The organism is Acinetobacter sp. YH12064, from assembly GCF_013419735.1.
Classification (GTDB): domain Bacteria; phylum Pseudomonadota; class Gammaproteobacteria; order Pseudomonadales; family Moraxellaceae; genus Acinetobacter; species Acinetobacter amyesii.
The window spans coordinates 1-57,671 of sequence record NZ_VOZP01000001.1; the positions used below are offsets into that span (position 1 = coordinate 1).

At 40.0% G+C, this 57,671-nt stretch carries 52 protein-coding genes and 1 tRNA gene (1 of these 53 running past the window's edge); 23 read left to right on the plus strand and 30 right to left on the minus strand.

Annotated elements, in window-relative coordinates; all coding sequences use genetic code 11:
* Nucleotides 1-195: 195 nt before the first annotated feature.
* A complete protein-coding gene (locus tag FTU13_RS00005; RefSeq protein ID WP_180161047.1) occupies nucleotides 196-735 on the plus strand; it encodes a hypothetical protein in 540 nt (179 codons plus the stop codon).
* 29 nt (nucleotides 736-764) lie between these two features.
* Here the strand turns inward: FTU13_RS00005 and FTU13_RS17370 are convergent, their stop codons facing one another.
* The 9 genes from FTU13_RS17370 to efp all read right to left on the minus strand — a co-directional run bounded on the left by FTU13_RS17370 (nucleotide 765) and on the right by efp (nucleotide 9,626).
* On the minus strand, nucleotides 765-1,109 hold the full coding sequence (locus FTU13_RS17370; protein WP_257226724.1) for a hypothetical protein: 345 nt from the start codon (nucleotides 1,107-1,109) through the stop codon (nucleotides 765-767).
* Nucleotides 1,106-1,996 (minus strand): site-specific integrase, encoded by an 891-nt coding sequence (locus FTU13_RS00010; RefSeq protein WP_257226723.1) that lies wholly within the window; start codon nucleotides 1,994-1,996, stop codon nucleotides 1,106-1,108. The genes FTU13_RS17370 and FTU13_RS00010 overlap by 4 nt, the downstream gene beginning before the upstream one ends.
* Nucleotides 1,997-2,216: 220 nt before the next feature.
* Nucleotides 2,217-2,293: transfer RNA gene (locus FTU13_RS00015), tRNA-Val, on the minus strand.
* Between the two features lie 31 nt (nucleotides 2,294-2,324).
* Entirely contained in the window at nucleotides 2,325-4,337 is a 2,013-nt protein-coding gene (locus FTU13_RS00020; protein ID WP_180127190.1) for a DUF3488 and transglutaminase-like domain-containing protein, read from the minus strand.
* A 3-nt stretch (nucleotides 4,338-4,340) separates the two neighbouring features.
* Nucleotides 4,341-5,246 (minus strand): DUF58 domain-containing protein, encoded by a 906-nt coding sequence (locus FTU13_RS00025; RefSeq protein WP_180127192.1) that lies wholly within the window; start codon nucleotides 5,244-5,246, stop codon nucleotides 4,341-4,343.
* Between the two features lie 12 nt (nucleotides 5,247-5,258).
* Entirely contained in the window at nucleotides 5,259-6,215 is a 957-nt protein-coding gene (locus FTU13_RS00030) for a MoxR family ATPase (RefSeq protein WP_180127194.1), read from the minus strand.
* A 228-nt stretch (nucleotides 6,216-6,443) separates the two neighbouring features.
* Nucleotides 6,444-6,746 (minus strand): YbdD/YjiX family protein, encoded by a 303-nt coding sequence (locus tag FTU13_RS00035; protein WP_078190160.1) that lies wholly within the window; start codon nucleotides 6,744-6,746, stop codon nucleotides 6,444-6,446.
* A gap of 13 nt (nucleotides 6,747-6,759) precedes the next feature.
* Complete coding sequence (locus FTU13_RS00040) at nucleotides 6,760-8,862, minus strand: carbon starvation CstA family protein (protein WP_180127195.1); 2,103 nt, start codon at nucleotides 8,860-8,862, stop codon at nucleotides 6,760-6,762.
* A gap of 194 nt (nucleotides 8,863-9,056) precedes the next feature.
* On the minus strand, nucleotides 9,057-9,626 hold the full coding sequence (gene efp / locus FTU13_RS00045) for an elongation factor P (protein WP_067762759.1): 570 nt from the start codon (nucleotides 9,624-9,626) through the stop codon (nucleotides 9,057-9,059).
* Nucleotides 9,627-10,016: 390 nt separating this feature from the next.
* Between efp and epmB the strand changes: the two genes are divergently transcribed.
* The 3 genes from epmB to FTU13_RS00060 are packed head-to-tail and all read left to right on the plus strand — an operon-like array spanning nucleotide 10,017 to nucleotide 14,904.
* Nucleotides 10,017-11,033, plus strand: coding sequence for an EF-P beta-lysylation protein EpmB (gene epmB / locus FTU13_RS00050; RefSeq protein ID WP_180127197.1), 1,017 nt, complete (start codon nucleotides 10,017-10,019; stop codon nucleotides 11,031-11,033).
* A 14-nt stretch (nucleotides 11,034-11,047) separates the two neighbouring features.
* Nucleotides 11,048-12,793: a GTPase gene (locus FTU13_RS00055; protein ID WP_180127199.1), complete on the plus strand. Its 1,746-nt coding sequence runs from the start codon at nucleotides 11,048-11,050 to the stop codon at nucleotides 12,791-12,793.
* Nucleotides 12,775-14,904, plus strand: coding sequence for an EAL domain-containing protein (locus FTU13_RS00060; protein ID WP_180127201.1), 2,130 nt, complete (start codon nucleotides 12,775-12,777; stop codon nucleotides 14,902-14,904). The genes FTU13_RS00055 and FTU13_RS00060 overlap by 19 nt, the downstream gene beginning before the upstream one ends.
* 84 nt (nucleotides 14,905-14,988) lie before the next feature.
* Here the strand turns inward: FTU13_RS00060 and rpmE are convergent, their stop codons facing one another.
* The 5 genes from rpmE to FTU13_RS00085 all read right to left on the minus strand — a co-directional run bounded on the left by rpmE (nucleotide 14,989) and on the right by FTU13_RS00085 (nucleotide 19,893).
* Entirely contained in the window at nucleotides 14,989-15,213 is a 225-nt protein-coding gene (gene rpmE / locus FTU13_RS00065) for a 50S ribosomal protein L31 (RefSeq protein ID WP_078190165.1), read from the minus strand.
* Nucleotides 15,214-15,430: 217 nt separating this feature from the next.
* Entirely contained in the window at nucleotides 15,431-15,901 is a 471-nt protein-coding gene (locus FTU13_RS00070; protein WP_180127203.1) for a hypothetical protein, read from the minus strand.
* Between the two features lie 52 nt (nucleotides 15,902-15,953).
* The gene (locus tag FTU13_RS00075) at nucleotides 15,954-16,928 is read right to left on the minus strand and encodes a bile acid:sodium symporter family protein (RefSeq protein ID WP_180127205.1); all 975 of its coding nucleotides are present in this window, start codon (nucleotides 16,926-16,928) and stop codon (nucleotides 15,954-15,956) included.
* A 221-nt stretch (nucleotides 16,929-17,149) separates the two neighbouring features.
* Nucleotides 17,150-17,551 carry a lactoylglutathione lyase gene (gene gloA / locus FTU13_RS00080; protein ID WP_180127207.1) on the minus strand — a complete coding sequence of 134 codons (402 nt, stop codon included), beginning with the start codon at nucleotides 17,549-17,551 and terminating at the stop codon, nucleotides 17,150-17,152.
* 197 nt (nucleotides 17,552-17,748) lie between these two features.
* Nucleotides 17,749-19,893, minus strand: a complete 2,145-nt coding sequence (locus tag FTU13_RS00085; RefSeq protein ID WP_180127209.1) for an MFS transporter — start codon at nucleotides 19,891-19,893, stop codon at nucleotides 17,749-17,751.
* A gap of 205 nt (nucleotides 19,894-20,098) precedes the next feature.
* Between FTU13_RS00085 and FTU13_RS00090 the strand changes: the two genes are divergently transcribed.
* On the plus strand, nucleotides 20,099-22,732 hold the full coding sequence (locus FTU13_RS00090; protein WP_373423869.1) for a Lon protease family protein: 2,634 nt from the start codon (nucleotides 20,099-20,101) through the stop codon (nucleotides 22,730-22,732).
* Between the two features lie 183 nt (nucleotides 22,733-22,915).
* Here the strand turns inward: FTU13_RS00090 and grxD are convergent, their stop codons facing one another.
* Nucleotides 22,916-23,257: a Grx4 family monothiol glutaredoxin gene (gene grxD, locus FTU13_RS00095; RefSeq protein WP_067762767.1), complete on the minus strand. Its 342-nt coding sequence runs from the start codon at nucleotides 23,255-23,257 to the stop codon at nucleotides 22,916-22,918.
* Nucleotides 23,258-23,455: 198 nt separating this feature from the next.
* On the opposite strand from grxD, the gene FTU13_RS00100 reads away from it, so the two are divergent.
* Nucleotides 23,456-24,667, plus strand: a complete 1,212-nt coding sequence (locus tag FTU13_RS00100; protein ID WP_180127214.1) for an aspartate aminotransferase family protein — start codon at nucleotides 23,456-23,458, stop codon at nucleotides 24,665-24,667.
* A gap of 68 nt (nucleotides 24,668-24,735) precedes the next feature.
* Here FTU13_RS00100 and FTU13_RS00105 read toward each other — a convergent pair whose 3' ends face one another.
* The 3 genes from FTU13_RS00105 to surE form a co-directional block, all read right to left on the minus strand.
* Nucleotides 24,736-25,665: a LysR family transcriptional regulator gene (locus tag FTU13_RS00105; protein ID WP_111884224.1), complete on the minus strand. Its 930-nt coding sequence runs from the start codon at nucleotides 25,663-25,665 to the stop codon at nucleotides 24,736-24,738.
* Between the two features lie 92 nt (nucleotides 25,666-25,757).
* Nucleotides 25,758-26,588 (minus strand): peptidoglycan DD-metalloendopeptidase family protein, encoded by an 831-nt coding sequence (locus FTU13_RS00110; RefSeq protein WP_180127297.1) that lies wholly within the window; start codon nucleotides 26,586-26,588, stop codon nucleotides 25,758-25,760.
* 114 nt (nucleotides 26,589-26,702) lie between these two features.
* The gene (gene surE / locus FTU13_RS00115; RefSeq protein WP_111884223.1) at nucleotides 26,703-27,476 is read right to left on the minus strand and encodes a 5'/3'-nucleotidase SurE; all 774 of its coding nucleotides are present in this window, start codon (nucleotides 27,474-27,476) and stop codon (nucleotides 26,703-26,705) included.
* 116 nt (nucleotides 27,477-27,592) lie between these two features.
* Here surE and FTU13_RS00120 point away from each other — a divergent pair, with 116 nt between their 5' ends.
* From FTU13_RS00120 to FTU13_RS00140, 5 genes are all read left to right on the plus strand, one after another.
* Nucleotides 27,593-27,967: an MCR_0457 family protein gene (locus FTU13_RS00120; RefSeq protein WP_180127216.1), complete on the plus strand. Its 375-nt coding sequence runs from the start codon at nucleotides 27,593-27,595 to the stop codon at nucleotides 27,965-27,967.
* Nucleotides 27,968-28,194: 227 nt separating this feature from the next.
* Nucleotides 28,195-28,581: an MCR_0457 family protein gene (locus tag FTU13_RS00125; RefSeq protein ID WP_111884221.1), complete on the plus strand. Its 387-nt coding sequence runs from the start codon at nucleotides 28,195-28,197 to the stop codon at nucleotides 28,579-28,581.
* A gap of 118 nt (nucleotides 28,582-28,699) precedes the next feature.
* Nucleotides 28,700-29,848 carry a D-alanyl-D-alanine carboxypeptidase PBP5/6 gene (gene dacC, locus FTU13_RS00130; RefSeq protein ID WP_078191838.1) on the plus strand — a complete coding sequence of 383 codons (1,149 nt, stop codon included), beginning with the start codon at nucleotides 28,700-28,702 and terminating at the stop codon, nucleotides 29,846-29,848.
* A gap of 103 nt (nucleotides 29,849-29,951) precedes the next feature.
* On the plus strand, nucleotides 29,952-30,494 hold the full coding sequence (locus tag FTU13_RS00135; RefSeq protein WP_180035324.1) for a gamma carbonic anhydrase family protein: 543 nt from the start codon (nucleotides 29,952-29,954) through the stop codon (nucleotides 30,492-30,494).
* An 88-nt stretch (nucleotides 30,495-30,582) separates the two neighbouring features.
* Nucleotides 30,583-31,125 (plus strand): hypothetical protein, encoded by a 543-nt coding sequence (locus FTU13_RS00140; protein WP_078191840.1) that lies wholly within the window; start codon nucleotides 30,583-30,585, stop codon nucleotides 31,123-31,125.
* A gap of 132 nt (nucleotides 31,126-31,257) precedes the next feature.
* Here FTU13_RS00140 and FTU13_RS00145 read toward each other — a convergent pair whose 3' ends face one another.
* A complete protein-coding gene (locus FTU13_RS00145) occupies nucleotides 31,258-31,644 on the minus strand; it encodes a hypothetical protein (protein ID WP_078191841.1) in 387 nt (128 codons plus the stop codon).
* Between the two features lie 181 nt (nucleotides 31,645-31,825).
* Between FTU13_RS00145 and FTU13_RS00150 the strand changes: the two genes are divergently transcribed.
* Genes FTU13_RS00150 through purB form a run of 4 tightly spaced genes read left to right on the plus strand, consistent with a single transcriptional unit; the run spans nucleotide 31,826 to nucleotide 35,641 of the window.
* Nucleotides 31,826-32,311, plus strand: a complete 486-nt coding sequence (locus FTU13_RS00150) for an NUDIX hydrolase (RefSeq protein WP_180127218.1) — start codon at nucleotides 31,826-31,828, stop codon at nucleotides 32,309-32,311.
* 4 nt (nucleotides 32,312-32,315) lie between these two features.
* The gene (mnmA, locus tag FTU13_RS00155) at nucleotides 32,316-33,452 is read left to right on the plus strand and encodes a tRNA 2-thiouridine(34) synthase MnmA (protein WP_180127220.1); all 1,137 of its coding nucleotides are present in this window, start codon (nucleotides 32,316-32,318) and stop codon (nucleotides 33,450-33,452) included.
* Between the two features lie 12 nt (nucleotides 33,453-33,464).
* Entirely contained in the window at nucleotides 33,465-34,196 is a 732-nt protein-coding gene (hflD, locus tag FTU13_RS00160; protein WP_218950703.1) for a high frequency lysogenization protein HflD, read from the plus strand.
* Between the two features lie 56 nt (nucleotides 34,197-34,252).
* Nucleotides 34,253-35,641 (plus strand): adenylosuccinate lyase, encoded by a 1,389-nt coding sequence (gene purB, locus FTU13_RS00165; RefSeq protein WP_180127222.1) that lies wholly within the window; start codon nucleotides 34,253-34,255, stop codon nucleotides 35,639-35,641.
* Nucleotides 35,642-35,756: 115 nt separating this feature from the next.
* Here purB and FTU13_RS00170 read toward each other — a convergent pair whose 3' ends face one another.
* Nucleotides 35,757-35,996 carry a hypothetical protein gene (locus FTU13_RS00170; RefSeq protein WP_180127223.1) on the minus strand — a complete coding sequence of 80 codons (240 nt, stop codon included), beginning with the start codon at nucleotides 35,994-35,996 and terminating at the stop codon, nucleotides 35,757-35,759.
* Between the two features lie 212 nt (nucleotides 35,997-36,208).
* Between FTU13_RS00170 and FTU13_RS00175 the strand changes: the two genes are divergently transcribed.
* Entirely contained in the window at nucleotides 36,209-36,838 is a 630-nt protein-coding gene (locus tag FTU13_RS00175) for a DUF2238 domain-containing protein (RefSeq protein ID WP_180076942.1), read from the plus strand.
* A 62-nt stretch (nucleotides 36,839-36,900) separates the two neighbouring features.
* Here the strand turns inward: FTU13_RS00175 and FTU13_RS00180 are convergent, their stop codons facing one another.
* The 6 genes from FTU13_RS00180 to FTU13_RS00205 form a co-directional block, all read right to left on the minus strand.
* Nucleotides 36,901-39,108: an Ig-like domain-containing protein gene (locus FTU13_RS00180; RefSeq protein ID WP_180127224.1), complete on the minus strand. Its 2,208-nt coding sequence runs from the start codon at nucleotides 39,106-39,108 to the stop codon at nucleotides 36,901-36,903.
* 340 nt (nucleotides 39,109-39,448) lie between these two features.
* The gene (gene sohB, locus FTU13_RS00185; RefSeq protein WP_078190186.1) at nucleotides 39,449-40,411 is read right to left on the minus strand and encodes a protease SohB; all 963 of its coding nucleotides are present in this window, start codon (nucleotides 40,409-40,411) and stop codon (nucleotides 39,449-39,451) included.
* A 190-nt stretch (nucleotides 40,412-40,601) separates the two neighbouring features.
* Nucleotides 40,602-41,525 (minus strand): phosphate ABC transporter ATP-binding protein PstB, encoded by a 924-nt coding sequence (pstB, locus tag FTU13_RS00190; protein ID WP_218950056.1) that lies wholly within the window; start codon nucleotides 41,523-41,525, stop codon nucleotides 40,602-40,604.
* A gap of 13 nt (nucleotides 41,526-41,538) precedes the next feature.
* Complete coding sequence (gene pstA / locus FTU13_RS00195; protein WP_078191850.1) at nucleotides 41,539-42,930, minus strand: phosphate ABC transporter permease PstA; 1,392 nt, start codon at nucleotides 42,928-42,930, stop codon at nucleotides 41,539-41,541.
* Nucleotides 42,927-44,306: a phosphate ABC transporter permease subunit PstC gene (gene pstC, locus FTU13_RS00200; protein WP_180127225.1), complete on the minus strand. Its 1,380-nt coding sequence runs from the start codon at nucleotides 44,304-44,306 to the stop codon at nucleotides 42,927-42,929. The genes pstA and pstC overlap by 4 nt, the downstream gene beginning before the upstream one ends.
* Nucleotides 44,307-44,405: 99 nt before the next feature.
* Entirely contained in the window at nucleotides 44,406-45,434 is a 1,029-nt protein-coding gene (locus FTU13_RS00205) for a substrate-binding domain-containing protein (RefSeq protein WP_180127227.1), read from the minus strand.
* Between the two features lie 411 nt (nucleotides 45,435-45,845).
* Here FTU13_RS00205 and FTU13_RS00210 point away from each other — a divergent pair, with 411 nt between their 5' ends.
* Complete coding sequence (locus FTU13_RS00210) at nucleotides 45,846-46,898, plus strand: Rieske 2Fe-2S domain-containing protein (RefSeq protein ID WP_180127229.1); 1,053 nt, start codon at nucleotides 45,846-45,848, stop codon at nucleotides 46,896-46,898.
* Between the two features lie 359 nt (nucleotides 46,899-47,257).
* Here the strand turns inward: FTU13_RS00210 and FTU13_RS00215 are convergent, their stop codons facing one another.
* Both FTU13_RS00215 and FTU13_RS00220 read right to left on the minus strand, forming a co-directional pair.
* Nucleotides 47,258-48,790 (minus strand): aspartate aminotransferase family protein, encoded by a 1,533-nt coding sequence (locus FTU13_RS00215; protein ID WP_180127231.1) that lies wholly within the window; start codon nucleotides 48,788-48,790, stop codon nucleotides 47,258-47,260.
* A gap of 3 nt (nucleotides 48,791-48,793) precedes the next feature.
* Nucleotides 48,794-50,167, minus strand: a complete 1,374-nt coding sequence (locus tag FTU13_RS00220; RefSeq protein WP_180127233.1) for a diaminobutyrate--2-oxoglutarate transaminase — start codon at nucleotides 50,165-50,167, stop codon at nucleotides 48,794-48,796.
* 484 nt (nucleotides 50,168-50,651) lie between these two features.
* On the opposite strand from FTU13_RS00220, the gene FTU13_RS00225 reads away from it, so the two are divergent.
* The 6 genes from FTU13_RS00225 to arsH all read left to right on the plus strand — a co-directional run bounded on the left by FTU13_RS00225 (nucleotide 50,652) and on the right by arsH (nucleotide 56,395).
* A complete protein-coding gene (locus tag FTU13_RS00225) occupies nucleotides 50,652-51,353 on the plus strand; it encodes an SIMPL domain-containing protein (protein ID WP_180127235.1) in 702 nt (233 codons plus the stop codon).
* A gap of 187 nt (nucleotides 51,354-51,540) precedes the next feature.
* Complete coding sequence (locus FTU13_RS00230) at nucleotides 51,541-53,736, plus strand: TonB-dependent siderophore receptor (protein ID WP_180127238.1); 2,196 nt, start codon at nucleotides 51,541-51,543, stop codon at nucleotides 53,734-53,736.
* A 113-nt stretch (nucleotides 53,737-53,849) separates the two neighbouring features.
* Nucleotides 53,850-54,179 (plus strand): metalloregulator ArsR/SmtB family transcription factor, encoded by a 330-nt coding sequence (locus FTU13_RS00235; RefSeq protein ID WP_180127240.1) that lies wholly within the window; start codon nucleotides 53,850-53,852, stop codon nucleotides 54,177-54,179.
* Entirely contained in the window at nucleotides 54,176-54,649 is a 474-nt protein-coding gene (locus tag FTU13_RS00240; RefSeq protein ID WP_180127243.1) for an arsenate reductase ArsC, read from the plus strand. The genes FTU13_RS00235 and FTU13_RS00240 overlap by 4 nt, the downstream gene beginning before the upstream one ends.
* On the plus strand, nucleotides 54,649-55,689 hold the full coding sequence (arsB, locus tag FTU13_RS00245; RefSeq protein ID WP_180127245.1) for an ACR3 family arsenite efflux transporter: 1,041 nt from the start codon (nucleotides 54,649-54,651) through the stop codon (nucleotides 55,687-55,689). The genes FTU13_RS00240 and arsB overlap by 1 nt, the downstream gene beginning before the upstream one ends.
* Before the next feature lies 1 nt (nucleotide 55,690).
* Nucleotides 55,691-56,395: an arsenical resistance protein ArsH gene (gene arsH / locus FTU13_RS00250; RefSeq protein ID WP_078191860.1), complete on the plus strand. Its 705-nt coding sequence runs from the start codon at nucleotides 55,691-55,693 to the stop codon at nucleotides 56,393-56,395.
* Between the two features lie 57 nt (nucleotides 56,396-56,452).
* Here arsH and FTU13_RS00255 read toward each other — a convergent pair whose 3' ends face one another.
* Together FTU13_RS00255 and proB are read right to left on the minus strand one after the other, a co-directional pair.
* Nucleotides 56,453-56,971, minus strand: coding sequence for a GNAT family N-acetyltransferase (locus tag FTU13_RS00255; protein WP_180127247.1), 519 nt, complete (start codon nucleotides 56,969-56,971; stop codon nucleotides 56,453-56,455).
* A 90-nt stretch (nucleotides 56,972-57,061) separates the two neighbouring features.
* A protein-coding gene (gene proB / locus FTU13_RS00260; RefSeq protein ID WP_180133180.1) for a glutamate 5-kinase crosses the window boundary here: on the minus strand, nucleotides 57,062-57,671 show its 3' portion. 524 nt of this gene lie beyond the right edge of the window; the window shows 610 of its 1,134 coding nt (coding positions 525-1,134); its start codon lies beyond the right edge, outside the window; the stop codon is at nucleotides 57,062-57,064.

Genomic DNA, 57,671 nt, shown 5'->3' on the forward strand with positions numbered 1-57,671 from the left:
TTGACCATGAGATGCCTGTGTATCGCTTGAACTGAGGATCAGAAAGCTTGTTTGAATCGATGTATTTCATCCGCAGATTATGCACGAATGCTAAGAAATCCGGAGTGCAAATATTAACCAAAAAGAAGATCGTTTTTTGATTTATGAAAGAGATCTAATATAAATAAAAAATTATTTTTTATTTTTTCTGCTATCTTGCCGATTCCTACTATTATAATTTCTTCTCAATTTTGTTTCGGGATTTATTCATTTATTATTGGTATTTATCTATTTTTATATGGCAATAAATTATCAAAACATTTAACAATACCAGCTTTAATTATTGGCTTATACTTTGCGGGTGTTCATAACTTTAGCCATTCTTATAATTTCTTTATAGATATTCTTGGTTCTAAATCATATACGTTATTAAATATAATCGCAGGGCCTTTGATTGTTTTTGGTGTTCTGATGAATACAAAGATATCAAATGCCTTAGATAAAAAACCACTTATTTACCTTGGAAAATTATCTTTTTCAATCTATTTACTGCATTTAGTTATCATATACTCAATTGGTATTCCCACTTTTAATTTCTTACTTACAACTAATGTTAGTGAGTTTTCCAACATAATTTTATCTTCGACTTTAATTATTTTTTTAACTCTCATATTTTCTCATTTTTATAGTGAATATATTGATGCTTTATCAATTAAAGTTGGTAATAAAATAGAATCTTTTGTTTTTAAAAAATAATTTAATAAGCCCTCACGTGAGGGCTTATTTTAATTCCATGATTTAGTTACGTCTTGAAGTTCTGCATCAGTCAAAGCACGTGAAAAAATTGCAAGCTTTGTAACAATTCCATGTAACCCCGCACGACCAATCGGACTTGGATGGCCAAACCCTAAATATAGAACGTTGGGAACATAACCTCCTAGAACAGCGACTTTTTCAGTCATCACGCCATTCGAAGCAACTGTCATTTGATTAGCGCCTAAACGCAATGCTGTGACATTACCCCATTTTTGTGCGGCTGATATATCACTTAGCTTGTCTGAGTTAATTGCGTTAGAGATCGCATAAGTGAGTTTTGCCAATATTTCTACAGGCAATTTCTGATTATTCACAAAGCGAGTAATGGCTTCATGGCGCGTATCGTGGAATGTGAGCTGACCAGATAGGCCAACTTTATGCAGATTGGCTGCCACATAAGCCGAAAGGAATTACTATTGTGAGGGATTAAATTGCCTTTACGACCTGCTAATAGATCCAGCAAAGCGCGAGCCTTATTAGATAGTGGCACATTGCGCTCAGTCCCGTTCTTAGTCGTCGGCAAATGAACATAATCACCATTATCGTGGTCGGACATCAAGCCAAGAATTTCACCTTTACGCATTGCTGTTTCAAGTGCGAATAAAAAAGACCATGCGACAAAATGCGCTGGGGATGTTGGAACTTTATCTTCCGAGTAATTATCGAGACCAGCCAAAATCAGTTCAATTTGAGAGGCATCGATCCTATTATTTCGAGCCGGCGGCTTAGTTGGTTTCTTTACTAAATTAAATGGATTAGATGGGATTAGAAAAAGTTCACGTACTGGGAATGTAAAGACAGAAGAACCTAAGCTCATTTCTCTGTGAACAGTGGCGGGCTTTACAAGTTCAAGACGTTTATCGCGATTTTCAGTGATCAACTTGGGCGTAAGATCATAGATGGAATACTCAGCAAGTTCGCCATAGTATTTTTCAAGGTTTATAATGTGGTTACGGGTATGTTCTTTACTTTTTTTGAATTGCCCGACTTTAAGGTAATAAAGATCGAATAACTGCTTTACAGTCATTTGGGGCTTATCTATATTTTTGAGCTGCCTTTCGTATTCCAGCTGCAGTTCCATAAGCCGCTTATGTGCCCATTGAATGCACTCTTTTTCAGTATCACGAGTTGCTGCGTCACGAAGGTGTTTGTATTTGACTTGGATGCACCAGGCATTGCCACGTTTGACAGGTTTTTGCATATTAATAAACTCTCAATATTTGGTGCCGTAATCGGGCGCCATTCCATCTTGAGACTTAAACAACAATCCCAAAATGGCGCCCGAAAGCGAAATAAAAAGGAGTTTTTAATGCAAATTTTGAGTATTTTGATTACCCAAAGCTGACCTATTTGACAGTAAAAACAGGGCGAAATAGCTAGTATTTCACCCTTAACTTATTGATTAGACTCAATAAAAATCTTGGTAGGTATATCCAGACTCGAACTGGAGACCTCTACGATGTCAACGTAGCGCTCTAACCAACTGAGCTATACACCTGAAGTCCAAGCATCATATTCATTTTTATTTTTTATGACAAGCCCTTTTCTGACTTTTTTAAACTTTGCGTACAAGTTTTAAGCAAAGCCTTAAAATATTGAATATCATGAGAACTTAGCGCGGTACCTACATAAATTTCCTGCTCAAATAACGTAATAGCTTGTTCAAATGTCGCCCTTTCCTGTTCAGGTACATTTTCAGCCAAACGTTGTAACCAATGCCGAAAACTTTCAGAAGTCAATTTTTGCTGGCTCAAGGGTAAATTCTTTGCGAAATTTGTAATTTCTCTTTCAAGCGGGCTTAAACTTTTTCTTTTTTTCCGCAAAATCCATATAAAATATAATGCTACAATGCCACCAATACTCAAAATAAGAATTAAAACACCTGCATAAGCAGAATTTGTACCGAGCTTTTTAAACCATTGTTGTTGAGATTGAGCATTATAGCCCACCACTTTGCTTTGCCATTGGTAACTCGCATAATCACCCCATACACGGACTTTTTTCAACATCGAAAATTGTTGATAGGCCCAAGTCGACTGCTGGCTCCCAAAAATTGTCCGATCTTGTTCCATATAATCCTGCATCCCACCATCGATACGCTGCGGTGCGATTATGGCTGTAGGATCAATTCGACGCCAATGTTGATTGACATAAACCTCTGTCCACGCATGTGCATCAAGTTGACGAACTTCCCAACTTTTTCCATCTGGTGCTAATTGACCACCTTGATATCCCACAACAATACGCGATGGAACACCCACATAGCGCATCAACATTGCAAAACTCGATGCAAAATGTTCGCAAAACCCCTGTCTTGATCCAAATAAAAAATCATCTATCCAATTTTGCCCCAATACACCTGGGCTTAAGGTATATGCAAAGCGATTTTGTTTATACCATTGCAAAACTTCGGCAATATAACGCTCAGGATTTTGACGACTTCGCTGCCATAAAGTTTGGGCCAATTGTTGTGATTGAACATCCAAGTTTTCAACATAGCGAGTGTTTAATTTTTCAAGTAAAGCTACATTTTTTATTTGTGGCGGCTCTGCACTTCCTAACCATTTCAGTTGAATCGGCTCTGTACGTGCTGTTAATCGGTAGGGTGTAATTCGACCATCTTGACCTAAAGCAAAACATGCTTCATTGGGAACGGATTGCTCCAACGACATAATCCACATCACAGTTGGGTCGGCAGCCAAATATTGATAATTCAATGTCCGCTTGGGTTTTAAATCGTCTGGATTCAGCTGTATAACGTTCTGTTTAAAAAAATGACTGGTCCATTTAGAACCATCATATTCATCTAATGCCATCGTCCGCCAATACAGCTCTGTACGAGGTGGCAAGGCTTGAATATCACCGATTATACGAAAAGCCAAACTACTCGACTGTGATAACTCAGCAATATCGCCGGGAGACATGCTGTCACTGATTCCTGTTGTGGCTTTATTTTCAGGAATAGGAATATGCCATAGCGGCGGCAGGCGTGGAAAAAAGAGAAACAGTAAAATAAAGAATGGAACAGCTAAGGCAATAAATTTACCCACATGCCCAATATCTTGTTTAATCGCTTGTATTTCACGGCCTGAGTTTTGGCTAAAACCAACGGTCTGTAAACGGTATAATCCAATAAAGCAGCTCAACAACGCCAACAAAATGACCAATGCCATGGCAAAAGACTGGCTAAACAAAAAACTACTGGCAATCACAAACATCGCAAAGTTAAATAAAATAATTACATCACGACGTGTTTTTGTTTCTAAAGATTTAGCAAATAAAAATGTACTAAGTACTGTAACCCCTGCATCAACACCAATAAATGTTTTATGACTTATGTAAATGCTGAATAAAGCTATCAATGTCAGCACATAGGTTAAAATTTTAGAAAATGGTTTTTTACTGGCGCGGGTATTGTGTAATAAAATAAGCCAAATGACTAAAAATACTAATGATGTCACCACTGGTATATAAAGCATTTGCGCAATGAGCACCAAAGCTAAAGTGAGTAGTATGGAGCGGCTTATGGTATTTTCAATCATCAATTAAGCCTGCGCCAATAACCGTTTAGCTTCGGAAAAATGCAGTGCTCCAGTGCCTGATGCTAACTCAGCATTAGGTAAATACAGTGCATATTGATCGTGATTTTGCTCAGCCTGCTCGACCAAACCCATCATAAGGCTAAGTTTTTCTTCATGACTTTGAGCTGGCATATAGTGATAATGAATCTCCAATTTCTTTAGATCTTCATATTGTTCAAAGACTTTCACATATAAGCCTTGTCCTCGTGCTGCTTGTTTCCAAGACACCGCATGAAGTGAATCCCCCGTCTGAAAACTCCGTAATTCGCTAAATTCATCAAGATCAGGTTCAAAGTTTTGCTGTTGTTGCTTATTTTCAACGGAATGCCAACTGGCTTGAGGTGCAACCCACGCTGGTTGCTGTACGTACAAATACGTCCAGGCCCGAACCAAACCAAAGGGATAAACACTATAAATTTGTATAGGTGGAATCTGAAAAGCACCGCGTTGACTGGTTATAAAATTTAATTGAAAGTCATGCTGTTGCGTATTGAACAATAATTTATGTAGCTGATTTTCAGTTTTAATCCACAAATATCGCGCCTGCTCGCTCTCTTGTTTGAAGTAAATTTCGACCGAGAGCAATTCACCTACTTGCGGTGTATCAACAACATTTATTTGAATCTGCAACGCATGAAGCTGTTTAAAAGTAATATAGAAACTAATACACAGTACAGCACTAATTAAAAAGCAAAATCCTAAAATCAAGTTATTGGCATAATTCACACCTGCAATAAAGGTGATGAAAATTAACACCAAATACAAGTAGCCTTGCTGATAGATAAAGATCAAGACGTCTTTTTGAGTCAGCTGCTTGTGCTGATCAATTTTAAATCGACGTTCAATCCATTGCTGCCACATCGAAGCCAAGGTTCAACTCCTTTATTGAATCGAAACTTGTTCTAAAAGCTTAAAGGCTTCAAGATCTGACAGCCCAATTCGATGAGACACCACCGCAGCAAACACCGCTTGCACATCGTCAGGATTCACATAATTTCGCTGCTCAATCAGCGCATAGGCTTGCGCAGCTTTCTTTAAGGCTAAAACACCACGCGTAGAGAGACCATGTCTCCCTTTACGTGTTTCAGCAGCAAGATCCAAAATGTAATCCATTAAACGATCACTCAGATGTATCTGCTCGACAAAACCTTGTACTTGTAAAATTTCTGCTTCATTAAAGATATGTGCTAATGCTGCAATCAGATCATGGCGTGAAGTTTGTTGGAGCAATAATTTCTCTGCCTGACGCGATGGATAACCTAAAGACAATCGCATTAAAAAACGGTCCAACTGGGACTCAGGTAAGGCATAAGTACCACTTTGAAAAAAAGGGTTTTGTGTCGCAATCACCCAAAATGGTTGAGGCAAAGCATATCGCACACCATCAACCGTCACATACCCCTCTTCCATCGCTTCCAATAAAGCACTTTGGGTCTTTGGACTACAACGGTTGATTTCATCTGCCAATAAAATTTGGGTAAAAATTGGCCCAGATTTAAACTCAAAATGATGTTCTTTTTGATTAAACATATTTACCCCAATCACATCGCTGGCCAGCATGTCATTGGTAAATTGAATCCGTTGAAACTTTAATCCCGCCAAATGTGACAAGGCGCTAGATAATGTCGTTTTTCCTAAACCAGGTAAGTCTTCAAATAGCACATGCCCACCAGCCAATAGACAAGCTAAAGCCAATTTGGTTTGCTGGTTTTTATCCAAAATAATTTGGTTAATTTGTTCGAGGAATGTATTTATTTTCGGGTAAAAAGGCGCAAGGCTCTGCTCACTTAAAAGCGTTGATGTATTATTTTGTTGGCTTTTCTCTGATCCCCAAAACACCTTTTATTCCCCAATAAAAAAGTTAAATGAATGACTAACATACAGGGTTTTATTTAAAAATACAGTGTTTATCTCTAAGCCATACCCAGTTCAATACTTTAAATACATACGCTTGATATTTATTGAGTATACAAAAACGTTGTTTTCGCTTCGACTGATCAAAATTTTGCAATAAAAAAGCGTCCCGAAGAACGCTTTTTTCTTAGATTTTTAGCTCGAGTCAAAGCATTAGCAAGGACACTTCTTCATGTCACCACCAGCTGATGGATAACGTGCATCCACACAGTGGCGATAAAATGTTTTTGCATCCATCGCTTCCAAATCAGGATGATGTTTTGCCATATGTTCCAAATAGTTTTGGTAATCTGGCACCCCCACCATCAAGCGGAAACTTTGCTGTAAACGTTGCCACAACGTCGCTATACGTGACCAATTTTTCGGGTTCAGAATTAAATCCTTCTGCGACATAATGGTCATTTTAATGATTTTATAAATCACCGTTTTTCCACTTTTTGCAAACTTCAGGTTCATTCATATTCCCCTATTAATGTGCTGAATTTGACGGATTAATTTCAGCTGGGTCACGGTAAATTGCTTCTGCTTCATTCACCGATGGATTTGGATTTGCCAAGGCACGACGCACCACACCAATCGCTGCAAATAACATCACAAATGCCACGATCATAAAGAATGCACAAAGACCTGCATTGATTTGATTCGACAATGCAACCGTATGCATTTCAGCCATGGTTTTCGCAGGTGCCAACAATTCATTTTTCGCAATGGCTGTATTAAAACGATCTGCTTGAGCCAAGAAACCAATCTTTGGATTTTCATGGAAAATCTTCTGCCAACCAGCGGTCATTGAAGTAATAAACAAGAATAATGTTGGGATAATTGTCACCCAAACATACTTTTGTTTTTTCATCTTGAATAAAATCACTGTACCCAAGATCAATGCCATCGCAGCAAGAATTTGGTTACCAATACCAAATAGCGGCCATAAACTATTAATACCGCCGAGTGGATCAACCACGCCTTGGTAAACGAAGAAGCCCCAACCTGCAACAGCCACCGCTGTACCTAACAGATTTCCGAAGAAGTTATGTGAGTTTTTAACAGCAGGAATCACGATACCCACAGTATCTTGCACCATGAAACGACATGCACGTGTACCCGCATCAACTGCCGTTAAAATGAAAAGTGCTTCGAATAAAATCGCAAAGTGATACCAGAACGCCATCATTGAACGGTTATTGAAAATTTCCGTAATGATATGCGCCATACCAATCGCAAATGTTGGCGCACCCCCTGTACGAGACAGAATCGAGTTTTCACCCACTTCTTGTGCAAGTAAGGTCAATGCTTCAGGTGTGACCACGAAGCCTAATGTACGAACTGCTTCTGCAGCGGACTCAACCGTTGTACCAATCACAGCTGCTGGCGCATTAATCGCAAAATACACACCAGGCTCAAGAATCGTTGCACAGACCAAAGCCATGATCGCAACAAAAGATTCCATCAACATGCCGCCATAACCGATCATGCGAATATCTTTTTCATTATTCACAAGTTTCGGTGTCGTTCCTGAAGAAACGAGCGCATGGAAACCTGAAATTGCACCACAGGCAATGGTAATAAACAAGAATGGGAACATTGAGCCTGCAAATACAGGACCTGTACCATCAATAAAATGCGTTACCGCTGGCATTTTCATCTCAGGTAAAGCAAACATGATCCCGATTGCTAAACCTGCAATAACACCAATTTTCAAGAAGGTCGATAGGTAATCACGTGGTGCAAGCAGTAACCAAACAGGTAATACTGATGCCACGAAACCATAACCAATCAACCACCAAGTTAGTTCAGTACCTGAAAGTGTAAAGAATGGCCCCCAGTACGGATGCTGTGCAATGTCGCCACCATAGATAATCCCAGCCATCATCAGTACAAAACCAATGATCGACACTTCTGCAATTTTACCCGGACGGATAAATCGCATATATATACCCATGAAAATCGCAATCGGTACAGTGGCAGCGATACTGAAGACACCCCACGGACTATTGGTCAACGCTTTTACAACCACCAAAGCAAGTACCGCAAGAATGATGATCATCACACCAAGTGCGCCAAGCATCACGATGATTCCGGCAAAAGAACCCAGTTCTTGTTTTGCCATTTCACCGAGTGAACGACCATCACGACGCGTTGAGATGAATAAGACTAAAAAGTCTTGAACCGCACCGGCGAGAACAACACCCACCAAGAGCCAAATTGTTCCCGGCAAATAACCCATTTGCGCAGCAAGGATTGGTCCTACTAAAGGACCTGCACCTGCAATCGCGGCAAAGTGGTGACCAAATAGAACACTTTTATTGGTCGGCACATAATCCAAACCGTCAGCTAAGCGATGAGCAGGCGTTAAACGTCGCTCATTCAGTTCAAAGACTTTATTGGCAATAAATAAACTATAAAAACGATATGCAATGCTATACACACAGATTGCTGCAAGGATCAGCCAAACTGCATTGACATGCTCGCCTCGACTGAGTGCTAGTATGCCGAATGAAACGGCACCTAGAATGGCTACAAACAGCCAGATAATCTTTGAAGCCATTCCTGACTTCGGTTGAATGTTTTCCATCTCAATCCCTCATAAATGTTGAAATAAATCAGCTTGATTTTTCTTGTTCGAGGTACTGCTGTTTCTTCCCTTGAAACTCTACTCCTGTTATAGGTTTTTTCATCTAATACTTTGGAATAAAAATTTAAACCAATAGGTATAAAAAAAGGGATGAATCACTTCATCCCTTTCGATAATAGTCTATTTTTAAACCATTATGCACGTTCTAAATAGTCACCAGTACGAGTGTCTACACGAACGCTTTCTTCTTGCTGTACGAATAATGGAACACGTACAACTGCACCAGTTTCAAGCTTAGCCGGTTTACCGCCACCGCCTGAAGTATCACCACGTACACCTGGATCAGTTTCAACGATTTTTAATACAACGAAGTTTGGCGCGCTCACAGTTAAAGGAACACCATTCCATAACATGATTGTGCAAAGTTCGTTAGAGTCATCTTTCAACCATTTAGCCGCGTCGCCCATAGCAACTTTATCAGCAGCGATTTGTTCGAAAGATTCTGGGTCCATGAAGTTCCACATTTCACCGTCGTTATACAAGTAGTTCATTTCAACTTCTTGGATGTCAGCAGCTTCTAGTGAATCACCAGATTTGAAAGTTTTTTCTAAAACTTTACCAGTTTTAAGGTTACGTAATTTTACGCGGTTAAAAGCTTGGCCTTTACCTGGTTTTACGTATTCGTTTTCCATGATTGAACATGGGTTACCGTCAAGCATGACCTTAAGGCCTGACTTGAAATCATTCGTAGAATAATAGGCCATGACTGGCTCACTCCAAACTTACTAACTTTAATCTATAGATGCTATGGGCTGTAACATGTCATTTAGCAAGTACTGACTGTAACATTGGCTGCCACATGCACATTAATGTGATATTGCGTATTCTAAATGACCAATGCACCATGTCGCAACGAAAAAATCCCCATTAAAGGGGTCAAGCTGCTTAACTTACACTCAGACATTAAAGAACTTTGTTTATACAATGCCCACAAACAGGTAAAATTGCTGTTTACTGAAACTTAATAAATGTTTCGTAGGCTTCATCCGTTCTAAGCTTTATCGGAATTATTTCAGCTTAAACATCAAAGTTCGACGCATTAATTTCAGCAATATTCCCCCCACTCACCTTTCTGCATTTTTTAAACAATCGGCATGATAAACTATTTATTTCAAGAGCAAAACTGGCAAACTCAATTGAGTGATTTGATTAAAAATCCTCAAGAATTACTCGATGTATTAGAACTTTCGCATGATCAGTTATTATCGGGTGCTCAGTTCGCAGCAGATGAATTTCGCCTACGCGTTCCGCGCGCTTTTGTCGAAAAAATGCAAAAAGGTAATCCGCTCGATCCGCTTTTACTCCAAGTCCTACCGCATCATTTAGAACTTGAAGAACACGCCGGTTTTGTTACCGACCCATTAGGTGAAGAACAAGCCAACCAACAGCCTGGTGTATTACATAAGTACAAGTCTCGTTTTTTACTGACTTTAACCGGTGCCTGCGCGGTCCATTGCCGTTATTGTTTCCGCCGGCATTTTCCATACCAAGAAAACCTGCCTAAAAATGACGATTGGCCAAACATTAAAGAATATATTGAACAACAACCCGATATTAATGAAGTGATTTTAAGTGGTGGAGACCCGCTCACACTATCAAATCGTAAACTTCAAGTGTGGATTGAACGTTTATCGACTTTGCCACAAATTAAATTTTTGAGAATTCATTCACGAGTTCCTATCGTAATCCCCAACCGTGTCGATGAAGAGCTGGTTTCTATTTTAAAAAACAGTAGGCTACGCATTATTCTAGTGGTACACTCAAATCATCCATCAGAGCTAGATGACTTCACGTGCAGCCAGCTTCAACAGCTTGTCAAACAAGGAATCACCGTGCTGAACCAAGCAGTCTTATTAAAAGGGGTTAATGATTCTGCAGAAGTATTAGTCGATTTAAGTTACCGCTTATTCGACGCAGGTGTAATGCCATATTATTTGCATGTTCTGGATAAAGTAAAAGGTGCTCATCATTTTGATACACCAGCTCAGGATATTGATTTAATTTATAAAAAAGTTTTAGAGAACCTACCTGGTTATTTGGTTCCTAAACTTGTACGGGAAATAGCGGGCGAAAAAAACAAGACACCGCTTTTTGGGGCTTCAACTTTTTGAGTTAAATAATAAAGATGACCACGCATACTTCAGATACGTTTTACAATCCGACTGAATTAAAGCTGGATAAATTAAGCTTTTGTCCGACCAATGCTAAAGGTCTGCAAGAGTGGTTAAACGGTATTTCAATTTTACAATTGGGTACCTCATCTAAAGCTTTATTCAATGCCTTACTTGAAATCTCCGAGCTGAAATGCCAAGAGATGTTACGTTTTGATTTGGTTCAAATTTTACATCCGACTATGGAAAGTGTGCTCACAAGCTTAGAAAAACACTTTACCAATCAAAGCCTCATTACCACGGATCGTAATGACCAAATCATTGAATTGGCGATGCTTTTACGCAGTCACTTTGCCAAAATCTATATTGATATTGCCAAACGATGTAATCAGCAGCTTAATCAACAAAAGTTTTCGATTTTTTCATTCGGCCATAAAAAAAGCTTACAAACTGCTCGAATTGCGTCGATTTACTATGCACTGCAACAACTGACACTATTGTTGTATCAACAACATATGTTGTATACCACCCCGACTGCAGGTCAATGGATTGCAGCACATCAACTGATTGAATGCGCCATTGAACACAATTTCTATCAAAGTAATGTCAATCAGTTACTGGGTACTCAACATCAAATTGCAAATATTGCTCAAGCTTATGCACAATTAATCTTATTAGATATTTTCAATAATCATCAGATTCGCCCTGCTGAAATCCAAGGTTTGTATTTATGTAGCTTTGACTGGGCAAAATTGGTTCAAATCCTACCGAAAGAAACCACGCTTTCACGCTATGTTGTAGACACGAAAAAAGATCACCCACCGATTTATAACTCAAAACAAGATCGGTCTTATCAAGCCAATGTATACATTTCAACGCAAAACTTGCTCGATCATTTGACCGAAACGCAAACTAGAAATGCCAATTATTTATCTAAAAATGAAAAGCTATTTTTAACTCCAGCGCTATATTTCCATATTCATAATATTTTGACCAACAACAGTGAACGCCGTCATGAACGTTATGAATATTCTGCGCAAATTAATATTTGCTTTAGCTTAATGGTGGCGCATTTCTATCTCTCTAAAGGTAAAAACTTCCACGAAACTTTAGATTTGGAAGGCAATTATCAATTCCACAATGAAGCCTCTTTTGTCAATTCGCATGATTCAAATATGCCAACAGGCATGACTAATGCGAAAGCGCTAGATCGTGAAGCAAAACAGATTCATACCGCTGACGTATTAGATATTAGTGTGAATGGTTATCGCATTAAATGGACTGGCCCTACCCCTGCTAATTTAAAAACCGGCGAATTTATTTTGATCCAAGAAAATGCTCAAAGCCAATGGCGTGGCGGTGTTGTTCGTTGGATCAAACAATCGACTGAAAAAAGTTTGGAATTGGGTCTCGAAGTACTGGCTCAAGATTTGTATCCATGTTCAGCCCATATCCGTACCGACCGCAATACAACAAATCATCAACCTGCTTTATTGGTACAGACCACACAACTTGATCAAGTATCTACGACCTTAATTTTACCTGGGGCAAATCTCTTCCGAGAGAAACAAACGATCCACCTTCGCTTAGGCAAAGAAGACATCAAAGTCTATCTCACCAAAGCGCAGTTGGTGACGCAAAGCTTTATTCGCTTTGAATATGAATTATTGAATGAAGAGCAAGAAAATGTCGTTAAAGACTATATTGCGAAACAGAGCAATGAGATCAAAAATAACGACTTATGGGAAGCATTAAAGTGAGAAATCCATTACTATCCAAAAAACTAAAACGTACGGAAACTCGATTACTCATTATTGATGATAATCAAATACGTTTTAACCAGATACGTGATTTATTGACAGACAGCGAACATCAAGTTCATGCCATATTACTTGATGATTTACAAAATTTCGAAAAACAGCTGAATCTCAATTGGGACTTGATCATTTTTGGACGTGCTTATGATTTAAAATATGAACAAGCTTTAAGTTTAGTTCAACTATCGAGCCAACCGAATTTACCGATTATTTTACTTAAACCCGAGGACTATCAAGCAGAACAATATGCAAGTTTAGTCAAAAAAGGGATTTATGACATTGTCGATATTGCTGAACCTGAGAGTTTCTATTTTGGTTTAATCCGTGCTTTATCCTTTAGTCGCCTACAACAATCGCAGCAACATTTAATGGAAGAGCTCGAAACAGCTCAAATCCAAACCCAGTCTTTAGTTGAAGATAGTCGTAAAGCGGTTGCCGTGATTCAAGAAGGCATTCACATTCAAGCCAATGCTGAATATCTCACTTTATTTGGTCTAAAAAATGAAGATGATGTAATTGGTCTGCCTTTACTCGATCTATTACAACCTACTGACCTCAACGACTTTAAGCAACGCTTTAAAAAAATTAGCCAAGGGCAGCTCGATTTAGGACGTTTTGATCTCGTTTCACAAAATATCGCAGTGGTTGGGCAAAACCCACTAAAACTCGAATTTATTGCCGCAGCTGAAGAAGATGCTTTACAGCTCGCAATTGAAATTGGCAGTCAAAGCAGCAATGCTGTAAGCAATGCTCAAGTTGAAGCTAGCCCACAAAAACCAAAAGCATTTCAACAACTCAACCGTACCATTGCTCAGCAACCCGCTAATGTAAATGCATTAGTTCTATTTACATTGGCTTCTTGTTCTGATGCGATTTTTCAAAAAGATTGGAATACTTATAAGAGCTATTTCACCAATATTAAAGACTTCTTGAAAGATCAGACGCATGCTCCATTATTTAGTTTAGATAATGGTGCAATCGTTGCCTTATTCCAAGCGGATAATCAGCTCAAACTTGAGTCTAAATTGATTGGTCTTAATACCCTGAGCAAACCTCAATTACTCAGTGTAAACAATGAAACTTATCCATTAAATTTACGCATAGGATACAGTGTTTTAGACAGCGATATTCGTGATGAAGCACATTTTGATACCTTTATTGCGAAAGCCTTTAATACTGCGCTACCAACCAACCAACAAGCACCTGAAATCGATTTAACTATTCCATTAGAAATTGACATACCAAGTTTGGATTTTGGTACACCAGAAGCGCAAATTGCACCGATTGTCGTTAGTGATGAAGCTCCTGTTATCAAGGCCCTTCGCACCTGCTTAGAACGCGGTGAAATTCATCTTAAATATCAGCAACTGTATGATAAAGAAGATTCTCATCTTTATACTTATGAAGTAACCAGCGGCTTTATTTTTGAAAATAAATGGAAAGATATCGCCCAACTACGTGAGTTGGCTGAAGACTCTGAGCTTTCCATTAAATTGGATCGTTGGATCTTAGTTGAATCGTGTAAACAACTACACAACTTCATCACTCAGTTCCCTGAAGCGAAATTAATCGTTAACCTCAACAAAGAAGTGCTATATAACGACCGCACCTTCCCTGAGTTTATTTCGAAACTGATTACGATTATTCGTAGTAAATTGAAAAATCCGTTAATTTTACAATTTGCAGAAGAAGACATTCAGCTCAATATCGATGCCGCTCAAAAAGCATTTATTGAACTTCGTAAAAATGGTGCCGAACTGGCTTTACGTAATTTTGGTCATTCGATGTTTAGTGAATCATTATTACGTCAAATGGATGTTCACTGCTTAACACTAGATTCAAGCTTGACCCAAATGCTTGCAAACGACAAGTCATGCCAAGAGCTGCAAGAAAAAATTACCACTTATCATGAAATCAAAACTGTTGAAATCATGCTACGTGAATTAAATGACATGACACTGTTTGCCAATGCTTGGAATGTAGAAGCTCGTTTTATTCAAGGTGATTATTTCCAGAAGAAACTCGACCATCTCATCGATGTTCAGGACCAATAAGGTTCTGAACATTGCCGATTTAAGGTTTATCTTTTTATCGGCACAAAAAAAACGGGCATAAAGCCCGTTTTTTCGTTTTGGATATTAACGTTTGATAGAACGTGACATACCAGCAAAACGTTGTTTGAATTTGTCGATACGACCGCCAGTGTCAACGCTTTTCTGTTTACCAGTGTAGAATGGGTGGCAAGCAGAACATACGTCTAGGTAAATAGTTTCTTTACCTAGAGCTGAACGAGTTTCAATTACGTTACCGCATGAACATGTAGCAACTAAAGTTTCATATTTCGGGTGAATATCGGCGCGCATCGTCGATTACTCCTAAGATTTAAGAAGGTTTAACTGTCATCGCAATTGATCACTCTTGCATCACTACAAGGAAGGCTTAAAAAAGCAGACCAACACCATAACAGACCATTCTTTTGGCCCACCGAGACGGATACCGTCAGAGCTAAGCACAACAAGTTGGTGCAAATTATAGCTGATTTTTTATTGTTAATAAATAGATATTCAAGGCTGAATCGCTCTACTCTTTAGGTTGAGCTTGTTCTAAATATTTTTGATATTGTAATTCGACTGTACGCTGAAATTGAGCTTGATCAAAATGATTTAATCTTTCAATAAATGCAGGACAAAACGTCGCTGCATTTACTGGCTGTAATGATTTGCTCATGCCCTCTAACATGCCTTGAAGCTGCTGTTTAAATTGTGCATCGACGGGCTGATCAACATCTTTTGCTTTTAATGGCTCTACACCATTAAAACGGACAGCCTGAACCGCAGCAATTAATTTTAGCTTGGCAGCTTGATAAGCCTGATCTAATTCCGTATTCATCTGTGGTTGTCGATCACGACAAAAATCCAACATGGGCTGCAGGCTGATGAGCGGCATTTTTTCAATGACATCACGGTTACTATTTACGGATAAAGCCTCTTGGGCATGAACGACTGTGTTCAGACCCAAAAATAAAATAAAGACACCTTGTTTAATTTTCATGATTTTTTTTCATCTATATAAGGTATTTTAAAAGGACCTATTCATCTCGTCCTTACTCTTGCCCACGGCTTTGTTTTGCCCAAAGGTTGGCAATCACACCACAGACCATCAACTGAATTTGGTGAAAGATCATAATTGGTAAAACTATCATCCCCATCGGCTGACCAATAAAGAGAATTTGTGCCATGGGCACGCCACTTGCCAAGGTTTTTTTAGAGCCACAAAAGAAAATCGTCTTTTGATCAGCTCGGCTAAAGCCCAACCAACGCGGTACGTATAGCGCCAATAACATAATGATCGTTAACAAGACAGAACACGCCACAATCAATAGGAATAAAGTCATACCGCTCACTTGATGCCATAGCCCTGCCACCACCGCACTACTGAATGCACCATAGACCACCATCAAAATTGAGCCCTGATCAAATACCTTCACGATTTTTGGCATTTTCTTCATATAAGGAAACACCCAAGGACGGAGGAGCTGCCCTAAAATGAAGGGAATCAGTAATAACAGGGTAATTTGGATAATAGATGCTGTCGGATCGTAGTTATGTTGTGACTGGCCGAGAATAAAATAGGCCACCATCACTGGGGTAATAAACATCCCAATAATATTTGAAAATGATGCACTACAGACTGCGCCAGCAACATTACCCTGTGCTACCGAAGTAAATGCAATGGAAGACTGTACTGTCGAGGGTAAAAAGCACATAAACAAAAAGCCCCAATACAACTCTTGCCCTAACATCGGCACGAGAATTGGTTTCGCCATTAAACCCACTAATGGAAATAATGCAAAGGTAAAAGCAAAAACTAAAGCATGTAACTTCCAGTGCATTATGCCTTCAACCACAGCCTCACGAGATAACTTTGCACCATGGAGGAAAAATAAAATGGCAATTGCAGCCGTGGTAATATAGCCAAAGATTTCTGCAGCTTGACCACTAACAGGCAAAAAAGTCGCAAGTATGACCATTACAAAAAGTAGAATGGTAAAACGATCCAAAGCCAACATTTTCAGCATAACAACATCCTGTACAAATTTCCCTTTAAACGCATCGACAAAAAAATGCCCAATAAGCTAAATTTACCATTGAGTAAATTTCATCTTACTGGGCCATGTAAATAAAGCCAGCTTTTCTCCGATATATTCATTATTTTAAACGTTGATAGTGAGCTCAACGCAAAAAAATTATAAATAAGAATATTCAGCATTACAGATGACTTTAAATGAATAATTGCAGATTAATTATTTCGTGCATTTGAGTCTTGTTGGATCAACTCAATTTTATAGCCATCTGGATCTTCAACAAAGGCAATGACGGTCACACCACCTTTCATTGGTCCTGCTTCACGTACCACGTTTCCGCCACGTGCTTTAATTTCTTCACAAGCCTTGTAGGCATTATCTACTGCAATAGCAATATGGCCATAAGCGTTACCCAATTCATAACTCTCCGTATCCCAGTTATGCGTTAACTCGAGTACGGTATGATTTTCTTCATCACCATAGCCCACAAATGCCAAAGTAAAACGACCTTCTTCATAATCACGCTTACGAAGCAAAGTCATACCGAGTACTTCAGTATAGAACACCAATGAACGCTCTAAATTGCCTACACGTAACATGGTATGCAGCATGCGCATAATCGAGTTTCCTAAATCTATCATTATGTTTGAATACTATAGGGATTTAACATGCAAAGTTCAATTTAAGTCTAGAACGCATATACCCGCTTATTTTAAATATCCTCAACCTAAATCATAGATTTGCTTAGGCTATTTACCTGCTTAGAATAAAAAAGCCTACTCAAACTGAATAGGCTTTTTTAATTCAAATTGAATTATGAACTGGATTTCTGTTCATGCTCTTTCAATAGTTTAGCAACCCAAACCACTAAAATTAAAATCGGAATACCAATTAAAGTCGTCATCAAGAAAAAGTTTGGATAACCGATATTGGTCACAATCGTACCTGAATAACCGCCTAAAATTTTAGGAGTTAAAGTCATTAATGAACTAAAGATGGCATATTGAACGGCTGTGAAAGAAACACTGGTTAAGCTCGATAAAAATGCAATAAATGCCGCACCAGCAAGACCTGACGCCAAATTATCAACAATAATCGCAAAATACAGCCACAGCGAACTATAAGGCTTAATGACCTTACCTTTGATGTCCACATTCTGTTCAGCACTTGCTAAGTTAATCGGTTGAATATCAACACCAAGCACACCTGACATATTGGCTGATGTATTCACTTGATACGCTAAATCGACACTCTTTTTCACTACATCATTTTCTAGTAATTGAGCCGTTAATGTTTTTTGCTTTGCTATTTCTAGCGCTTGACCTGGAATCGCAGCACTAAAAACACCGGTTTTATCAAGCTTCGCGTCGAATGGTTTAGTATCCAAAATAATTTGAATTTTTTGATTTTCTTTTAACTCACCAGCCAAGTATTGTCCACGCACCACGATACTATTTGCAGTCTCTTGAGCTGAAATCGTGTTATCTGAAGTCACTGGCAGCAACATCATTGCTGAGTTTGAAAAAGCATTATTCAAATACGGCAAACTCACCTGTACTGGATGTTGATTCTTAGACTGATAATCCGCAGTGACTTTAATATTTTGATCTCCAGCCAAGACTGCTTTTGGAATTTGAACTGCCCAAGCTCCCGTGTCATCCGGCGTCGCTGTATATTGCTGCCCTGCTACATTTACAGTGACATCGCTTAATGGCTGACCTGATTTGACCAGACCGATAAAAATCAAGTTTGTTGAACTTGCTAAAATCGCACCAACAAACATCAATTTCATAATGTTCATGCGCTGCGCTAGCAAACCGCCAAGGAAGCCGCCAATCAAGCTAAAAATCACACCATAGACTTTTACAGCTTCAGCAATCTGCTCTTTGGTGAAGTTTAAATCTTGATAAAACACATTAGAAATGACGCCGGCGATAATATCGGAAATACGGTAAAAACCAATAAGTAACAACAGTACTAAGGCCAGTTTTAGACCATAGCGCTTAAAGAAATCTGCAACTGGATTAACCCAAGTTTCAAATGCCATCTGCTTATTTACAGCACCTGATTTCACTAAAACAGAACCGACACCAAAAGCAACCACCGCTGAACAAATAAAGCGCACAGCCTCTAAACAGAACAAGGCAAATGAATCTGAAATTTGCCACTGCTCTTTCAAGCTTTCAACCGCTACACCTGAATAGATATAACTCAAGACAAAGGCAACCACCGCAGCAAAGAATACCGCGACTAAACGATAATAGTCGGTCCGTTTATAATGCTTTTGTACACGGTCAACTTGCGGCTCACGTATCGATAAAGTTGTAATAATACCAATAACCATCACAGCAGCCATTGCAAGATAAGTATATTTCCAAGCTTCATAAATATAGTTACCTTTGGCCGTGCCTAAATATGCCGCCAAAAATAACGCCCCTGCACCTGCCACGATCATGCCGATACGATAACCTGCATTATAAGTCGAAGCTAAAACGGTCTGCATTTCAGTTTCTGCCAACTCAATACGATAAGCATCAATCACAATGTCTTGCGTTGCGGCAGAAAAACCTAGCAATACAGCGCCAGCGGCCATTTGGTAAATATAGCTTTGTCCTAAAGTAGGATCTGAAAATGCCATGATACAAATTGCACAGATAATGAGAACCTGAGCGATCAATAACCATGCACGGCGACGTCCGAGTTGTTTGGTTAAAAATGGCACAGGTAACTCATCAATTAATGGCGCCCAAACAAACTTAAACGAATAGCCAAGCGCTGCCCAACTAAAAAAAGTCACTGCACTTTTATCAATTCCTGCTTCACCTAACCAAAGCGATAAACTGGAAAAGATCAGTAAAATTGGGATACCGGCCGAAAAGCCAAGAAAAAGCATAATCAGCGCACGTCGGTCTAAAAATGCAGTAAAAGCAGATTTCCATCCTGAAGCTTGTGTTGTCATGACTCAGTTATTTTTGTCAAAATCGAATGTTGCTATTCAAGCGCTTAATGACAACGGTTTCAACAACATTTATGAAATCATTGTTTTATTTTATCGATATTTCGCATGCTGTTGCTTGATCTTTGGCATTAAACCTGTATACCTTAATTACATATCTCTATTCTTTAGTTTTTTGGATTCAACAGTGACCCAGCGACTTGAACAAATTCACTCTTCTTTATCAACCACCATTAATGAAACCAACACAAAAAACTTAGCAGAAACAATAACGACACTAAAGAGCGCTTTTGATCAACCCGAAATACAGAATACTTTAACTAAAACCCAGTTGCAGCCACTTCAGCTGACGCATACACCTGAGCTAAAAAAAATACCAACGTCTACCAAGCGGATCAAACCACTTAATGACTTTTTAGGACAAGATCGTGCCCGTGCTTCGGTTGAAGCTGGCATTGCATTGCCCTATTCAGGCTATAACATTTTTGCTGTAGGTACCGCAGGCTTAGGTAAGCGCACCATGATTAAGCGCTTATTACAACAACACGCTAAAAATATGCCAACGCCTTCAGACTGGGTCTATGTCAATAATTTTAAGTTTCCGCGTGAACCGATTGCGCTAAAACTTCCTTCTGGTCAAGCGACAAAATTCCAAGCGTTATTACATCAAAGTTGGCAAACTATATTAAAACAGCTTGAACGTCGCTTCACCGCAGAAACCTATCACAATCGCATTGAAATGATTCGCCAACATGCTGGTGATGAACAACATCTTGCTTTAGTTGAATTAACCCGAGAAGGTGAAGAGCTCGATCTTAAACTGATTTCTCAGGATGATGATCATTGTTTCGTTCCGATGCATTTGGTCGATAACAAATACCAAGAAATGTCGAAAGAAGACATCAATGCTTTAAGCAGCAAACAACGTGCTGAAATTGCGTCAAACGTCCGTTATATGGATAAAAAACTTGAACGTCTTGGTCTACATCTTGGTGATCTTGAAGATGACGCACGCGATAAAGTTCAGGTTTTAAACCGTGAAATTGCTAAACAAGTCGTCATGCCGCGTATTGATGTAATTCAAAATAAATTCAGCATGGTTGAAGGCTTGGAAGATTATCTGAAGCAATATGCAGATGACATCATTCAAAATGTTGAGTTTGTGCTTGAGCAAGAAGAAGATGACTTTACACCTGGCCTATTTAACCGCGTGCCATCTCGCTACCAAGCTAACATTATCGCCACACACAAACCAAATGCTGGTGCGCCAGTTATTTTTGAAGATTTTCCAACCCATTACAATTTGCTAGGTCATGTCGAACAACTGACCCAAAATGGCACCATCACCACAGACTTTACCTTAATCCGTCCTGGTGCATTGCATAAGGCCAATGGTGGATTCCTCATCTTGGAAGCTGAACAACTTTTAGAGCAGCCTTATGCATGGCAAGGTCTAAAACGTGCATTAAAGTCAGGACATTTAAAGCTGTCTTCACTTGAACATATGCTTACATTGACAGGCAGTATTTCGATTGAGCCTGAAGCTATTGATTTAAATATCAAAGTGATCCTGCTTGCTGAACCTGATATTTATTACGATATTTTAGAACTCGAACCAGAACTGGGCAGTGTCTTTAAAATTCGTGCAGATTTTACCGATACATTACAACGTAATGACATTAATGAGCAGGCATATATGCAGCTAATTGCTGACTATGTGCAAACAGACAAACTTCTGCCGTTTGACCGTACAGCACTTGCTGCACTGTTAACTGATTCAAGTCGTCAAGCTGAAGATCAAAGCTCTTTGTCATTACATGCCCTCACCTTAGGTGATTTGATTCGTGAAGCACATCATCATGCAGCACTTGCTGGCGATAAAATGGTGACAGAAACACATATCAACACCGCTCTTGATCATCGTAAATACCGTCTAGGCTACTTACGTGAATTATATTGGCAAGATCTCACTCGCGGTACACAGTTAATCGAAACCAAAGGTCATCGATTCGGGCAGATTAACGCCCTCTCTGTGATTCAATATGCTGATGTTGAATTTGGTTTACCGTCACGTTTAACGGCTTCGGTTTATCAAGGTGGCGGCGATATTTTAGATATCGAGCGTAGTGTAGAACTCGGTGGTTCTTTACATGCCAAAGGCGTCCTGCTGATGTCGAGTTTCTTAAAGGCACACTTTGGTCGTGAACAAATTTTACATTTTTCTGCTGCCCTTGCCTTTGAGCAAAGCTATGGTCAAGTGGATGGCGACAGCGCAACTGTTGCAGAGCTTTCAGCACTCATTTCCGCTATTAGCCAATTACCAATCGATCAATCTTGGGCAATCACTGGCTCCATGAACCAATTGGGTCAAGTTCAACCGATTGGGGGTGTAAATGCCAAGATTGAAGGCTTCTATGATGCATGTAAATTACAAGGGTTAACAGGCAAGCAAGGTGTGATTATTCCACGCCAAAATATGCAGCACTTGATGTTACGCAAAGATGTGATTGAAGCTGTGCAACAAGGTCAATTCCATATTCACGCCATAGATACCATTGACCAAGCATTAGAAATTTTGATGGCGCGTCCAGTAGGCACTCTTGATAAAAAAGGTCGTTATAGCAAAGGCTCAATCTACGCTGCTGTCATGGAGCAACTTGAGTACTGGCAAGCGATTGAAGACGGTGCTGAGTTTGAGGAAGAAGAGCCAAAGAAAAAGAAAAAAAAGAAGAAGTCAAAAAAGAATAAAGATAAAAAGGCAAAGAAGTCTGAAGCTCAAGACAACTCTGCTGAAAATGAGCAAGTTGTTGAAGAAAGTCTGACTGAAGACAATCCGTCATAAATCTTCGATGAGTTTATTCATTTGTTGATTTTTCCACCATTCATTATGCTTTAAATGCCTATGAGAATGGTGGAAAAACGCATAACCCCAGACTTTTTAGATAATTAAGTCATAAAAAAAGCGCCTTAAAGGCGCTATTTTTTATCTGTATCCAATGATTAAAATCATCAAATACATATCCAATTAAGCTTCCGGAGCTGGGCTATATTGTTCAACTAAAGGTTGTAATTCACCTTTTTGGAACATATCAAGCATAATGTCACTACCACCGATCAATTCACCATTGATCCATAATTGTGGGAAAGTCGGCCAGTTTGCAATTTGTGGAAGAGTTGCGCGAATATCTTGATTTTCAAGAATATTTACATAAGCAAATGGACGACCAATTTGACTGAGCGCTTCTACTGCACGCGCAGAGAAACCACACTGTGGAAACTGTGGAGTGCCTTTCATGTAAAGTAGAACTGCGTGTTTAGCAATTTGGTCACGAATTAACGCTTCTGTATCGCGTGCTTGTTCAGTCATTGATATATCCTCAATAAATCTGCTTCGCATTATACCCAAAACTGAGTAAAACAATATGACTAAAGCAATATTTCACGTTTTATTTACATTTCAGCTTTTCAAGTGAGTTATATTTTGCTTATATAGACCTCTTGATGCTCATATATATATGGCGTCTCCTCTATATTATTTCAATCACCTGACAAATTAGAGTTAGTCATGAATAACATTACCCTTGCCCCAGTACAAACTGATCAACCATCGCACTTGATGCCAGTATTTGGCCGCCAACCGATCAGCTTTGTCCGAGGTCAAGGTGCTCACCTGTATACCGCAGATGGCACAGAATACTTAGACGCACTGACAGGGATCGCTGTTTGTGGTTTAGGTCACTCACATCCTGCAATTACAGCTGCAATTGCTGAACAGGCAGCGACCCTCATTCATACCAGTAACTTATTTGAAGTGCCTTGGCAAACGGCTGCTGCGCAAAAATTAGCTGAAGTTGCGGGTATGGAAGAAGTTTTCTTCTCAAATAGTGGTGCAGAATCAAATGAAGGTGCAATCAAAATTGCACGTAAATTTGGTCATATGCAAGGTGTTGCAAGCCCTAAAATTATTGTTGCTGATCATTCATTCCATGGTCGTACCATGGCAACGTTATCTGCGACAGGCAACAAAAAAGTTCAAGAAGGCTTTGGCCCATTGGTTGAAGGTTTTATTCGTGTACCTTTTGGTGATATCGAAGCGATTGAAGAAGCGGCGATTCACCACCCTGACATCGTAGCGATTTTGGTTGAGCCGATCCAAGGTGAAGGTGGTGTAAATACTGCACCTCAAGGTTTTAGCTACCTCGAAGAAATTCGTCAAATCTGTAATCAACATAACTGGTTAATGATGCTTGATGAAGTGCAAACAGGTAATGGTCGTACAGGTAAATACTTTGCGTATCAACACACCAATATTGTTCCTGATGTGCTAACTACAGCTAAAGGTCTAGGTAATGGTTTCCCTATTGGCGCAGTCATGACTCAAGGTCGTGGTGTTGGGGTTTTAACAGCGGGTAACCACGGTTCAACTTATAGCGGTACTGCATTAGGTTCACGTGTGGTTTATACCGTGATTGATACCATTCAAAAGGAAAACCTTGTTGAAAATGCTGCAAATATGGGTGCGTATCTTGTTGAGCAATTCACAGAGCAACTTGTAGAGCAAAACGTGACTGTTCGTGGTTTTGGTTTAATGGTCGGCATTGAATTACCAAAAGCATGTGGCGAACTTGTGAATATTGCACGTGATGAGCATCACTTGATTATTAACGTAACAGCAGGCTCTGTGATTCGTTTATTACCTACGCTGAACATCAATAAAAAACAAGCGGATATCTTAATTGAACGCATTGTTAAAATGGTGAAAAACTTTCTAGCGTAATTTGTGCCGAAAGTAAAAAAAGCCGCTGATTGCGGCTTTTTTTATATCTTTTTAAACCTTTTTTGTTTTTATGAGGCTTCTTGGTATACACGTCCGCCTGGTAATTGACTGAAATACAATTTTAATGCATCTAGGCAACGATGAATCTTGGTAGGCTGTTGATCACGTTTAGACATCACCGCATATAGAGTAAATGATGGTAAACGCCATTCTGGTAAAACTTCAACAAGAGAACCGTTTAATAAGTCTTTTTGCGTATCTAGATATAATATTCTTGCAATGCCATGTCCTTGTTGACACATTGCTTTTGCAGCAAATACATTATTTGTTGTAAATCGGGAGTGCACATCCAATGCTACCTGTTCTTTAGTCACTGCATTTTCAAATGCAAAATGCTGAAAGTTTCTAACCAAATTTATTTGAACCATATCATGATTTTGTAAATCTTCTGGTCGTGTAATTAAACTGGTTTGGTTGATATAGCTTGGTGCTGCAACGAGAACTTGTTCAACATGTGCCAATGGCACCACATGAAACTGTTGATCATCAATTTTTGAACTCATTCGTAGCGCAATATCAATGCGGCCATCAATTAAGTCGATATATTGATTATCTGCTTCTAGATGAACGGATAAACCGCGATGTGCCGACATCCAATGTGACAATGCAGGAATCACATGATTCGCACAAAGTTCTGGTGTCGATGCAATACGTAATTCACCGACTAAGTCGTCACGAAGTTCATTGATACGAATTTTGCCGCGCTCTGCGGCAGATAGCATCTCTTGGCAACTATGAAAAAAAGCTTGTCCAGCTTCTGTCAAACTTAACTTACGTGTTGAACGATGTAAAAGAATGACTTCCATATCCTGCTCTAGTGAGCGGATTTGCTGACTCACGGCACTCGTGGTAATACCTAACTCACGAGCAGCACCGCTAAACGAATTTTTTTCCACAACGCAAGCAAAGACACCCATTGCTCGAAGTTGATCTAACATAAATTTCCCTCATAAACTTATGAGAAGCTTCATCTTTCGATAAAAGCAACTCATTGTATTATACGGGGATATTTTGCTTTTGCATTATATATTTAATTATTTGGTAAAACTGAAGTTGGATTGATTGGTTTACCATCTAAACGCACTTGGAACTCAAGCATCGTGCGGTTGGTACCCGATGAACCCATCTCACCAATTTGCTGCCCTGCTTTCACAGTATCGCCACTTTTGACATTCATTTTACTGTTATGTGCATATGCAGTGATATAGCCATTAATATGCTTCACCAAAATTAAATTGCCGTACTCTTTAAGACCATCGGCGGCATAGACCACTTGACCATCAGCTGCTGCAAAAATAGGATCACCTGTATTACCTACGTAACGTGTTCCTTTCACATTCGATGCTAAGTTATAGCCTTGTAATACCGTAGGACGCGATACTGGACTCACCCAACGTAAACTTGAAGAACTGACCACAGGCGTTGGAACTGTAGTTCGAGTCACTGTCGATGGTGTGGTTGAAGCTTGAGTCACGGGCGCTGTTTGCGTTGGCATTGCAATCGTTTGGCGTTGAATTGGTGCCGCTTGGGTCATGGCTTGTGTAGACGTCGTACGACGAGAGCCACTATTTTTAAGGCGAATGGATTGTCCAACATAGATGCGATAAGGCTGGGCAATATCGTTCATTTCTGCGATGCTGACATAGCTCAAGCCATAGCGTGCTGCAATGCCACTTAAAGTATCTCCCGAACGAACTGTATAATAATCCGGAGCAGTCGCATAACGGGTCGCATTATTAATTTGTGGTTTTGACGCACAGCCAGACATGACCAAAGTTGTAACCACAGCAGCAGATAAAACAAGGGTCTTAAATAATGCTGCAGGAGCGGTAATAACGCGATATTGTGACACCAGGGACATCATCTTCCTCACTAATAATTCAAATATAGTCATTATGAATGGGCTAAGATTAGCAAAAATCCACTCTAAAAAAGTTGCGGCATAACCATTTTCACAAAGTTATAACACTAATACTTAAATTTTAGATAACTCTGCGTGTAAGTTATTCAAAATCTCATAGTTTGTAGCATCCATTTGTATAGGTGTTACACTGACATAACCATTTGCCACAGCAAAAAAATCTGACTCGATATCGGTTAAGCCTTTCTTAGGCTCTGCCACTGCCTCGCCTGCCAATCCAATCCAATAGACTTGACGACCACGCGGGTCTACATGACTGGTAATCGGTTTGGACTGTAAACGTCTTCCTTGATAGGTCACTTTGGTGCCTTGAAGTTCAGCAACATCTGGAATATTAATATTAAAAATATGTCGTGCAGGTAGCGCGGGTAGTCCATTGGCAATAAAATCATGCACCCATTGCGCGGCGACTGCATAATCTTCTGGGTTATTATAACTACGCACATTTGGCCCAGCCAAAGAGACGGCTAGCGCAGGTTGTTTCATTAAACGGCCTTCAAATGCCGCACCCACTGTCCCTGAATACAGCACATCATCACCCAGATTTGCGCCACTATTGATTCCACTCACCACCAGATCAAATTCGAAGTCGAACAAGCCATTCATTGATAAATACACACAGTCCGCAGGTGTACCATTTACCGCCCACATATTCGGTGCAATTTCGACAGGTCGTAATGGTCGATCTAAAGTTAAAGCACTTGAAAAACCGCTGCGTTCGCTTTCAGGCGCCACGATCACCACACGACCGAGAGGACGCAATGCATGTGCTAAAGCTTGGATACCGGGAGCAAAAACGCCATCATCATTGGCAATTAAAATATTCACAACTAAATTTCCATTACTAAAAAATTAAAAATGACTCGCAAGAACATTTTATTGAAATATATGAATAATTATATATATTTACACTTCAACATCCAGCATAAATGTGTGTGTACAAAATGAATAAAACCGTAGCACTTCGTGGTTTATTGGGCTTTGCTCTAGCAGCTTGCATGACTCAAACTGTGGTCGCAGACAATGACTTCACTCAAGAAGAAGCCAATACCATCGTAAAAGAAGATATTGCATCTGCACAAGTCATGTTAGAAGTATGCCCTGCGATTATTGGTCAAAATGCAAAATTTGATGCCAACATTCAAGCACTCACTAAAACATATCTTGCTGATTATTCTGATAAATCAATGACATTAGAAAAATTACAGTCTGACAGAGAATATAAATCAGTTCTTGAAGAAGCGCGTCAAGCTGCTAAAGAAACTGATAAAGCTGAGCAAAAATCAGTTTGTGATGATGTTTTAAGTTATGAAGGTTAATTGATCATTCAGCTTGGGACGTCCTCCAAATAGGTTAGTCCTTATTGCATCAAACCTGCCCAAAAAGGATGACGCTTTATAGCCTCATCCTTTTTTCTTTCACAATGTATTGATTTCTAAACAGCTTCAATACAATTTTCTACTGATCTCTACCAGAAATACGATTAAGCTAGGCAAATAAATTTTAGCTATTTGATATCTTCTAAGTTATTTCACAGGTTATTTAAATGAAAAACTCTTTTGTAAAATCTCTTTGTGCCCTTAGCCTTTCTGCTTTTGCTTTCACCACCATGTCTGCACATGCCGCAGATGAAAAAATTGAAGTGACTCCTACACCTCAAGTGACCAGTCAAGAACTTGCAGCTATCTATGTACTATCTGAAGTCTGCCCAAAATTGGTGAATGACAAAGATCAACCAAAGTTTGAAGCGGGTTATGCAAAATTAGCTAAAGAATATATGCCGAATGAAAAGAACCCAGTAAATGCTTTACAGCAACTCAGCAAACAAAAAAGTTTTAAAGACGCTTTAAAAGAAGCGCAGTCTGATGCGAAGAAAGCTGGCGATAAGAAAAATGGTGCGATTTGCAAAGAATTGACTGCTTACAGCAAATAATACCAATTGGTTACAATACTTTTAAAATAAGCGCTTGCACCCCATAGCAGTCCGCCTAGCTTTGTCCTAAAATGCTAGGCTCTTTGTGCTTATACCTAAGTTATTGGAACCACCCAGAATGACCCGAAAAACCGCCCTTGCCGCATTACTACTTGCACCTAGTTTTTCATTCGCGGCAACTGTCCTTTCTGCACCACCTGAATTAAATAATAAATCTTATGTGCTGATGGACTATGAGACAGGGCAAATCCTTGCTTCTAAAAATGAAAACGAAAAATTAGCTCCTGCTTCAATGACAAAAATGATGACCAGTTACATCATTGAACAAAAGTTATTAAGCGGTGAACTAACTGAAAATGAAAAAGTACGTATGAATGAGTCGGCTTGGTGTCGCGGCAGCAGCACTGAGTCATGTATGTACGTTCCGCTCAACGGTACTGCAACTGCATTAGAAATGTTACGTGGCATTATCATTCAGTCGGGTAACGATGCTTCTAAAGCTATGGCAGAACATATTGCTGGCAATGAAGGCACCTTTGCCCACATGATGAACCAAGAAGCGAAACGTATTGGCATGGTGAATACTCAATTCATCAATGCGACAGGTATGCCAGCTGAAGGTCATTTCTCGACTGCCAAAGATATGGCGACTCTTGCGCAACATATCATTCATGACAGTTCAAAATACTATCCGATCTACTCTGAAAAAGAATTTACGTTCAATGGCATTAAGCAAGGCAACCGTAATGCCCTGCTTTATACTGACCCAAGTGTAGATGGTTTAAAAACTGGTCATACTGAAGAAGCTGGCTACTGCTTAACGACTTCAGCTAAACGTGGTCCTTTACGTTTAATTTCAGTGATCTTTGGTGCGCCAAGCATGAACGAACGTGCATCTCAAACACGTGAAATTTTAGCTTGGGGTTATGCAAACTTTGAAACTGTAAAAGTCCAACCTGCTAAACAAGTACTTGCAAAAGCAAAAGTTTGGTACGGTAAAGACAATGAAGTTCAAGTAGGTCTAGCTGAAAACTTTAACGTGACGATGCCTAAAGGCGAAGCGAACGCCATTAAAACTCAATTGGTTGTTCAACCAAAATTAACTGCTCCTTTAAAACAAGGTCAAGTGGTCGGTAAATACGTTGCAACGCTTAATGGCAAAGTCATTGCTGAAAAACCACTTGTAGCTCTACAAAATGTTGAAGAAGCTGGTTTCTTTGCAAAAATGATTGATCACATCAAACAATTCTTTAGCAACTTATTCTAAGTTTGATGAAAACTCGATATTAAGACTAAAGTGAAAGCATCTAGATTTCGGTCTAGGTGCTTTTTTATTTTATACTGCCTAAAAACCTGTAGATGACTTTCCTATGAGCCAAAACATTCGCCCTTATTTAGACACTGTTCCACGTATTGCTGACTCTTGCTATATCGATGAAATGTCAGTGGTGATTGGCGATGTTGTATTGGCTGAAAATGTCTCTGTTTGGCCATTTGCTGTGATTCGTGGTGATGTAAACCATATTCGTATTGGTAAAAACTCTAATGTGCAAGATCACTCAATGTTGCATGTGAGTCATAAAAAAGCCGATAAGCCTGAGGGTTCTCCACTGATTATTGGTGAAGATGTCACAATTGGTCATCATGTAAAATTGCATGGCTGTACTATTGGTAATCGTGTTTTAGTCGGTATAGGTACGATTATTTTGGATGATGTAATTGTTGAAGATGATGTGATGATAGGCGCTGGTTCACTTGTCCCACCCAATAAAGTTCTAGAAAGTGGTTATTTATATGTGGGCAGTCCCGTTAAGAAAGTTCGCCCACTGACCGATAAAGAAAAAGCGTTCTTGCCTTATTCAGCGCAGAATTATGTGAAGGTGTCGAATAATTATCTTGATCAAAATAAATAATATACGCATTCGTTTTTAGTTTTAACAGTTCCAGCTTATGTCTAAATGCTTCATTGACAGACAAATTCAAATACAGAGTAACTCTTTAATGTTGATTAAACCTTATACTTTATTAATTACTAGAATATTTTTTGCAGGCGTAATTTTAACCTCTACAACTGCTTTTGCGAATTCAACGCAGTGTAAAGATGATTATGAAAAAATCATTGCCAAAGAAATTAAAGATATCGGCACAGCCTTAAATAAGGGTAATTATGCATTAATCACCGAAAAAACAGATTCATCTATTATCAATTATGCAGGTGGTAAAGATAAATATAATGCCATATTAGAACTTGCTGCAAACTCCTTTAAACAAAATAAAATATATGTCTCTCAAGTTGACACTCATCCTCCAAAACAAAGTTATATCATTGGTAGAAATGAGTTTTGTGCCGTACCTAAACAAGTCACGATTTCTATGAATGGTCGAAAAATGACAGGTGATCTTTCATTCATGCTTGCCGTACGTCCAATTGAAAGTAAGGAGTGGAAATACATTGATGGTGCGGGTCTTCAAAAGAATCCTGATATGATTTACACGCTATTCCCTGATTTTCCTCGTGATAACAAGACTCCCTTCATTGAATAAAGATTTTAATATTTAACATTACTGCTTTTTAAAGCAAGTATTTTAAAAAGCTGTAATGTTAAATCTATAACAATTCGGTCAGTACTGGACAAAAATATAATTTAACTAAATAATTAAACAATACACTTTTATTTAACAATTTTTCTTACTATAAACAAAAGAAAATAAAACTGTATCATTCATATCATATGTAATTGACTCTACAGAATAATCCCAACCAAATGTTTCCAATAAAGATTTGCAAATAACATTCTTTACAGAATCTGATTTTGCATACTCTTCTAACAAATATATTTTATCTTTTGGAAATGTATAATTATCCATCTGATATATTAATTTAATAGTTGCACCATCTCTGTATATATCTTTCCAAACTGTATATGCATTATTTTTCTTTGGCAGCGTTTGTTTAACGTCGAGAATTGCATCATCTACAAGCAACAAATTTTCATCAGCACCGCTTTTTGCCGTACAACTAACCATTAACATAACAAATATAAATAAACTTAGTATTTTCATCTAATTCTCAAAATATTTTTCAGTGTGAAGATATGTACAATAGATTTATCTTACAAGATTCCTCCACGTTCTTCTTACTTCAATATTGAAACGCATCTCAAGGAAATTAAGAAAAAAATCAATCATAGCCACCGCTCCCTAAATTTTGTAGAATAGCGTTTTTACCCCATGGTGCTTTTCTATGACCGCTTGGACTGCTCATGTCACTGTTGCTACAGTCGTTGAAAAAGACGGAAACTTCCTATTTGTTGAAGAACATACAGAAGGTGTGACCCATACTGTATTTAATCAACCTGCAGGTCATGTTGAAGCTGGCGAAACCATTATTGAAGCCGCCATTCGAGAAACCATGGAAGAAACAGGTCATGATGTAGAAATCACGAACCTCCTAGGCATGTATACTTATACTCCTCCGATGTTCCCTGATCGTACTTATTTCCGTTTCTGTTTCTTAGCTAAGGACATTCAGTACCATTCCGATGCACAGTTAGACACAGGTATTGTCGGTGCAGTATGGATGACGCTTGATGAACTCATTGAGTCTGCCCGTGCGCGCAGTCCATTAGTCATCAAAGCTGTACAAGATGCTCTTTCAGGTCAAAAATTTCCTTTATCGCTCATTTACGAGCACCAAAATTCTCCCTTAATTTCAAATTTGGATGCTTAATCCTATGCAACAACGTGTCATCGTCGGTATGTCTGGTGGTGTAGATTCTTCTGTATCTGCAGCACTTTTACTTCAACAAGGTTATCAAGTTGAAGGTCTTTTCATGAAAAACTGGGAAGAAGATGACGGCACGGAATACTGTACGGCAATGGAAGATCTTGCCGATGCTCAAGCTGTTTGTGACAAAATTGGTATCAAACTTCATACCGCAAACTTTGCGATGGAATATTGGGACCGTGTCTTTGAGCATTTTTTAGAAGAATATGCCGCTGGTCGTACACCAAATCCAGATATTCTCTGCAATAAAGAAATTAAATTCCGTGCATTTCTTGACCATGCTGTGAACTTAGGTGCTGACTTTATTGCGACAGGCCATTATTGCCGTCGTGGTGAAACGCTAAAAAATTCACGTGGTGAAGAGTATGCACCTCTACTGCGTGGCCTAGACAACAATAAAGACCAAACCTATTTCCTACATGCAGTGCATGGTCGTGAAATTAACAAAACTTTGTTCCCTGTAGGTGAAATTGAAAAACCACAAGTGCGTAAAATCGCTGAAGAACTTGGTTTAGCCACTGCGAAGAAAAAAGACTCTACTGGCATCTGCTTTATTGGCGAACGTCGATTTAATGACTTCTTAAAGCAATATTTACCTGCTCAACCCGGAAAAATCGTCTTAGACACGGGTAAAGAGGTTGGTGAACATCACGGCTTAATGTACTATACGCTCGGCCAACGTGGTGGCATCGGTCTTGGTGGTCTAAAAGGTGCTGAAGAAGGCGCTTGGTTTGTACTTCACAAAGACATTGAGGGTAACCGCCTAGTCGTTGGTCAAGGTCATGAACATCCACTCATGCAAAGCACCATTTTATGGTCTGAAGCGATTGATTGGGTGGCTGGTGAACAAGAGATTCCTGAATCAGGTTTCCGCTGCACAGCGAAAACTCGTTATCGTCAGCCTGACCAAGACTGTACATTATTTAAAGACTCTACAGCGCCAAATGGTGTGCGTGTCGAATTCGATGAGCCACAACGTGCTGTTACACCGGGTCAAAGTGTGGTGTTCTACACCGGTGAAGTTTGTTTAGGTGGTGGTGTGATTCATCATACCAATGCCCCTAAACCGGATTTTATTTCATAAGGATTGTTTCGGATGACAGAGTTACCGTTTCAACAGCCTCAAACTCTGAATACTCGCCAAAATCGCGCATTGGCGTTAGCTGCTGTTTTTCAAGCGACGCAGCTAACCCATATGACCGCATTGACGGGTACGCAAAGTATTGGTGAAAGCGGTAACTTTTATTTTGAACATCTCATTAAAGCCAGTTTAAATATCCGTCCCAAGTCGAATCAGTCTAGTCAGACGCTCGATTTTTTTAGTGGTTTGGCGGATATTTCACTGGGTTTAAAGACCTTAGAAAGTAGCATTACTCAACCCTTCAATACATCTCCCAAATCTAGACTTCCTAAACTTGCCAATACCAAGCTACCCATGACGTATGCGATGGCGTTATTGCAGTTAGAAAAGAAAGTCTACAGCAATCCCAAATTTGTCGAAATCATTGAACAATCCCAACAAAAAATCCTAAGACAGCTTTCCTTTTTCGATAATAATTATTTACATCCAAGTATCATTGCCAATTTAGCGCAAACCTATATTGAAACTGCTGGCCAAATTAATCCACGTATTATGGTTCGTGGTAATGCCGAAGCATTTAAAGACACTTCTCATACCAATCGCATTCGCGCCACCTTATTTACCGGCTTACAAATGGCACATTTATGGCGTCAGCTCGGTGGTAGCTCATGGGGTATGATTTTCAGTAAGCGCAAGCTACTACAAGATATTCAAGATCTTGCCCGTTTACAGTATCAGGTGGTTTAACTGATGCAGTACGGGCTTTTTGTTTTACGTTTAATTCCAAAATTTAAGGAATCGCTATGAACGCTTTAACCGCACTTTCTCCATTAGATGGACGTTACGCAAGCAAATGTGATGCTCTACGTCCTTTCCTCTCTGAGTTTGGTTTAATCCATGCTCGTGTGACTGTTGAAGTGCGTTGGTTACAAGCGCTTGCAAACCGTCCTGAAATCAATGAAGTTCCAGCGTTCAGTGCTGAAACTAACGCTGCGCTTGATGCAATTGTTGCGAACTTCTCTGAAGACAATGCAAACCGCATTAAAGAAATTGAACGTACAACAAACCATGACGTAAAAGCAGTTGAGTACTTCTTAAAAGAGCAAATCGCACATATCGATGAGCTTAAAAATGCAGGCGAATTTATTCACTTTGCATGTACATCAGAAGACATCAACAACTTGTCTCACGCTTTAATGCTTAAAAATGGCCGTGAAGTTTTAGTTGCAGCAATGCAGCAAATCATCGATTCAATCGTTGCTTTGGCTGAACAACACGCTGAACAACCAATGTTGTCTCGTACACACGGTCAAACTGCAAGCCCAACAACTTTGGGTAAAGAAATGGCGAACGTGGCTTACCGCCTTGCACGTCAAATCAAACAATTCAAACAAGTTGAATTACTTGGTAAAATCAATGGTGCAGTAGGTAACTACAACGCGCACTACTCTGCTTACCCTGAAATTAACTGGCCTGCTCATTCACAAGCATTTGTTGAATCTTTAGGCTTAGAATTTAACCCGTACACCACTCAAATCGAACCACATGACTACATGGCGGAACTTTTTGATGCGCTACGTCGTTTCAACACCATTTTGATCGACTTTAACCGTGACGTTTGGGGCTACATCTCACTTGGTTTCTTCAAACAACGTTTGAAAGAAGGTGAAGTTGGTTCTTCAACGATGCCGCATAAAGTAAACCCAATTGACTTCGAAAACTCTGAAGGTAACTTGGGTATTGCAAATGCAGTACTTGCGCATTTAGGCGAAAAACTTCCTGTATCTCGCTGGCAGCGTGACTTAACTGACTCTACTGTTCTTCGTAACATGGGCGTTGGTTTCGCACAAAGCTTGATCGCATTTGAAGCTTGCTCTAAAGGTATTAGCAAACTTGAGTTGAATGCTCAACGTATTCTAGAAGACCTTGACCATGCTCAAGAAGTTCTTGCTGAACCAATTCAAACTGTAATGCGTCGTTATGCCGTTGAAAAACCTTACGAAAAACTTAAAGCCCTTACTCGTGGTCAAGCAATGACTCGTGAAATGATGGTTGATTTCGTAAATGGTAACGAATTAGAAGCTGTTCCAGCTGCTGACCGTGCACGTCTTGCTGAAATGACACCTGCAACATATACAGGTAATGCATCAACTCAAGCAGCAAACATTAAAGATCTTATTTCTAAAATCTAATTTTAGATAGATCAAAAAAACGAGGCTTCATGCCTCGTTTTTTATTTATAATACTTCTTCTCTCTTTGAGATAAGGAGCATGCTCCGCAAGGAGATAGAAAATTTAGACGTAATTTTATTCTGCAGGGCAATATTTCGCCCAATCATCTTTCATCCGTTGTAATTCACAGCCTGTTAAAACATCTGAATAATAAACATAATATGTGGCATCGGGATATTGAATCTCATGGCGAAACATCATGCCGCGCAAAGATACAGAGAGCTCTTCTGGAAAATCATCTGTTAAATTAAGTTCTTCAAACTCATAGTTAAAATAACAATTTTGAGTCGCAATAAATGCCTCAACAACAACCATAGTCACGTCCAAATATATAAACTTCGATATTCATCTGAGTTTAATACAATCTTTTTTAAAATACTTATCCCCAGCCGCAAACTAAAGACATTTGAAAAAATAATGCACAAATTCTAGCGCCGTCTAACTAACACTTTTCATCGCATTATGGCTATACTTGCCGCGAATTATAACCACTGCACACCGATAAAAATTTTGAGCTTTGCCTTTTCATGATTGATTTCAAATTAAAACTTAAGCACATCTTAGCTTTTGCATTATTAACTCTTGCCATTGTGATCGCCAGTATCCAACCTTTAGAAATGGAAGCGTATATCCTCCATCAAATCGGCACAGCGTTTATGCTGATCGTGTTGCTCGTTTTCCTCTATAAAATAGGGCTAACTTTCAGAACAGTTTGTCTGTATCTTGGCTTTTTACTGATTCATGTCATTGGTGCCCATTATTTATATTCTTATGTACCCTATTCTGAATGGACACAAGCTCTCCTCGGTTTCAACCTTGATCAAAGCATGGGATGGAGTCGGAACATGTATGATCGGCTTGTACATCTTGCCTATGGATTGCTGCTCTACCCGTTCTTTTATCGCATATTTCAAATCTGGCTACCGCAGTTAAAAGCCGGAACACTCTTTTTATTGGTCGTACAATTCGTCATGGCGACCAGTTTATTTTATGAATGGATCGAATGGCTGATTGCCATTGGCTTATCACCAGAGGACGCTGAAAATTACAATGGGCAACAAGGTGATATTTGGGATGCGCATAAAGATATGCTGCTTGCAACATTTGGTGCGATGATCACTGGCGGCCTTTTATATTTCAATCTGAAAAAATCTTAAATAAAAAAGCACTCATCCGAGTGCTTTTTTATCGCTATATTCATGAATGGATGTATTAATAATTAATAGAGTGGTAGCACATTTAAGGATTGATCTAACGGATCTAATGTGCCCCATGCTGTTTGGAACGCTGCATTCGAAACTGCTGTCCCACCCGATACAGGATTGATGGACGCATTTAAATAAGATGAATCATCTGATATTACATCAAGAGCATTGTTTGGCTCTTGATTGCTCAATAAGCTGTTCAAATCGATTTGATCATCAGAAATAAAAGAGCTTATTTCTTTTAAGCCAAAGCCCGACACACTGTGCTGCGCAAGTACATCAAATACATTATTATCATCTATTAACTGCGATGCTTGATCATGTAATTCATTCGAAGCCTGTTCTTCTGAGATCAAGAATAAACTCGCTTTAGCAACTGTCATCGCTTCAACTGTAAAATCAAATGCTGAGCTTTTGGCACTGGTATTTCCAGCTAGATCCGTTTGGGTAAAACTATAGCTATACTTACCTGCCGCTAAGTCAGATTCTGGTGTATACAACCATTTTCCACTGGTATCTGCTTTGACCGTTGCCACTGCGACGCCATTTTTATAAATGATGATCGTGGCATTTGCCTCACCTTTGCCTTCAAAACTTGGGGTTGAATCTTGAGTGCTCTCCCCCTGTTTAATGGTGAGCTTTGTCGTCTCGCGATCATCATACACAGTCGTCAATGTCGGCGCGGATGGCGCAATGGTGTCCTTTGTACCAATCACTTGCGTGCTCTTTGAGCTATTGCCTGCGGCATCTGTCGCAGTCACTTGGACAACATTATTATCTGTTACTGCGCTGCTGAATTTCACCGTATAGCGACCATCGTCACCTACAGTTGCGGTACCAAGCGTATTTCCTGCACTGTTTTTAATGGTAATTTTGGCACCAATTTCAGCGCTTCCCGACACCTCTGTACCATCAGTATTGATTATTGCTGTTGGTGCAACGGGTGCCGTATTATCCGTTCCAGCAGTGACATTTAAAGGTAACGATTGATTCCCTGCTGCATCAACCACAATAATAGTTGTCTTATTACTATCCGACAGTGCTGGGGACAATGTCAGTTTAAATTGACCATTGGCATCTACCGTAGTGGTAGCAATGACTTGTAAATTTGCATCTAATATTTGAATGGTGCTATTGGCTTCGGCAGTACCAACCAGCTCAGTTCCGGCTTTATTCACTTCAATCTTAGGTTGATCAGGTCGAAGCGTATCTTTGCCCATCTCAACTGACTGCACTTCAGATTTGTTGCCGGCTTTATCTTCTACAATGACTTTAGCCGTCTCACCTGCTTGTAAAGTATTACTTAATGCAATGGAGAAATTGCCATCACTTGCCGCAGTCACAGGCCCACCTAAAAGCGTTGTGCCATCTGCAGCATAAACATAAACTTTTGCACCCGCTTCGGCAAAACCAGAGACAAACTTACCGCTTTCATCCACTTGTGCATTTGCCGCGTCCGGCGAAATTGTATCTTTATTACCCGTCAATATCGTCGATTGTGAACTATTTCCCGCCTTGTCTTTAGCGTACAAAATTACGCGATTGCCGTCTGTAATCGCGTCATCTAAAGTAATTTTATAGTTGCCATCGGCATCTACTTTAGATTGACCAATCGTATTGCCTTTCGCATCTACGATATAAACCGTTGCACCAGCTTCCGCCTTGCCGGACACGACTTTTCCATCACTATCAAAACTTCCAGTTGGCGTACTTGGTGCTGTTTTGTCATTGCTAGAGGATTGTTCATCTTCTTTGTCAAAAGCCAGCAGATATACCGCTTCTGCACCCAAGATCGCCAATCCTGCCTTAAGTAGTGATGGCGAACCATCATCCTCACTTGCAACTTCCGTAGCTTGAGCAGATGTTGTTGCCTGATTTAACTGTGTCGATGCAGATAAAGGCTGCGCAAATTCATTCACTGAACGATAACTCACCGTTTTGCCATCGACATCCATTTCGACTAGCTCAAATTGCTCTGACCCACTATGTAAAACCAAAGAATTATCAGAGCTAAAGTCATCTGTATAAAAATGATCAATCACGATTTTTTGACCATTTTTCAGGGTAATCACACATTGATTACCTACCCTATGGATCGACTGAATATCGGCTGGCTTGAGTTCTAACTGAATAACGGACGGTTGAGATATTTGTATTTTTGTGGCCTGAGTTTCTTTTAAAATCGTTTGATCTTTCTTTGATATCACGACAATTTTTGTCATTTCGCCCTCAGTGTTATTATGTAATAAACATCTAATAAATAATTAGTTAAGTACCTTATCAAATTGGTGCTGAACAGACAAACCATTCTGGATGTAAATTCATCAGAATTATATTTATTTAATTTTTCACCTTAAATTCTACGCCAATAACAGCGGTTTCTATGGTTCTATCCGTTTTAATATTTTAGATTCAGCCAAGTTTGGATAATCAAAATTATCAAAGTATTTATAAATGGTTGCTGTTTATTAGCCGCGCTTGCTGCAATTTCAAAGTAGTATCATTTAGCATAAAAAAAAGCTCACCGAAGTGAGCTTTAAATACATCATAACAAAAACAATTTTAGAGTTTAGGGTCACGCAACTGCACGAGGCTCGAATTGGCTTTGCTCAATGACTCCATCACTTTAGACATGACTGCAGGCACCAATGAGTCCGCAATTTGTGCTGCTTGTAAGCCTAACTTCTCACCAAGCGTTGGCTTTTTGCGGGTTTCAATCATATATACATCATGTTGTGGCATGAGACTTAACAGATATTCATCTGACGTTTGGAGCTTATCGACTAGATTAAGATCAATGGCATCTTGACCATACCAATGCTCACCTGTTGCAACTTTATCGACATTAAGCTGAGGACGGTATTTTTCAACAAAGTGTTTAAACAAGTTATGCGTTTGCTGCAACTCTTCTTCAAATTTGGCTTTACCTTCAGCCGTATTTTCACCAAACATAGTGACGGTACGTTTGAACTGACCTGCTGTATACAGTTCAAAATCGATATGTTTTTCTTTCAATAAACGGTTAAAGTTTGGCACTTGTGCAACCACGCCAATCGATCCCACAACTGCAAATGGAGCTGAAACAATTTCATTTGCAATGCAGGCCATCATATAGCCACCACTTGCAGCAACTTTGTCCACACAAATGGTTAAGTTAAATCCAGCATCACGTAAACGTACCAATTGTGCTGCAGCCAGACCATAGCCATGCACCATCCCGCCTGGACTTTCTAAACGTAAAACTACGCGGTCGCGCCCAGCTTTTGCTGTCGCTAAGATTAGGGTAATTTCTTCACGAAGGCTTGTCACCGCCGATGCAGCGGTATCACCATTAAAATCAATCACATAAATTTTTTGGTTATTCTTTTTACGTGCGCGCGCTTCTTTTGATAATTGTTGGCTTAGTTGCAGCAGCTCAAGTTTAGATGCAGTGGTTTGCGCAATTTTTTTTCGTTGTTCATTAATACGTGCATTTAAGTGACTTACACGAATTTCCGCAGGCAACTTGGGATTATGAAATAGCATAAAATTGAAACTCATTTAATTCATATTTATGTCGTATAACATGTGGTCTGCATCACAAAAATTCAATCTATTTTTTGAAAATAATTCTCATTGAGCCAAATTGAGTATTTTATTTCTACTAAGCTTTTTCTACCTAATCATAAAGTCCATAAAAAAAGAGCCTTTCGGCTCTATTTTTAAACCGATTAGATTAACCAAAACGCCCGGTAATATACGCTTCAGTCAACTGATGATCCGGTTGAGTAAAGACTTTTTCAGTGGAATTCACTTCAATCAAATCACCCAAATGGAAATATGCGGTACGGTCAGATACACGTGCTGCTTGTTGCATCGAGTGCGTCACAATCGCAATGGTATATTGCGCTGAAAGTTCAGTGATGAGTTCTTCTACTTTTGCAGTTGCAATCGGATCCAGTGCTGAACAGGGTTCATCCATCAAAATCACTTCAGGACTGACTGCAATGGTTCGCGCAATACAAAGACGTTGCTGCTGACCACCTGAAAGCCCCGTACCCGGTTGGCTCAAACGGTCTTTCACTTCATCCCAAAGCCCTGCTTTACGTAGGCTATTTTCAACAATTTCTTCCATATCGTATTTGTCACGTGCCAATCCATGCAGTTTAGGACCATAAGCGACATTGTCAAAAATTGACTTTGGAAATGGGTTCGGCTTTTGGAAAACCATACCCACTTGGGCACGCAGTAACACTACATCTAGATTTGGATCATAGATATCTTGATTATCCATGAGCACTTGTCCTGTCACACGACAAGAATCAATCGTGTCATTCATACGGTTGAGCGTACGCAGGAAAGTTGACTTACCACAACCAGACGGTCCAATAAAGGCGATCACTTCATTTTCATAAATGTTCAGATCAATGCCTTTGATCGCTTCAGATTCGCCATAGTACACATGCACATCATTGGTACTGATTTTCACATTGCTCGATTTCGCATCTTTTTTCGCGCTAGATTGCGTATCGAACTGTGACACAAACGCAGTATTGGTTTGTTTTTGGCTGCCCTGAGCAGAGGTAAATTGTGTTTGTTCTGGATTCACGGACTTATCCTGATATAAGGAATTCTTTTCAGTTGTAACGACGCTATTCATATAATGCCCTCAATTACCAGCGTACTTCAAATTTCTTACGTAACCAGATGGCTAAACTGTTTAAGCCGATCATGAGAGCAAGAAGTACAATGATTGCTGCTGCGGTACGTCCTTCAAAGAAGTTACGTAGCTCATTACCTTGCCAAAGGAAAATTTGTACAGGTAATGCAGTGGATTGATCTAAAGGAGTGGCTGGTACACTTGCTACAAAGGCACTCATACCAATCAATAATAATGGAGCAGTTTCTCCTAGGGCTTGCGCAACACCAATAATGGCACCAGTTAAGATACCTGGTAATGCCAGTGGCAAGACGTGGTGAAATACAGTTTGTAAACGTGATGCACCCAAACCTAAAGCGGCTTGGCGGATCGATGGAGGAACAGCTTTTAGTGAAGCACGTGTGGTAATAATGACCGTTGGCAAAGTCATCAAACTTAAGACTAAACCACCAACCACAGGAGCCGAAAGCGGCATATGCATCCAACCAATAAAGATCGCTGCACCAAGCAAACCAAAGACAATCGAAGGAACCGCTGCTAGATTGTTAATGTTGACTTCGACAACATCGGTAATCCAGTTTTTAGGTGCAAACTCTTCTAAGTAAATTGCAGATGCTACACCAATTGGAATCGAAATAATGATCACGATCAGCATCATAAATAACGACCCCATAAACGCCCCAGCTAAACCTGAAGTTGCAGGTGAGCTACGAGAGTCTGGATTCTTAAATATTTCAGTATTAAATGAGTTAGTAATAACACCATCAGCTTTAAGTTTATCTGCAAGTTGGCGTACTTCTGGGCTCAATTGTTGCTGCTCATCAGGCAAGCTGCGGTCAATATTACCAGCCAACCAGACATCGACATTAGCATCTGCAAGAATTTTAAAATCTTGTTTTTGACCAATCAATGACGGATCTGCCATTACCATGTCACGTAAGCGATAAGCTTCTGAACTTGTATATAAACTGTTGAGATCATCACGTTGTGAGGCAATTGCTGGATCTTTTGCTATGATGCCATTTACGATGAGCGCATCCCAATCCACCATGCCCATTTCAGTTTGCCAAGCAATGTAACGCTCTTGGAACTGTGCAGGTGATTCACCTTCTTTTTGAATTGGTTTCGCACCAACTTTGACAATGTTTGGATCAAAAAATACAGGTACCGTCATTGAGCTTTGCCAAAATGCTGGTAAGCCTTTGGCTAAAATACTGCCAAACAATAGCACGACGAAAAATAAACCAGTCACTACTGCACTAAAGCCCAAGACACGGAAGGTCTTTTCTTTACGATGTCTTTTCGCCAAAGAGTTTTCAATGATTTTCTTACGTTTTTCACGAAGCTCAGCGGCTGCATGTGAATCAAATTTTTGATCCATGTTTGATGTATTCGTCGTACTCATTCGTATTGCTCACGGTATTTACGCACAATGTACAGTGCAACAATATTCAGCCCTAAGGTAATCACAAACAGTGTTAAACCGAGTGCAAAAGCAACCAATGCTTGAGGACTCGCAAAGTCTGTATCACCTGTTAATTGGTTTACGATGGTAATGGTGACTGTAGACACTGCTTCGAGCGGATTAATGTGTAGTAAAGGACTGTTCCCTGCTGCAAGTACCACAATCATGGTTTCACCAATTGCACGAGATGCTGCCAATAAGAATGCACCGATAATGCCCGGCAAAGCTGCAGGTATCACTACTTGGCGAATAGTTTCTGATTTTGTTGCACCCAAACCGAGTGAACCGTCACGAAGCGCGCGAGGAACTTGAGTAATGATGTCATCAGATAATGATGAAACGAATGGGATAATCATAATCCCCATCACAAAGCCTGCTGTTAGAGCACTGGTTGCATTAATATCGAGTCCAATATATGCGCCAAGCTGTTTTGCAAAGGGTCCAATAATCATTAAGGCAAATACACCGTAAACGATGGTTGGAATACCTGCGAGAACTTCTATGGCAGGTTTTGCCCAAGCACGGAAACTTGGCTTTGCATATTCAGCCAAATAAATTGCAATCATCAGACCAACTGGAACAGCAACCAGTAGTGCAATACCACTAACCATGAGTGTGCCCCAAAGGAGTGGCAGCAAACCATAACTACCTTCGGCATTCCCTGATGTACTAAAACCTGGGTTCCATTCAGTGCCCAAGAAGAAATCGAGTGGACTGACAAAACTAAAGAAACGCATGGCTTCACTGAACATCGACATCACAATGCCAACTGTTGTTAGGATTGCCACACCGGAACATAGTGCCAATGCGATATTAATAACTTTTTCGACTTGGTTACGTGCACGATATTTTTCTGCGATGCGGCGTTTAGCCATGACTAAACCAATCAATGCCGCACAAATCACAACGGCCAATTTTGCATATGAGCCGATGTTTTCAATTTTCTTTAACTGTTCTGCTGCTGCAAGTTCATATGCAGCTGGCGTATCACTTACTCCAAAACCAGAAGCAATCGCTTGAACGCGGTCAACCATTACGCTCGTACTTGCAGGATCTAAACTTAAACGAATATTTTCAGGGACATTATTTAAAATAACGTGTTGAAAAATACTCGGTTCAACCAAGTTCCAAACAATCAAGATTAAAAAAGCGGGAATCCCACACCATAAAGCGACCAAAACACCATAATAGCCCGGTCGTGAATGCAACATTGCTGAGTTATTGCCTTTACCTGCAAGTTTGCGACTTTTGGTCAGTCCAATTTGATAAGCGATTGCAATAATTGCGAGCAACACACCAATAAGTAGCAGATTCATGTAATCTCCACTGTTTTTTCAAAAGCCCTTCTTGAAAAAACTGTTTCTTTGCAAAAAGCCAATGGCAGGTCAATCCTGCCATTGGCTGTTTCAATCCAATTATTTAACTGCTTTACCCGCTTTAAAGTTTGCAAGAACTACAGCGCGCTCTTTATCAGACATTGAAATTAAGCCTGCTTTTTCTAGCTTAGAACCTTTACCTGATACTTTTTTACTTAGGAAGAATTCTGTGAACTCTTTTAAGCCTTTAATTGATTTTAAGTGCTCACCCTTTACATAGAAGAACAATGGACGAGACACTGGGTATGAACCATTTAAAATTGTCTTCTCAGACGGCGCAACATTATTCACTGTTGCTACACGTAACTTGTCACGGTTTTGGTCATAGAAACCTAGACCGAATACACCTACAGCGTTAGGTGAAGTTTTTAAGCGTGCCAATGTCTCTGTATAGTCGCCTGCGATTTCAATCACACGACCATCTTTACGGAATGTTGAACATGCTTTTTTCCGAGCATCTTTATCTAGCTTCGCAAATGCTTGGTAAGTTTCACAGCCAGCATCGACCATTTTTTCTTGGAACACTTCACGTGTACCATGGTTTGATGCAGGAATAACTAAAGTGATTGCTTCGTTTGGTAAAGTTGGGTCGATTTGATTCCAACGTGTGTATGGGTTTGGAACCAATTTACCTTTTGAAGGTAATTCAGCAGCAAGTGCAGCAAATACGTGCTGTGGGCGAAGTTTGAATGCGGCTTTTTTAGCGTTTGATGCAAACACGATACCGTCATATCCAACTTTAATTTCTAAGATTTGGTTAACGCCTGCTTTTTTACATGCAGCCAATTCAGTATCTTTAATTTTACGAGATGCGTTTGCAACGTCAATTGTGTTGTCGCCTACACCATTACAAAATTGTTTCAAACCACCTGAAGTACCGCCTGAACCTACGACAGGTGCTTTAAATTGTGGGAATGTATTACCAAACTCTTCTGCAACAATACTTGCATAAGGCAGTACAGTTGAAGAACCAGCAATTTGGATCGTGTCACGAGCTGCATTTGCAGTTGTAGCGACTGTTGCCCCAGTAGTGAGTACCATAGCAAGTGCGATATGATTTAAGCGCATTCTCATCTCTCTTAATTGATGCATTTATTGGAGTACGCCACTTTTGTTTTTAAAGTCTTGTACTTTTTCGATAACTGCATTTTGATTTTAGAGTATGACAGTTAGGTTACATCTTTATGACGCTTTTATGATAATTGATGATTGCACATTGATTTAAATATAATTCTTTATTTTTCAATACGTAATGAAATTTATCAAAGTATTGGTCTTATATATTTCTACTTTGATATTCGTAAGAATTCATATCACTGTCATATTTTGTCTTATTTTCTTTTTTCAAATTCTCCTCTTTTTCTGAATGATACACATTTGCATGTTCTATTTTTTATTTCCTCATATTCCAATAATTGAAATTTCATTACATTTTTAGTCCGCTCAATATGCAAGTTTACATAAAAAAAAAAGCCTAAAATGACCAGTAAAGCCAATGCGACATTTAATCCAGACTTGCCTGTGCATATGACTTTTGATGAACATGACTGGCACTTACTTGCAGAATATTGGTATCCGATTGCACTCGCTCGAGACATTACAGAACAGCCTTATGGCACCATGCTTTTAGATATGCCGCTCGTCATTTATAAAATGGGAGATAAACTGATTGTAGCTAAAGATGCGTGCCCTCACCGCGGCGTGCCTCTCAGTTTAGGCAAGAATGATGGTCAAGGCGTGGTCTGCCGATATCATGGCTTACGCTTTGGTGAACATGGTCATTGTAATCGCATCCCTGCACATCCTGAGCACAAAATTTCACCTCGCTTTAACTTGCGTACTTATGCCGCTGTTGTGCGTTATGGACTGATATGGTGCTCACTTAGTGCGCCTAAAGGTACTGCACCAAATATCCCTGCCATGCCATATTGGGATGAAGCCGAGTTTCAGCAATTGGTGTGCCCAACGGTCGATTTTCAATGTTTTGCAGGCCGGCAGCTTGAAGGCTTTATTGATGTCGCGCATTTTGCTTGGGTACATCCAGAGACTTTTGGCGACCCTGAAAATATAGAAGTACCTGACTATAAAACATTTGAGACAGAAACAGGCTTCCATGCAGACTATTGGAGTAGTGTTGGGCGCTACCCAATTGGATTAGAACAACGAGGACAAGATGAATTTCAATGGCTTCGCCATTTTGAAATTCATCTGCCTTTTACTGCAACCTTAACGATTCATTTTCCAAACGCCAGCAAGCAAGTGATTATGAATGCGGCATCCCCCATGACTGCTCGTTCTACCCGACTATTTGCGCCTATCTGCCGTAATTATGACAAAGACCTGCCTGTAGAAGATGCTTACGACTTTAACCTGAAAATATTTGAGGAAGACCGTCTCGTGTCGGAATCGCAAAAGCCTGAATATTTGCCTTTAGATTTAAGCATTGAAGCACATTTCCCAGCTGACCGTAGTTCGAGTATGTACCGCAAACTGCTGCGTAAGAAAGGTTTTAGTCCATTGTTTGCAGCATAACATCAATATCGTATTGCATTCACCTCACCCTAACCCTCTCCTACAAGGAGAGGGAAACTCCTTTACAAGCCTTACATTGGTTATAAATATTGTGGTATCTCATTCATCAAATGATAAACATCAATGACTATCGCGACTGGCGACAGGGATGTCGCTGTAAGGTAAAGGTCACATGGATGTACCTTTTGCCTGAGAAGGATTTTAGTTACTTTGATCCCTCAAAGTAACAATCTGCCTACGCAGTAAACTATCATCTCCCAATGAAAAATTGCGGCCATGTAAAAATTAAGCGCCTTTTCATTTAAAACAAAAAAAAGGAGCTCTTACGAGCCCCTTCACCTACAGCTACAAAATGACAATTAGTCAATTGCAGGTGTATATGTACCGTCAGCGATTGGGCCTTTGATACGATCCGCTTCTGCTAGCACAAGAGCAAGCAAATTCTTCACGTTGTCTAAAGTCGCTACTGGGCTTAAAGTCGTCATTTTCAATGATTGAACTTGACCTACTTTAGTTACACCAATATTCGCTTCACCACGAGCAAACAATTCGTCTGCAACGTTTTGGTTCAATGTATCTAACAATTCAGCTGGGTAACCTGCTGGTACTACACGGAACAATACCGATGCAAATTGAGGATCAACTAACATTTCTAGACCATCAGTCGCAGTAATATATGCTGCAACATCACGTGTTAACCCCACACCGTGATCGATCATCGAACCGTAAAGCTCTTCACCCAATGCCTCAACTGTCATCCACAATTTCAACGCATCGAAACGACGAGTTGTTTGTAGTGACTTAGATACTAAGTTAGGAACGCCATGCTCTTCATCATAAGCAGAGTTTAAATACTCAGCTTCATAATGCATGAAACGATAGTTCGATTCATCTTTAAGCAAAAATGCGCCACATGAAATCGTTTGGAAGTAATGCTTATGGAAATCAAGCGTTACCGAGTCAGACAGTTCAATACCATCTAACATTGAACGATAGTCATTTGAAAGAATCAGTGCACCGCCCCATGCTGCGTCGATATGCATCCACGCGTCATATTTGTTGGTGATTTCACGAATTTCTTTCAATGGGTCAATTGCGCCTGCATCGGTTGTACCCGCAGTTGCAACTACACATGCTACAATTTTGCCCGTCGCGCGAAGGTGAGCCATGGTTTTCTCAAGCGCGTCCATATCCATGCGTGCGTTAGCATCTACAGGAACAGTCACGACAGATTGGAAGCCCATGCCCATCATCGCCATGTTCTTTTGCACAGAGAAGTGCGCATTTTCAGAACAGATCACTTTGACGTTACGCATAGCATCAGATGGTACGCCATCACGCTGAACAGACCACGGATTGCCGTTTTCGTCTTTCCAGTTTTTCGCGATGCACGCATCACGTGCAAGTAAAACGCCCATTAAGTTAGACTGCGTACCGCCAGAGGTGAATACACCTGCTTGACCTGCACCGTAGCCCACTTTTTGGCGAAGCCAATCAATCAATTGAACTTCCATCAATGAACCTGCAGGGCTTTGATCCCATGAGTCCATTGATTGGTTTGTTGCGTTAATTAACACTTCCGCAATTTGGCTAGTGACCATTGTTGGACAGTGTAAATGCGCGAGTGAATGCGGATGATGCACCTTTAAGCTTTTATTTAAGAAAAGCTTAACCATACGGTCTAGTGATTTTTGTACACCCATACCTTCTTTAGAAGGATTGAATGCAATTGTACTACGAAGCTCTTTAATGCTACCGCCTGTGTACATTTTGTCATTTTGCAACCATGCAGATACAGCTTTTACAGCTGAATCCATTGCCGACTGATAGTCAGCAATAGATTGTGCATCATTGCAGAATAACGCTTTACGATGTTCTGCAAAATCTACCATGTCTTACGCGCCTCGAGTTGCAACTAGTGCTTCAGCAAGAGCTTTCTTGAAGCGAACAATCACTTCTTCACATTCAGCTTGGTTGATGATCAATGGGCAAAGTAAACGAATGACTGTACCGTTACGACCACCTTTTTCTAACAACAATTTGTTGTTGAAACATGCTGCTTGAATTGCTGCTGCCAATTGAGAATCACCTGGTAAAGAACCCATGTGATCTGCTTTTTGACGTTCATCAACAATTTCAATACCGATCATGAGGCCACGACCGCGCACATTACCGATACATGGGAATTCAACCGCTAATTTTTTCAATTCAGCTTGTAAGAAATCACCACGTTCTTGCGCATTTTGCGCAAGATTTTGCTCTTTAATGGTTTTGATTGTTGCAAGACCCGTACCCATCGCCAATTGGTTACCACGGAATGTACCCGTGTGACCCGCTGGTTGCCATGCGTCAAACTTACGTTTAATGCCCAATACTGCAAGTGGTAAGCTACCACCTACCGCTTTAGACATTACAATGACGTCTGGCTCAATACCTGCATGTTCAAAGGCAAACATTTTACCTGAACGTGCAAAGCCCGCTTGTACTTCATCAAGAATCAACACGATGTTGTGCTTTTCAGTCACTTCGCGGATTTTCTTTAACCATTTTACAGGTGCAGTCACTACACCGCCTTCGCCTTGGATTGCTTCCAAGATTACAGCTGCAGGTTTCGTTACACCGCTTTCTACGTCTTCAATGAAGTTTTCGAAATAATACGTTAATGCGTCTACACCCGCTTCACCACCTATGCCTAATGGGCAACGGTATTCATGCGGATACGGCATAAATTGAACACCCGGCATTAAGCCGTTCACAGCATTTTTAGCAGACAAGTTACCTGTCATTGCTAAAGAACCGTGAGTCATACCATGGTAGCCACCTGAGAAGCTGATTACTGAACTACGACCAGTGTAAGTTTTTGCTAATTTAATTGCTGCTTCTGTACCATCTGCACCAGACGGGCCACAGAACTGTAGACAATACTCTTCTTTACCACCAGGTAATTGCTCAAGTAGTGCTTCAGTAAAAGCATCTTTTAAAGGCGTTGTTAAATCCAAAGTATGCAATGGGAGGCCACTTGCAAGTGTGTCTTGGATACTTTGAATTACCGCAGGATGATTATGGCCTAATGCCAATGTTCCTGCCCCAGCTAAACAATCGAGGTACTCTGTACCTTCAACATCAGTAACCCAACAACCTAAAGCTTTTGCTATCGCAAGTGGAAGTTTACGCGGATAGCTACGAACATTGGATTCCATCTGGCTTTGGCGAGTCAAATAGTATTCGTTAGTAGAATTAGTGGCAGGGTTTACAGAAGAAACGCTCATATCGAATTACCATCTCTGATATGGGTTGAAAGAAATAAGTCGGGTGACTTGCGGTCCTTTGACTCGGTGCTTTATGAGTTTCTAGTTAGCTTTAAAAGCTCTTTGAGTATGGGCTAACTAGGAGGCGGATGATACAGACTTTTTCAAGAAAATAAATCACTTTTATGATCAAATAAAAAGATAATTTAGAGAAAAAACAGATCTATTCCATGGATATCTTGAATTATCATCTTACAGTGTGACAAAACAAAGAAAACCTTTTTATTTTATGCTTTTTTACAACTTATGAATGATTATTGTAATCATCAATTATTTAAACAACTAAGCACTGATTATTTAAATAAATATTCATCAAGCACTGCATTTATTTTTCTTGAAAGATTTACAATCCCACCACAGATTTTCCTTTAATCCATCATAATCCCCTTTTAAGATAACAGCATAAGCTAAATTAGTCATTCTGAAAGAAGAATAGGTCATAACAATGCGTAAAATTATCTTATCCACTGTTTTATTAGCATCCGGTCTAGGTTTGGCAACAGCAACTCAAGCAGCTGACCCACTCAATTATAACATCGTGAACATTCAGGCGGATGCCACTCGCCAAGTGTCGAATGACCAAATGCATGCCGTTTTATATATTGAAAAATCAAATAAACAACCGGCTGAACTTGCTACCCAAATCAACCAATTGATGACCCAAGCGGTGAACACAGCCCGTAAATACCCTGCGGTAAAAATCGAAACGGGGTCTCAAAGCACCTACCCGATTTATGACAATGACAGTCGTAAATTGAAAGAATGGCGTGGTCGTGCCGAAGTGCGTTTAGAAAGTACAGACTTTAAAGCAGCTAGCCAATTGGTGAGCGAGTTACAACAAAATTTCCAAACTCAATCCATCAGCTTTAGCGTGTCAGATGCACAGCGAAAAAAAGTAGAAAATGAACTCATGGTTGAAGCCTCTAAAAACTTCCAACAACGCGCGCAAACATTGTCACAAGCGTGGAATAAGTCAGGCTATAACTTGGTGAATATCAATTTAAATACCAGCAATTATGGTGGTCAGCCAGTTCCGCGTATGGCGATGATGAAAGCTGCAAGTGCTGATGCTATTCCTGAACAAGAAATGGCAGGTGGTGAATCTAAAATCACGGTCAGTGCAAATGGCTCTATCCAGTTCAAATAATTAAATTCATTTTAAGAAACCGTGCTTTAGCGCGGTTTTTTTAATTATAAAATCCACCTATTCTTTATTTAAATTAAAAAGTCTATTAGCTTAGTCAAATTCATAGCTTTAAATGATAATCATCCTTATTTAAATTTATCACACTCAAGATTATGATACGCGCACTCTCTCCATTGCTCACACTTTTATGTATAGTTCAAGCAAAAAATCTTCAAAGCTTCAAAGCTTCCCTTTATTACCGCTGAGTATTGCCGTAGGTATAAGCATGGTTGCCACTTTGGCTTCAGCTGCTGAAAATACAGAGATAGCGCAAGCAGATGTTTTGCCAACCATCACCATTGAAACTCAAGGGAACTGGCTGGAAAACGCCAATGAAAAAAAGGTGCAAAAGCATGCCGGTGCGCGGACCATCATTGACCGTAAACGCTTAAACGAAAGCGCAGCAACATCTCTTAAAGATGCGTTACGCCAAGTTCCCGGCGTTCAGGTTCAAGAAAATAATGGTACTGGCGGTAGCGATGTTTCATTAAATATTGGCGTTCGAGGATTAACCTCTCGCCTCTCTCCACGTTCAACCGTGTTGATCGATGGCATCCCAATGTCATTTGCACCGTATGGCCAACCACAGCTTTCGATGGCGCCTGTCTCTTTAGGAAATATAGAATCTGTTGATGTAGTCCGTGGTGCAGGTTCTGTCCGTTTTGGACCACAAAATGTCGGCGGTATTATCAACTTTGCCACACGTAGCATTCCTAAAGACTTTAAAGGTACCGTGGCATTAAACTCTGAATATGCAACAGGTACAGATCAGGTAAAATTAAGTCCTAGTCTGTTTGTTGGTGGAACATTAGATAATGGTTTAGGTCTTGCCTTGCTTTATTCAGGCACTAAAGGCAACGGTTATCGTGAAGCGAACAATAAAAATGACATTGATGATGTCATGTTAAAAACCGCTTATGACATCACTGATCAGGATAAAATCGCATTAAATTTCCATCACTACGATGGTACAGGTGAAATGCCTGAAGGTTTAAGTGCTGCTGAATTCGAAGCAAATCCGTATCAAACGTCGCATTATCGTGACTTTTTCACTGGCCGTCGTTCAGATGTATCTTTACGTTATACACATAAAGATGACACGAACAACTTTGAACTTTTAAGTTATTACATCGATTCATTCCGTACCAGCAACCTTGAATCCACCTTAACCAATGGCAATCATCGCTTAGATACTTCACCACGTGATTATAAAGTCTTTGCCATTGAGCCACGTTATTCTCGTAGCTATAGCTTAGGTAGCACGCTGAATGAAGTGACTGTAGGCTACCGTTATATGGATGAAGAAAGCACCGAGTTCGCAGGCCGTACTGAATACGCTGCAGATGCTGAACCCGGTCAGTTTATAGCACGTACCCGCAGTGCGGGTGGCACCAAAGCACACGCAGCTTATATCGATAACCGTATAGAATTGGGTAAATGGAATATTACACCCGGCGTTCGTTTTGAATCAATTGATACGCAAAACAGTTTTAGTGCCTATAAAAATGGCGTATTACAAAATACTGTTCATCCTTCGATCCAATCAGACGAATTTTTACCAAGTTTAGCTGTCCTATATAAAGCAACAGACCATTGGAATTTCTTTGCTAATGCCGGTGTATCTTTTGGTCCACAGCAATATAACCAATTAGCAACAACGCAAGGTACTACAGCAGTCACAACCCTAGATGGCTTACATCCTGAAAAGTCTAATAACTATGAAATTGGTACCAAATATTTAGGCAATGGTTTGAGTGCTGAATTGACTGCGTTTTATCTTGATTTTGACAAAGAACTGATTTTAGAACGTGATGCTGCAAACAATGGCATTTGGACTGACCTCGGTGCTACAAGTCATAAAGGGATTGAAACCGGTTTCAGTTATGACTTTGGACATTTAGCTGACACCCTCGAAGGCTTGAAAGCCTATGGTAATTACACCTATACCAAGGCGGTTGCTGAAGCAGGTAATTTCAAAGGTAAGGACTTGCCATTCTATTCACAAAATGTCGCAAACTTTGGCTTAGGCTATAAATACGATGCTTGGTCAATCAATGCCGACATGTATGCTCAATCTAAACAACGTGCCCCAGGTAACCAAGATTCAGGCATCTACCAAACTGAAGAAACGGCAAATGGTAAACTGGGCGATATTCCAGGCTATTCAACTTTCGCTGTACGTACAGGCTATGACTTTGGCGGTTCGTTACAAGGAGTTAAAGTTGCCGCTGGCATCAAGAATGTATTTGATAAACAGTATTTCACCCGTTCATCAGATGCAACCGGTGGTAAATATATTGGTCAGCCACGTACCTTCTTCTTACAAACTTCATTCGACTTTTAAGCTGGTCTAAATATCAAAATCCCACCGCGTGTGGGATTTTTATTGAACAATACATATGGACATCCATATATTCATATGTAAGAATATATGTAAATCCATATATATAGATAAGCATGGAACAGACTGAATTTTTCAAATTACTTGCAGATGAGACTCGTCTGAACATCATCATGCTGTTGGCATGTAAAGGTGAACTCTGCGTCTGCGAACTCACTGAGTACCTTGAATTAAGCCAACCCAAAATTTCACGTCATTTGGCTTTACTGCGTTCATCAGGTGTGCTCAGTGATCAGCGTAAAGGTCAATGGGTTTATTACTCCATTCACCCTGTACTGCCTACTTGGTGTACACAAATACTTGATGTCATGCGTCACCAAGAACGATTTAAAGATCTCGATTTAAACTCTCCGAAAGGCACTACCACATTGTGTGAAACGCTATGAATTTTTTATTTCTATGTACTGGCAATAGCTGCCGCAGCATTTTATCCGAAGTACTTTTTAACCAGCGTGCCCCTGAAGGTTTCCGTGCTTATAGCGCAGGCAGTAAACCTTCAGGACAAGTCCACCCATTTACCTTAAAAACCCTACATAACCTCAATCTACCGACTGAGGGCTTGTCGAGTAAAACCATCACAGCATGTGAACAATACCAACCCGATGTGGTAATTACTGTCTGTGGTTCTGCAGCTCAAGAAGCTTGCCCAATTTACTTAGGCTCTGCCATCAAAGCACACTGGGGTTTAGAAGACCCTTCCCATTTAGAGCTTGCAGATGACATCAAACTTGCAGCTTTTCTTGATACCGTGGCGCATATTAACCGCCGTTTAGATGCTTTATTTGCACTCGATTTCAAGCAATTAAGTCGTGAAGAGCTTAACAAAGAAATCCAAAAAATTTCAGAGATTCAATAATGGCTGCTGCAAAACTGTCATTTCTAGACCGCAATCTAACGCTATGGATTTTTATCGCAATGGGGCTAGGCATTGCGATTGGCGTGTATATTCCAAGTGCTTCAAGGGCTTTAAATCAACTCAATATCGGTGATGTCAATATTGCGATTGCCATTGGTTTAATCCTGATGATGTATCCGCCTTTGGCTAAAGTGGATTACAAAGCCCTGCCTGAAGTGTTTAAAGATAAACGTACCTTATACCTTTCACTACTTCAAAACTGGTTAATCGCACCTTGCCTGATGTTTATTTTGGCTATCGTGTTTTTACAACACTACCCTGAATACATGACCGGTTTGATTCTGATTGGTTTAGCACGTTGTATTGCAATGGTTCTGGTTTGGAATGATCTCGCTTGTGGGGATAACCAATACGTTGCGGCTTTAGTGGCATTTAACAGTATTTTCCAAATTGCATTTTTTAGTACCTACGCATGGTTCTTTTTGAGTTTTTTACCGCCATATTTTGGTATCGAAGCACAAGTGATCCAAGTCAGCTTTTGGACCATCACACATGCAGTATTGGTGTATCTAGGCATTCCCTTCCTGCTCGGTTTCCTGACGCGTGCCATATTGGTAAAACAAAAAGGTCTGGCTTGGTATAAAAATCAATTTATACCCAAAATCAGCCCCATCAGTTTAATGGCATTACTCTTTACCATTGTGGTGATGTTTAGCCTCAAAGGTGCAGATGTCGTGAGCCTTCCGATGGATGTACTGCGTATTGCCATTCCCCTCACAATCTACTTTGTGGTGATGTTTTTCATTAGCTTTTTGATGAGCAAATGGATGGGCAATAACTACGCCAAAACCACTGCGATATCCTTTACAGCAGCAGGTAATAATTTTGAACTTGCCCTCGCTGTTGCCATCGCGACCTTTGGCATTGCATCTCCGATTGCATTTACCACGATTATTGGCCCATTGGTTGAAGTGCCTGTGCTTATTGCATTAGTGAGTGTATCGCTATGGTTAAAACGCAAATGGTATAAAGAGAACTAAAATGAAGCTCCCCAATATTCAACTAGATCTACTTGAAACACCGCGTTTTGAACAAGTTCAAGCTAAAGCACTTGAACATCCGCCACGCATTCTGCTGCTATATGGCTCTAACCGTGAACGCTCATTTAGCCGTTTAACGGTATTGGAGGCGGGTCGAATCCTTGAACATTTTGGTGCAGAAGTCAAAATCTTTCATCCTAAAGGTCTTCCTCTGCCTGAAGATGCTGAAACATCCCATCCTAAAGTTCAGGAATTACATGAATTACTTGCATGGTCTGAAGGCATGGTTTGGTGTTCGCCAGAACGACATGGTGCGATGAGCTCTATATTGAAAGCACAAATTGATTGGATTCCTTTAGCTGCAGGTGCCATTCGTGCTACTCAAGGTAAAACGCTGGCGTTAATGCAAGTCAGTGGTGGTTCGCAATCTTTTAATGCTGTTAACCAAATGCGCATCCTTGGGCGTTGGATGCGGATGATCACGATTCCAAATCAATCTTCCGTTGCAAAAGCATTTTTAGAGTTTGATGAAAATGATCGCATGAAACCTTCCTCCTATTACACTCGCATTGTCGATGTGATGGAGGAATTATATAAATTTACCCTACTCACACGTGGTCAATCTGCCTACCTCACAGATCGCTATTCTGAACGAGTTGAAAGTGCGGAAGAACTCTCTAAACGAGTTAATCAAAAGAACCTTTAATGAAAAACTCCTGCATCTGTGCAGGAGTTTTGGTCTAAAATATCCATCCGTTTCCACTTAAACTAATAATTTATAAAATAATGTCGTTGAATCTATTGTACCTGTATGGCTCAATGCAAATTGCGGGATGATCCCAGCTTTTATAAAGTTAAATTTTTCATATAGCTTTTCAGAGACAGCGCCTGTACGCGTATCAAGTACAAGTAATTTCAAGTTCAAGTGTTTTGCTTGATCTTCTGCAAGTGTGAATAGTTGATGAGCAATGCCTTGCTGACGTGCCTTTGGATGCACCATAAGTTTTTCAATCTCAGTACGACGCAGCGCATTGGCTTTGGTGGCACGAACCAATTGTACTGTGCCCACAACTTCACCGCTTTGTAGCGCCACCCACAAAAAGGTTTTATGCTTTTGAATATCCTTTGCCACAGCAGACCAATATTCATCATAGGGCAACTTAGATTTTTCAGCAAAAAAACTCAGTGATGCTTTATCTTGCACACATTGTGCCAATAATTCACACAGTTGAGCCTGCTCATCTTTTAGATCTTGAATGTTTAAATATTGAATTTCGCTCATCTTCTTTTCCTCTTATTTCTATTTTTATCGTTATATTCAAATGGCATGCCATAAAAAATCCCGCTCGGAAGCAGGATTTTGATTTTCAATTTAGTAAATCGACATATGATTGCGATGGATCATTTCAAGTGATCGGGCTTCCCCTAAAACTTGATGAACTTTATCTGAGGCCAAACCTTTAACTATTTCTGCCGAGCGTGAACTGAAGTTTACACGACCTACGGCAACACGATGACCTTGTGTATCGACACATTCCACCACATCACCACGTTCAAAATGCCCTTCAACTGCTTTCACGCCTACAGGTAATAAACTACGGTGATTATCACGTATTGCCTTTACAGCACCATCATCAATCACCAAACGTCCAGCTGTTTGTAAATGTGCAGCTAACCATTGTTGATGGGCCGTCACACGATCATTGTCCGTAATGAATAAGGTACCGAGTAATTCACCTGCCATTACACGTGACAGCACATTGTCGCTATCACCGCTCGCAATGACTGTTGGACAACCAGACTTGGCTGCTAAACGTGCCGCACGAACTTTGGTCAACATACCGCCACGACCGAATTTACCGCCGCCGCCAGCCATATCGAATAATGATTCATCCATTGCACGTACTGTATGGAACAGTTTTGCGTTTGGATTGGAACGAGGGTCAGAGTCGAACATACCTTCTTGGTCAGTTAAAATCACC

Bases quoted from the DNA above. Each gene is read 5' to 3' on its own strand.
- FTU13_RS00010 (WP_257226723.1), bottom strand. From the start codon at position 1,996: ATGCAAAAACCTGTCAAACGTGGCAATGCCTGGTGCATCCAAGTCAAA.
- FTU13_RS00020 (WP_180127190.1), bottom strand. From the start codon at position 4,337: ATGATTGAAAATACCATAAGCCGCTCCATACTACTCACTTTAGCTTTG.
- FTU13_RS00035 (WP_078190160.1), bottom strand. From the start codon at position 6,746: ATGAACCTGAAGTTTGCAAAAAGTGGAAAAACGGTGATTTATAAAATC.
- FTU13_RS00040 (WP_180127195.1), bottom strand. From the start codon at position 8,862: ATGGAAAACATTCAACCGAAGTCAGGAATGGCTTCAAAGATTATCTGG.
- efp (WP_067762759.1), bottom strand. From the start codon at position 9,626: ATGGCCTATTATTCTACGAATGATTTCAAGTCAGGCCTTAAGGTCATG.
- epmB (WP_180127197.1), top strand. From the start codon at position 10,017: ATGATAAACTATTTATTTCAAGAGCAAAACTGGCAAACTCAATTGAGT.
- FTU13_RS00055 (WP_180127199.1), top strand. From the start codon at position 11,048: ATGACCACGCATACTTCAGATACGTTTTACAATCCGACTGAATTAAAG.
- FTU13_RS00060 (WP_180127201.1), top strand. From the start codon at position 12,775: ATGGGAAGCATTAAAGTGAGAAATCCATTACTATCCAAAAAACTAAAA.
- rpmE (WP_078190165.1), bottom strand. From the start codon at position 15,213: ATGCGCGCCGATATTCACCCGAAATATGAAACTTTAGTTGCTACATGT.
- FTU13_RS00070 (WP_180127203.1), bottom strand. From the start codon at position 15,901: ATGAAAATTAAACAAGGTGTCTTTATTTTATTTTTGGGTCTGAACACA.
- FTU13_RS00075 (WP_180127205.1), bottom strand. From the start codon at position 16,928: ATGCTGAAAATGTTGGCTTTGGATCGTTTTACCATTCTACTTTTTGTA.
- gloA (WP_180127207.1), bottom strand. From the start codon at position 17,551: ATGCGCATGCTGCATACCATGTTACGTGTAGGCAATTTAGAGCGTTCA.
- FTU13_RS00085 (WP_180127209.1), bottom strand. From the start codon at position 19,893: ATGACAACACAAGCTTCAGGATGGAAATCTGCTTTTACTGCATTTTTA.
- grxD (WP_067762767.1), bottom strand. From the start codon at position 23,257: ATGACTGAACAAGCACGCGATACAGAAGCGTTAATTCGTGACCAAATT.
- FTU13_RS00100 (WP_180127214.1), top strand. From the start codon at position 23,456: ATGAATAACATTACCCTTGCCCCAGTACAAACTGATCAACCATCGCAC.
- FTU13_RS00105 (WP_111884224.1), bottom strand. From the start codon at position 25,665: ATGTTAGATCAACTTCGAGCAATGGGTGTCTTTGCTTGCGTTGTGGAA.
- FTU13_RS00110 (WP_180127297.1), bottom strand. From the start codon at position 26,588: ATGTCCCTGGTGTCACAATATCGCGTTATTACCGCTCCTGCAGCATTA.
- FTU13_RS00120 (WP_180127216.1), top strand. From the start codon at position 27,593: ATGAATAAAACCGTAGCACTTCGTGGTTTATTGGGCTTTGCTCTAGCA.
- FTU13_RS00125 (WP_111884221.1), top strand. From the start codon at position 28,195: ATGAAAAACTCTTTTGTAAAATCTCTTTGTGCCCTTAGCCTTTCTGCT.
- dacC (WP_078191838.1), top strand. From the start codon at position 28,700: ATGACCCGAAAAACCGCCCTTGCCGCATTACTACTTGCACCTAGTTTT.
- FTU13_RS00135 (WP_180035324.1), top strand. From the start codon at position 29,952: ATGAGCCAAAACATTCGCCCTTATTTAGACACTGTTCCACGTATTGCT.
- FTU13_RS00140 (WP_078191840.1), top strand. From the start codon at position 30,583: ATGTTGATTAAACCTTATACTTTATTAATTACTAGAATATTTTTTGCA.
- FTU13_RS00145 (WP_078191841.1), bottom strand. From the start codon at position 31,644: ATGAAAATACTAAGTTTATTTATATTTGTTATGTTAATGGTTAGTTGT.
- FTU13_RS00150 (WP_180127218.1), top strand. From the start codon at position 31,826: ATGACCGCTTGGACTGCTCATGTCACTGTTGCTACAGTCGTTGAAAAA.
- mnmA (WP_180127220.1), top strand. From the start codon at position 32,316: ATGCAACAACGTGTCATCGTCGGTATGTCTGGTGGTGTAGATTCTTCT.
- hflD (WP_218950703.1), top strand. From the start codon at position 33,465: ATGACAGAGTTACCGTTTCAACAGCCTCAAACTCTGAATACTCGCCAA.
- purB (WP_180127222.1), top strand. From the start codon at position 34,253: ATGAACGCTTTAACCGCACTTTCTCCATTAGATGGACGTTACGCAAGC.
- FTU13_RS00170 (WP_180127223.1), bottom strand. From the start codon at position 35,996: ATGGTTGTTGTTGAGGCATTTATTGCGACTCAAAATTGTTATTTTAAC.
- FTU13_RS00175 (WP_180076942.1), top strand. From the start codon at position 36,209: ATGATTGATTTCAAATTAAAACTTAAGCACATCTTAGCTTTTGCATTA.
- FTU13_RS00180 (WP_180127224.1), bottom strand. From the start codon at position 39,108: ATGACAAAAATTGTCGTGATATCAAAGAAAGATCAAACGATTTTAAAA.
- sohB (WP_078190186.1), bottom strand. From the start codon at position 40,411: ATGCTATTTCATAATCCCAAGTTGCCTGCGGAAATTCGTGTAAGTCAC.
- pstB (WP_218950056.1), bottom strand. From the start codon at position 41,525: ATGAATAGCGTCGTTACAACTGAAAAGAATTCCTTATATCAGGATAAG.
- pstA (WP_078191850.1), bottom strand. From the start codon at position 42,930: ATGAGTACGACGAATACATCAAACATGGATCAAAAATTTGATTCACAT.
- pstC (WP_180127225.1), bottom strand. From the start codon at position 44,306: ATGAATCTGCTACTTATTGGTGTGTTGCTCGCAATTATTGCAATCGCT.
- FTU13_RS00205 (WP_180127227.1), bottom strand. From the start codon at position 45,434: ATGCGCTTAAATCATATCGCACTTGCTATGGTACTCACTACTGGGGCA.
- FTU13_RS00210 (WP_180127229.1), top strand. From the start codon at position 45,846: ATGACCAGTAAAGCCAATGCGACATTTAATCCAGACTTGCCTGTGCAT.
- FTU13_RS00215 (WP_180127231.1), bottom strand. From the start codon at position 48,790: ATGGTAGATTTTGCAGAACATCGTAAAGCGTTATTCTGCAATGATGCA.
- FTU13_RS00220 (WP_180127233.1), bottom strand. From the start codon at position 50,167: ATGAGCGTTTCTTCTGTAAACCCTGCCACTAATTCTACTAACGAATAC.
- FTU13_RS00225 (WP_180127235.1), top strand. From the start codon at position 50,652: ATGCGTAAAATTATCTTATCCACTGTTTTATTAGCATCCGGTCTAGGT.
- FTU13_RS00230 (WP_180127238.1), top strand. From the start codon at position 51,541: ATGTATAGTTCAAGCAAAAAATCTTCAAAGCTTCAAAGCTTCCCTTTA.
- FTU13_RS00235 (WP_180127240.1), top strand. From the start codon at position 53,850: ATGGAACAGACTGAATTTTTCAAATTACTTGCAGATGAGACTCGTCTG.
- FTU13_RS00240 (WP_180127243.1), top strand. From the start codon at position 54,176: ATGAATTTTTTATTTCTATGTACTGGCAATAGCTGCCGCAGCATTTTA.
- arsB (WP_180127245.1), top strand. From the start codon at position 54,649: ATGGCTGCTGCAAAACTGTCATTTCTAGACCGCAATCTAACGCTATGG.
- arsH (WP_078191860.1), top strand. From the start codon at position 55,691: ATGAAGCTCCCCAATATTCAACTAGATCTACTTGAAACACCGCGTTTT.
- FTU13_RS00255 (WP_180127247.1), bottom strand. From the start codon at position 56,971: ATGAGCGAAATTCAATATTTAAACATTCAAGATCTAAAAGATGAGCAG.